Consider the following 57,671-nt stretch of genomic DNA (forward strand, 5'->3'; position numbering starts at 1 on the left):
GATTTTGTCATGGCGGTTCGCTATAGAGGTCGCCATGAAATATATTACAGTAATTCTTTCTCTGATCTTTCTTTCAAACACCTTGAAAGCAGATACTTTCAACCACAATGGCGTAACTCTTGATTATGCAGTGAGCGGTTCTGGCCCCGCGCTTTTCATGCTTCATGGCGGCATGGTTTCGAGAGATGACTTATCCCCCCAAATCACTGTGCTTTCTGCTACACATAAGATCATTGCGCTGGATAGCCGCGAGCAAGGCCGCAGCAGCCAATCACCAGAACAGATATCATATGAACTAATGGCCAGCGATGTACTAGCGCTTGCCAACCATCTTGGTATTCAAGAATTTAGCCTGTTCGGGCAATCGGACGGCGGTATTACAGCCCTGCATATCGCAATCAACCATCCAGAACGTGTTAAAAACCTCATCCTCTTAGGCACACTTTATAATCATTCTGCAGTTTCTGAGGAGGCGAAGAGCTATCTACAAAATTATCAGTGGCAACCTGATATGGCTGATGAAGGATTTGCAGGAATTTTCACGGAAAACTGGCTCAAGCATCACGGCTCGATGGAAGGCTTTAACAGTCAACTTCAGGAAATGATTTCCATGTGGGTATCAAGCCCAAACTTTACGGCCGAGGATCTGCAGCGCATTACCGCAAAAACGCTTATCATAAATGGGGATCATGAGGATGTTGATCTCGCGCACACACTTACCATGTATGAGGCCATAAAAAACGCCCAGCTCTTCATCGTGCCGGGCGCTACGCACTTTCTGCATCAGGAAAAACCTGAGTTGCTGAATAACGTTATCAGTAGATTTTTAGCGGAAGATTAAGCCGCAAACTTTTCCATGGCTGTCGCCATTTCAATATCAAGGGATGTTACACCATCTGCATCATGGGTCGTCATCTTCACTTCTACACGGTTATAGACATTGAACCACTCTGGGTGATGATCCATTTTCTCTGCGAGTAACGCCGCACGGTTCATAAACGCCCATGCTTCGCTGAAATCAGCGAACTGGAATGTTTTATTAATGGCTTTTGCATCTGCATCATATGCCCATCCGCTCAGGCCTGTGAGAGCTTTGCTACGGTCCTGTTCGGTCATTTCAGATGGTCTATCAGACATGTATACTTCCTAATTCAAAAGTTCTTCAACAAGGGCTGGTAGAAGTTCCCCTGCTTTCCCGTGGCGATGTTCCGCAAACATACTCGCCCCCTCGCTAGGTTCAAGGTTTACTTCAATAGTATGTGCATTTCCCTTTGCGCGCACCTCAGCAACAAAGCCAGCGGCAGGATAAACGTTCCCGCTGGTACCAATTGAGATAAACAGATCGCACTCAGCTAAATATTCGGCGATTCTATCCATGAAAAATGGCATTTCCCCAAACCATACGATATGCGGCCGCAAAGACGGTGCACGCCCACAGGATGGGCACTCTGTTTCCTGCGTACAGTCTTCCCACCAATCATGAACCGATGAGCAAGCCTTACAGCGCACTTTTCTCAATTCACCATGCATATGGATAATATCCGCGCCACCACCACGTTCATGCAGATCATCTACATTCTGGGTAATGATCGTTACTTTGCCGTCCAGTTCACGCTGCAATTTTGCGAGCGCCCTATGCGCAGCATTTGGCTCAACTTCATTCAACTGTGTGCGTCTTAGGTTATAGAAATGCTGAACTAAATCCGGATCACGTGCAAACGCTTCAGGCGTTGCTACATCTTCAATACGGTGTTTTTCCCAAAGCCCGTCATTATCCCTGAAAGTTGCTACACCAGACTCTGCTGATATCCCAGCGCCCGTCAGGATTACAATATTTTTATACTGCCCCACGTAACTAGCCCCTTGTTTTGCCCCGCAAGCAGGCTACTAATAATTTGGAAAAGTACAAGTGGGAGATCATCATGGTTGCTGTTCTTTTTGTTTGCATGGGGAATATTTGTCGGTCTCCTATGGCAGAAGGTACATTCAGAGACGCCGTAAAAAGTATTGGATTGGAAGCACAATTCATGATCGATAGCGCTGGCACAACAGGCTACCACGCGGGTGAAGCACCTGATCAACGCGCCAGAGAAACCTCAAAGAAGAACGGTATTGATATAGGCGGGCAACGTTCCCGCAAAGTTACGCAATCTGACTTCGAGGAGTTTGATTACATTCTTGCAATGGATGAGGATAACATGTCTGACCTGTTCTCCCGTTGCCCACCAGAACACCAACATAAAATCACATTATTCCTCAGCCACGCACCGCATCTGCCCATTAATGAAATGCCAGATCCATACTATGGTCACGATCGCGGCTTTGATATGTGTTTTAACGCAGCAGTGGATGCTTCTGACGGCCTCCTAAACCTCATTAAGAAAGAACAATCTCTCTGATGTCTGGTAGTGCACTATCAAAAAAACTGCACAAAGCACTGGGCGCCCGCATTATTCGCAGCCAAGCGCTACCAGGGGGAGATATCGCTGATGTCTCACTCCTTGAGCTTGAGAACCACACCTATGTGGTGGCTAAACGGCCTCGGATGGATCAACCCGACACTACCGCTACTGAAGCTATGATGCTTAAGTATCTGGCAAAAAATAGTGCATTACCAGTTCCAAAAGTATTGTTTCAAACCCGTGGCATGCTGGTGATCAGTTATATTCCCAGCAATACCCAGACAGATCGTAGAGCCACAGCAGAAAGTGCGGCGAAACATATAGCGAAACTTCACCGAACTACGTCAGGCCAATTTGGTTTTAAAGAGGATACCTGTATCGGCCCTCTGCCTCAACTCAATACCTTTGATAATAGCTGGGCCAATTTCTTCAAAGAACAGCGCCTTCTCGCTATGGCACGATCGTGCTTAAACACCGGGAAAATTGATCAAGCCTTCTATGAGCGGATCACTCAATTTTCCGAGAAGCTTTACGACCTGATACCTGAAAAACCCATGGCATCACTTCTGCACGGTGATCTATGGTCCGGGAATATGCTTTTCTCACAAGATAAAGTTGTTGGTTTTATTGACCCTGCAATTTCATATGGTCACAATGAAATGGATCTTGCATTCATAGAGCTTATGGGTGGGCTTAGTGATCATTTCTTTGATGCTTATCAGCATACAATACCCATTGATGCTGGCTTTCACGAAGAGCGGAAATTCATTTACCAGTTATGGCCACTTCTTGTGCATGTTCGCCTATTCGGTGGTGGCTACGTACAGGATGTTGCTAACATTCTTTCTAAATTCGGATGTTAATTTCACGCAGCTGTGAAGGCGTTTTCACTTTTTTCCGCCACAACATTTCCTATACTATAAGCTATAACCATAAGTAATACTGCGACTGAGGCTGTGATGCGTTTTATGAAGAAGCTCGTAAAATCTCTAAAATTCTGGATCGTTATCCTACTGCTTCCAATGGTTCTTGTTGGATGTTCTAGCTGGATTATGGATTTTGATTCCGATTTTGTAAGCGATGAATTCGTAAGTCGTGAACAGCTTCAAGTGGGTGATATCAGTCTCAGTTACCTAATCAGTGGTGACCCTAACGGTCAACGAGTTATTTTCCTACACGGTACGCCCGGGGATGCTGGTGGTAACTGGTATGAAATGCTGAGAAATGTTCCTGATGGATACCAGTTTATTGCCATTGATCGCCCAGGTTTTGGTCACACCAAACCACGCAAGCAAGTTGTAGAACTTGACAGGCAGGCAGCCGTGTTGGAGCCACTCCTTGTCACTCGTAACGGAAAAGGAACAATCCTTGTTGGGCACTCCCTTGGCGGTCCAGTAGTTACAAATGCCGCTGCTAATTTCCCAGATAAAGTTGCTGGTATTGTCGTAGCTGCAGGCGCACTAGACCCTGACCTTGAAGAAGTGTTGTTTATCCAGCACGTGGGGAATGTACCACCATTTGTGTGGTTGCTTGATAAAACTGCCAAACATTCCAATAAGGAATTAATCGCGCTTGAAGATGAACTTCGCCTTCTTCAACCAAAACTCGCTGGCATCAAACAACATGTTCGTATTGTGCACGGCACAGCGGATGAACTGGTGCCTTATGAAAACGTACCCTTCATGGAAAAGGAAATGACGGGTGCTGCATCCTTCAAGGTAACCACTATTGACGGTATGAACCATTTCCTTCAGTGGCGGTCACGGAATGAACTTCGTGAAGCTGTCTTTGACATTACCAAAAGCCTTGAAGACGAACGGAAAACAGCTGCCCGTTAAGCAAATTCCGCTTCAGCGTACATATCACCAAATACATCACCAAATCGGCTTTCCACAGTATAGTAAGAGCCATTCTGTGTAAGTTGGCTTGAAAACAGGCTAAAATGTGAAACGGTCTCAGCAGGCGTTTTCAGGGCTTCGTTAACAGAAAGCCAATCCCCGACCCGCGACTGTGCTTGCTTGCGAAAACGAGCCAACGTTACATGCGGCCTATATTTGCGGTAATCCAGTTCAAGTTCCAAAGGCTCTAGAGCTTGTAATATTTTTTCATGAAGATGTTTGAGCGGCTTTTTGTTCCCAACTCCAGCCCATAGAGCTTTAGGATTACCTGGCTTTCCAAACATACCAACGCCAGAAAGGCTGAGCTCAAAAGGGTCAAAACTGACACGAGCAAGCTCATCTTCCACTTCGCGCATCGTATTTTTGGAAACGTCGCCAATAAAGGCCAACGTGAGATGAAGCTGGTCATCTCGCTGCCAATGGGCTTCCTCAACGCCACCTCGTGTCTCATCAAGAGCAGCGTGCATAGTATCTGGAATTTCCAGACCAACAAACAGGCGTACCATAGGGCCCTCCTTTTACTGGTCCATTAATGATACTCTTTATTTCAGTCGTGTGAAAGAGCCTCTATTACATAAGGGCCAATCTTTTCGATGATGATTGCTACACCTTCTTTTGTTGGGTGGAGGCCATCCGATTGATTTAGGCTTTGATCCGCCGCTACACCATCAAGGAAAAATGGGTAGAAATCAGCGCCATATTTCTTAGCCATATCAGGGTAGATACTATCAAAAGCTTTACCATACTCCGGTCCCCAGCTTGGTGTTGCCAACATTCCTGCAAGCAAAACTTTGATCCCCTTATCAGACAAGCTTTTCATCATGGCATCCATATTTTCCCGAGTAATCTCAGGCTGAATACCGCGCAGTGCATCATTGGCCCCAAGTTCAAGAATTACTAGGTCAGGTCGACCATCTTTGAAAGGCGCCAATGACCAATCAAGACGAGATCTACCGCCTGATGAAGTGTCCCCCGAAACACCACCATTTGTAATTTTAACTGCTTTTCCAAGTTTTTCTGTAAGCCAAACCTGAAGCTGATCCGTAAAACCATCACCAGCGGGCAAGCCATAACCAGCTGTTAAGCTATCGCCGAACGCGAGAATCTCCACGGCACCAGTCACATTCTCGTTATTTTGTGCGGCATTAGCCTTTTCTCCGGAAAAAACGGTGAAAAAACTGGTAATCGCTACGAGAACGAATATCTTTAGTGAGCTTGCAACTTGCATAATCTGCTCCTTGGACCTGAAAAAAGGTGCGTTGAGTACAATAAATAAAATATTTGGCAGCGAAGGATAAAAATTACAATGGTGAATAAAGCTGACGTGATCAAATTGTCGGATGTAACACTCACGCTTGAAAGCGGCGCGGGTCCGGTAAACATCTTAAAAGGCATCAATTTCGCAATCTCGGAAGGGCAGTCCGTAGGAATTGTCGGGCCATCCGGTTCTGGTAAATCATCCCTAATGAGTTTGATGACTGGCCTTGAGCAGGCAACAACTGGTGACGTTGTTGTGGACGATCTTTCTTTCACAGGTGCCGATGAAGATACCTTAGCACGCCACCGGCTCAGCCGGGTTGGTATTGTGATGCAGGCTTTTCACCTGATCCCAACCATGACAGCCCTCGAAAATGTGGCAGTACCGCTTGAACTTGCTGGTAAAAACGATGCCTTCGAGATCGCTGCTAAAGAACTAGAGCTGGTTGGCCTTGCTCACCGTATGGATCACTATCCAACACAGCTTTCTGGTGGCGAACAACAACGTGTAGCCCTTGCTCGCGCCCTTGCTCCGCAACCAGCTATTCTGTTCGGAGACGAACCAACCGGTAATCTTGACGGTAAAACAGGCCGCGCTGTTATTGATCTGATTTTTGAACTCGCAAAAGAACGCGGTTCTACGCTTGTAATCGTAACACATGACCCAGCCCTCGCTGACCGCTGTGACCGTGTGATTTCAATGGCCGATGGTAACATTATTGATGATACAGGTGACACAAGCTCAGTATCTGGCACTACAGACGCTGTTCGTGAAGTGGCTCAAAGCTAATGTTTACCCGTTCAGCTAGTTTACCAGTTTCCTTAAAACTGGCGCTAAGAGAGCTTCGCGGCGGGCTTAGCGGCTTTAAAATTTTCATGGCGTGCTTGATCTTAGGTGTTACAGCGATTGCTTCCATTGGCTCGCTTACACATGCCATTCAGGACGGTATGCAACGCGAAGGACAATCCATCCTTGGCGGTGATATTGAAATTAACATCTTTCAGGCTCAGGCAGGGCCAAACCTTGAAGCATGGATGGCGGCTGAGGGAGAAGTTTCAACAACGGCCCGCTTCCGCACTATGGCTCGGGTCGATGGTGTTTCTAAATCAACACTCTCTGAACTGCGTGCTGTGGATGATCTTTATCCACTATACGGCACATTCAAAAGCACCGCATCCGCCCCTCTGGCAGAACTTCTTGCAAAACAAGGAGATGTTTGGGGCACTGTGATTGATCCGCTGCTTGCTGACAAACTTGAAGTAAGTGTTGGTGACAAGCTAGTTTTTGGGCGCGTAACAGCGGAAGTTAGAGCGCTGATTGAGACAGAACCAGACAAGGCCAATCTTGGCTTCCAGCTTGGCCCTTCAGCATTCCTGGACATTGATGCACTTAACGAAACGGGCTTGGTTACCACAGGTTCTCTAATCAATTATCTTTACCGTATCAAGGTACCAAACCCTGATAATGTGAAAGCCATCAGAGAGAACCTAAAGGAAGCATTCCCGGATGCTCGCTGGCGGGTAAGAGACCGCACAACGGCGGCCCCCGGGCTTCGCCGGTTCATTGACCAGATGGGTATGTTCCTCACGCTTGTTGGTATCGCAGCGCTCGTTGTAGGTGGTGTAGGTGTTGGTAATGCCGTGCGCGGTTATATGGACCGTAAAACAAAAACCATCGCAACTTTTAAAATTCTTGGTGCTGATGGAAGTACCATCTTCAAAGTTTACTTCTATCAAATCATGATTATTGGCCTGCTTGCCATTGCTATCGGTTTAACCGTTGGCGCTATGCTTCCTGGAGTATTAGCACAGCTGTTACCAGACAGCTTACCCGTTAAGCCTGAAGGTGGCATTTATCCACTTGCCCTTATACAAGCAGCTACTTACGGCATCATGATTACGATTGCCTTCACAGTTTGGCCTCTTGGTAAAGCACGCGATCTACCAGCTGTTCACCTTTTCCGGTCTATCGTTTCTTCGGAGAATAAATGGCCGCGCAAAAGATACATCTCTGCAATTGCCGTTGCCGGCATTACTGTAGTTGGCCTAGCTGTAGGTCTATCCACCAATATGGTACTGGCTGCGTTCTTTATTGTAGGTGCTGGAGTAACACTTGGCATCCTAAGGCTAACAAGCTGGCTGATCATTCGTTTTGCAGCCCGCCTACCACGCCCTAAGAATGCTATTCGCCGGATGGCTATTGCTAACCTGCACCGTCCCGGAGCGGCCACCAATGCGGTTGTTGTCTCAATGGGCCTTGGCCTCACTTTATTTGCCAGCATTTCATTGATCGAAGGCAATCTGGATAAGCAAATCAGCGAACAGGTACCAGAAGATGCTCCTGCTTTCTTCATGGTGGATATCCAACCTAGCCAGATAGATGAATTCAAAAGCATTGTGAATTCCGTCGAGGGCATGGACGAGCTTGTGATTACACCAAATCTTCGCGGACGCGTTATAAGGCTCAACGACACACTAGCACAAGATGCTGAAGTTGATCCTGAGGTACGCTGGATTCTTCGAGGCGATCGAGGCTTAACATACCAAGATACGCTTGAGGAAGGCAGCACTATCGTGGAAGGCGAATGGTGGCCTGAAGGTTACAGCGGTGAACCAGAAATCAGCCTCGGGAAAGAAGCTGCTGATGGTCTTGGCCTTACGATTGGCGACACTATGACCATTGCCGTTCTTGGCCGCGAGATCACGGCAACAATCCGTTCAATCCGTGAGATAAACTGGGGTTCGTTTGGTTTTAACTTTGTGATTATCTTTGATCCGCACACACTCAAAGCCGCACCTCACACCTTGATGGCAACCATTCGTGCAAGCGGCGAGGCAGAAGCAACCTTGAACCGGCAGATCACATCTAAGTTCGCAAATATCACTGCGATTAGAATGAAAGAGGTGCTTTCAAGCGTGAACAATATGATGGACCAAATTGGCCAAGCCATTGAAGCTACTGCCCTTGTTGCTATCGCAGCTGGCGTGCTTGTGCTTGCTGGCGCAATCGCTGCCGGATTCAGGCAACGGGTTTATGAAAGCGTAATCCTGAAAGTAGTTGGTGCCGTAAGAAGTCAGGTACTGAAAGCATATCTGATGGAATACACATTGATCGGTGTGATTACCGCCGTAATTTCACTCGGCCTTGGTAGCCTTGTAGGCTGGCTGGTTGTTGAAATCAGTATGGAACTGGACTTTAGTTTCCTAACAATACCTATGCTTATAACGGTTGCTGGGAGCCTCGGATTTACGATCCTTTTAGGCTTGTCTTCAAGCTTGAAGGCACTTTCCATCAAGCCAAATGAAGTGCTTCGGAACGAATAACCAGTATATATGGTTAAAATTTAACCTGAAGGCGGTTGCAAGATCGCCTTCAAATGCCCATATTATATGGGAATGTAAGTTTATTCCTATGGGGAGTTGACATGGAACGTTACAACACTGCCTACCGGGCTGGCACAGCTACCCAAACGGCTGAATTTGATGCGGGCCTTCGCGCTTATATGCTGAAGGTCTATAACTATATGGCATCTGGTGTACTGCTGACAGGTATCATTGCGATGATTGTTGGTACAAACCAAGATCTGATGGTTGCTATTTATGGCGGCGGCCTTCGCTGGATCGTGGCACTTGCACCTCTTGCTTTCATTCTCGTGATGAGCTTTGGTGCACATAGAATGAGCTCTGGCACACTTCAAATGGTCTTCTGGGCCTTTGCTGCGGTTATGGGCCTTTCGATGGCTAGTATCTTTGCTGTATACAGCGCAGAAAGCATCGCACGCACCTTCTTTATCACGGCTGCATCTTTTGGTGCACTTAGCCTATATGGTTACACCACGAAGAAATCTCTTTCTGGCATGGGCACATTCCTGTTTATGGGCCTGATTGGTATTATCATTGCCAGCATTGTGAACTTCTTCCTGGCATCTTCTATGATGGCATTTGTGATCAATGTAGCAGGTGTACTGATCTTTGCTGGTCTTACAGCTTATGACACACAGCGCATTAAAGAGAGCTACTTTATGACCACAACAGGTGAAGCTGTTGCTAAAGGCGCTATTATGGGTGCTGTGAACCTTTATCTGGATTTCGTGAACCTGTTCATGTTCCTACTGAACTTCCTCGGTGAACGCGAATAATCGGTTCAATACAATCATTAAAAAAGCCCGGTCAAATTGGCCGGGCTTTTTTGTTATTTTATACTGGTGCGATGCCGTGTTCTTTTAGCACCTCAATATAGGTTTCAGGTTCTGGTCGCACACGATAGTTATCCGTTTCATGGGTCCAGAGCACTTTACCTTCTCCGTCAGTAATGATAACCGTAGGCATTACCGTATCACTATCATACCCCATCGCCTGCATACCCATTGGGGTACCGTAAGCGGAGAAAATCCCAAGCGCTTTTGCCGCTTTGTTATCTTCATCCTGATAAAACTCAATTCCATCTACACCAAACTTCTTCGCTAGAGATCGGCTATATTTCTGTGGTTGCGGAGAGATAAAAGCGACAGTCGCCCCGGCCTCTTTAATGCCCGCGTAACCTGCTACCATTTCCTTCACTTGCGCTACACAAAGTGGACACCAATTGCCTCGATAAAAAACAAAGATTTTCGCACCAGATGAAAGGCTTTCGCTTGTAACAGCTTCACCATCTGTGGTTCTCAGTTCGAAGGGTGGCAACTCTTCGCCAACGACCAGTTTAGAAGAACTACGATCCAGCTTTGAATACCAATGATCATAAAGAAGGAATAAAGCTGTCATACCAGTGGCTAAGTAAAGTGGCTCAATATCATCGCCTTTTAACACACCATTAAAAAGCGTAAGCCCCACGCCGAAGACTGCCAGCAGCAAAACAATATTCAGGTTATTACTCGTGCGCGCTCTATCTTTCAAAATCATGATGCGCATAACAAACAGCGCAATAGGTGCAGATGTGAAAAGCACCCCCAAATAAGAATAAAGCTGATTTCCCGAAATAATATGTTGAATACTACTGATAGATACAACAGTCGCTATCGTAAGATAAGCAACAATGAATATAGATTTCAGCACGAACCAGCCCTCCAGCAATTCCCTATAAACCGAGGATATAGCTGGAAGGCCCGATTAAACCAGTGATAAATCATCACATTTATGTCTGATTGGCTTTTAACACCTGATAAATAGTGTTTGTAAGCTTAATGAGATCATCGTCACTAATCACCAGTGGCGGGGTTAGATAGACAATATCCCGGAACGGCCTGATCCAGACACCAGCTTCAACAAACTGCGGCTTCAACGCTTCAATATTAGAGGCATCCTCAAGCTGCACCACACCAATCGCGCCCAACGTGCGCACATCTTTCACGTTTGGTAGTGCACGGCAAAGCTCAAGCCCCTCAACAAGAAGCTCGTTAATTCGCTTTGCTTTTGCGCCGTAGTCTTCCTGCTCAAACAAATCAAGAGAGGCGTTCGCGGCTGCACATCCAAGAGCGTGCCCCATATAGGTTGGCCCGTGCATCAAAGCTTTCATCGGATCATCATCATAGAAAGCATCAAAGATTTCATCTCGCGCCACACATACAGAAAGCGGTGACGCTCCGCCAGACAGTGCCTTGGAGAGCGTTACCATATCCGGCACAATATCCGCCTGCTCTATAGCAAAACGGGTACCTGTACGGTAAAAACCAGTGAAAATTTCATCCACAATGAAAAGCACACCCGCTTCATCACATGCTTCGCGGAGCCACTTAAGCGTTTCAGGACCGTGCATCACCATGCCGCCTGCACCCTGCACAAGGGGCTCAGTGATCACAGCAGCAACGTCGGATGCATGTTCTTTGAGATATGCTTTAAACGCAGTTGCTTCCGTCTCATTGCGAGGCAGATCAGTAAGCATATTATCCATAAGGATATCCGAGAACAGACTGTGCATACCTTCATCAGGGTCACACACTGCCATGGTACCAAGAGTATCGCCGTGGTATGTGCCGCGGAAATGCACAAATTTACTACGGCGCTCCCCCCGGTTAAGGAAATACTGCACTGCCATTTTCATGGCTACTTCTACAGAAACAGAGCCTGATTCTGCAATAAAACAGCGATTAAGATCACCAGGAAGCATATCAGCAAGACGTTTTGAAAGCTTAAGGGCAGGTTCGTTAACTAACCCGCCAAACATCACATGCGCCGCTTTATCAAGCTGGGCTTTCATCGCTTCAACGATATGCGCATTACCATAACCGTGAGACGCTGCCCACCAGCTGGAAATACCGTCAATAAGCTCGCGACCATCCGCAAGCTTCAAGCGCACACCACCCGCAGATTCCACGGGAAGCGGTAGGCGTGTCGTTTTCATTTGGGTGTAAGGGAGCCAGATATGCCCTAGCCCCTCAGAATACCATTCTGGGTTATTTGGCATGACACTCTTTTTTAGCGTTCACTTCAGCCGGCTTCAGACCAAGTTTATTGAACAGCATCATGTCTTTATTATTTTCAGGGTTTGCCGTTGTCAGCAATTGCTCACCATAGAAGATGCTGCTTGCACCTGCCATAAAGCAAAACGCCTGTGTTTCTTCTGACATTTCCTGACGGCCAGCGGAAAGACGTACTTCCGATTTCGGCATCATAATGCGCGCAACAGCAATAGTGCGCACGAATTCAAACGGGTCAAGGCGTTCAAGGTGCTCCATCGGCGTGCCCGGTACAGCAACCAGCATGTTAATCGGCACACTATCAGGGTGATGCGGCAGGTTCGCAAGCGTCATAAGCATACCAGCACGATCTTCCGGCTTCTCGCCCATACCCACGATACCGCCAGAACAAACATTCATGCCTGCATTGCGTACACGTTCAAGCGTATCCAGACGCTCCTGATACGAGCGCGTTGTGATAATCTCTTTATAATATTCCTCAGACGTATCCACATTGTGGTTGTAATAGTCGAGGCCAGCGTTCTTAAGGCGCAGTGTCTGCTCGTCATCTAGCATGCCAAGCGTCATGCATGTTTCCATACCAAGGTCTTTCACACCTTCAACCATGGCGATGATACTGTCCATATCCCGATCTTTCGGGCTGGTCCACGCCGCTCCCATACAGTAACGGGTCGCACCGCCTTCTTTTGCTTTCTTGGCAGCATCCACAACACGCTGCACTTCCATAAGCTTGGTAGCGTCGAGTCCCGTAGTTTTCTTGTATTTAGCTGACTGGGAACAATAAGAGCAATCTTCCGCACAGCCACCAGTTTTAATTGAAATAAGCTGGGATAGCTGAACCTGATTTGGGTTGTGGTACAGGCGGTGAACCCGCTGTGCTTCAAATACCAAGTCCATGAAAGGTAAGGCAAAAAGATCCATGATCTCTTTCTTACTCCAGTCATGACGGATTTCTGGTTCTTGGTTCATATCAGTTGTATCAATTTTAACCGGGGCGTTCATACTCGTAGCCACTCCTTAAAAGCATAGGCTCTGTTTGTGGGCAAAGTCGCGATATAGAGCCATGAAGTCAAGCAAAATCACTGGTTGACGTATGGGTATCTAAACACTATCTGACCCGCATGAGCACAGAAAACAAAGCACCCGCCAGCCTGAATGATTTTGCATCCGGCAAGCTTCAAGCGTTGGAAGCCAAAAACCAGCGCCGTACTTTGGTGAACACAAGCCGCACACAGGATATGGCCCTCTCCGTTAACGGTGGCCCTCGCCTGATCAGTTTTACAGATAATGATTATCTGGGCTTATCCACACACCCTGATGTAGTGGCTGCCGCACAGGAAGCAAGTGCCCGCTACGGTGCAGGCACAGGCGCGAGCCGTTTGGTTACAGGCAACTGTCCACTGTACGCGGAACTGGAAGCTACGATAGCCCGTATTAAAGGCACGGAAGATGCCGTTGTGTTTGGCTCTGGTTACATGGCGAACGTTGGCATTATTCCAACGCTTATTGGCCCCAAAGATCTGATTATTGCGGATGAACTGGTCCACACTTGCATTCATGCAGGTATCACGCTCTCACGTGCCACTTGCCATTTCTTCAGGCATAATGATGTTGAATATGTGAAAGAACTGCTCCGCGGGCACCGTCATGACTATGAACGTGTTCTAATCGTTGTAGACGGTATCTATTCTATGGACGGTGATCTGGCTCCGCTTCTGGAATTAGGCAGGCTGGCCAAGGTATTTGATGCCTGGTTGATGAATGATGACGCCCATGCACTTGGTACTGTTGGCGGAGGCCGTGGTTCAGCCCATGCACTTGGTGCTGAAGGTTATGTACCACTGCAGATGGGCACCTTATCAAAAGGTGCTGGCTCATATGGCGGTTATCTGGCCGCATCAAAGCCTGTCATCGACCTGATGAAAACTCGTGCTCGGTCATTTATTTACACGACGGGCCTGCCACCAGCTGCTCTTGGTGCCAGCATCAAAGCGCTTGACCTGATTGAGAATGACAAAGCGCTCACGGAGCGCCCGCTTAAGCTTGCAAAGCAATTTGCTGCGGCACTTGGCTTGCCAGAACCTCAATCCCCTATCGTACCATTAGTGATTGGCGCTGAAACTGCTGCGCTAGATGCTTCCGCTCAACTTGCTGAAAAGGGCTATAAAGTGATCGCTTTCCGTCCACCTACCGTACCAGAGGGTACTTCACGTTTGCGTTTCAGTTTTTCCGCAAGCCATAAAGACGAAGACGTTGAGGGCTTAATTATGGCCTGTAAGGCTTTAGGGTATGGAGCATAGTATGAACGGTCTTTTCATTACCTCTACAGGTACCGAAATTGGCAAAACCTTTGTAACTGCCAGCCTTTGCCATCAACTGAAAGCCGCTGGCAAAACCGTGCATGCTATCAAAGCTATTATCAGTGGCATCGAAGATGACATGACAGATACGGATACTGCCGTGATTGCTGAAAGTCTCGGGCTTGAGCCAACAGAGGCGACATGGAATGCCATTTCTCCATTCCGCTATAAAGCGCCACTAGCACCAAGCATGGCAGCGAAACTCGAAGGTAAAACGCTAGATTATGATGCCCTTATTGCTTTTTGCCGGAAACAACTAAATGAAAACCCATTCACCCTTGTAGAAGGTGTTGGCGGCAGCTTTGTACCGCTTAATGATGATAAACTCGTTGCCAACTGGATTGCGGACCTGAAGCTGGATTCCATTCTCGTTGCTGGTAGCTATCTAGGAACCTTATCCCATATCACCGCAACACTTGAAGCTATGCAGGCACGCAAACTGCCTGTAAGAGCCATCGTGATCAGCGAGACAGCCGGAGACGACCACCCGGATTTCATCGCCACCATTGAGCAGGTTAAGCATTGGACAGATCTTCCGGTAATCGCGCTACCTCGTATCAAAACGCCTGACCTATGGCGTGCAAGCCCTGACATGCTCAGCCAATTAAATCTCTAGCAGGCAAGCCTTTCCCTGCTGGGCCATATATGCCCGGCAGCTTTCACCATCCATGATACGAGCTTGATCAAAACCCCAGTATTCCAACCATTTCAAAACTGGCACAGCAGTTGCTCTTAATGTTCCAAACGTAATCACCCTGTGATGGAGCAACCAATGCAACAAGAGCAATTACCTTTCGACCCGAATGTCTACTATGGTATCGTCGCTGATAACCTACTGAAGAACCTTGGTCCAAAGGCACTGCACTATGCAGATCATGCTCTGGCAAAAATGAAATCACTCGGTGATGAAAAAGGTTTGGATATCTGGCTTAATATTCATGAACACTTGATCATGCGCTCTATGCCAGAACATCACGCAGATACTGCAATGATCCACTAAAAACACCCAGATACAGACAGGGCATCTCTCAGCACCCGGCACCCGAAGTCCTGTCTGTGACCGGAACATACCCAATTCCGGTCATAAGGCCCGCCCTTTCACCCAAGGGGCGGGTCTTTAACATTTTACCCACACCTGCATAAAATTCGACAATTATGGTGAAACACTATTGAAAACATAGTGCGCTAAAGGCTATTTATATAACTATGGGGGTCAGATAGAGATTGTAGAAAGTGCAATTAATTCATAGTTTTATTGAAAGCTTGGAGGCTTGCCAGTCAAATCTTCAAGTCTGGGAAGAATTCCTGGAATTTATTAGAGAGCGTAATTTTACACACGCTTCCTATAGCTACGGCTACGCCACCCGAGAAGTTCCTTCACACACTATTGAAGGCAGTTCTAATCTACTTCATGTGTCCTTAGCCGGTAAAAGCTGGATTACCAGTATTGATGCAACTGTTATTGAGGGATATCGAAAAAAACGCGCAAAAAATCTGGACCCAACCAGGAACTATCTTGTGTCACCTACATTGAAACCATCCTTTCACGGCAAAACAAAACTGGAACCAAACGACCCGTTCTATGACGTTCGTTTTGAATTCATGGATCATATGCATGAAAATGGCCTTCGTTCCTTTTTACTTATTCCTATCAAACATTTGTTTGGTCGTAATAATGCAGATGTCAGCCTTTTCTGTGATATGGAAGTAGAAGATTTAGAAAATCAAATCGCACCGTCGGCAGTAAATGAATGCCATATTGCTGCACTTTACATGCATACGGTTTTCCAAAATCATATGCGCTATGTTTATGCCGAAGCACTTGGCATTAAGGGCAGACCATACGAAGTTCTGCAAAAGCTACATGCCGGTTACACCAACACACAAATCGGCGAAATGCTGGGCATGTCAACTCCCACTGTATCTTTTCATCTAAAGGAACTTCGAGAAACGCTTGATGTTGCATCAACACGCGAGATATTACCCACTGCCTTAAGGCACGGTATTCTGGATGGGTAAAATACCTGCATTCATTAACGTGCTATTGAGAATTTAATTTTAAAGTTATCTTAGTAGTAAAGGCAGCGAGAGGATTGCCGGGTTAATGAGTAAACATCCAAACAAAGTTGCTGTTGAATTAGATGCAACGGGCCTTATGTGCCCTATGCCGGTGCTGCGTGCACGTAGATTTCTTGACGATATGACAGTTGGTGAAATTTTACAGGTAACAGCGTCTGATCCCGCATCGGTGCATGATATGCCCGCTTTCTGCCGCATGGCAGGCCATAAGCTTTTAATGGCATATGTAGAAGACGATAATTATATCTTTGAAATTGAGAAATGTCTGCCCGCGGAGACATAGGGAAGAAATTATTTCTTCCCTAAAACACCAGCAAGCCAGCCAGCACTTAAAGCCACAACAACGGCGGTTAAACCGTATAGAAACGGGGACCCATGAGCGAAATCATAAGCAGCCCGCTCGAAACCTTCTTTACCAACATCTAACTTGATACGACTACGATCTTTGATTTTACCGTCCTGAAACAAAAACGTTTCAACAATAAAATCACCAACGGGTACGTTCGCTGGCAAGTGAATATCTGTTCTGAAAAGCCCCTGCGTTAGCTTGGTAACGCTATCAAGTTCCTGCCGGAACAATTCTTCTCCAGCACGAAGGCGAAAAAGAGCCTCTCTAAAAGCGGGCTCAGGGGCTGCTACATCACCACCTGAGCGCACAACAAGCGGCAGATAATCAAACCCAATACCGTATTTTTCAAACACAGCTGCCGGAGCAATTTCATCCAGGGACGCAGTTGCAGCAACAGCATAGTATCCTGGGGCGGAGGGGAAAGTGATATTCTGGTTATTCACCCAGATAACGCCAACCCTTTCTTTCTTGCGCACCACAGTTTCGCTATTTGGTCCGCGGACCACAACAACAACTTCATACGGCGCGCTGTCTGGGTCTTTAAGCGATGTGCCCACCGCTCCAAACAAGATCAACTGTGCACCATCAAAACTGTAACGTATCTCAATTTTATTGTTCGAGAGATCGGTTACCAAAGCCATGACGGGCGACGGCAGGACCACAGTTACAAACAGCATGTAAATAAGAACGAGCAGACGCATTAGTGGCCACCCTGTTCTGCTGCTTCTGCAACACTGTATAGCTCTTCTGGCTCAATCACCAAACCAAAGCCCATCTTGATACACACACCTAGCACCATAACAGCAAGAAGTGCTCGCAGCTGCTCGCCTTTCATTTTAAGGCCAACACGCGCTCCAACTTGTGCGCCAATCACCGCACCGAACAACAACAGAACTGCAAGGAAAATATCCACCGTTTGGGTATTCACTGAATGGAAGATTGTGGTTAGTGCTGTAACAAAAATAATCTGGAACAGAGATGTTCCCACAACCACATTGGTCGGCATACCAAGGATATAAATCATGGCAGGAACCATGATGAAACCACCACCAACACCCATAATCGCCGCAAGAACACCAACTAACATACCAATAGCAAGTGGCAGGATTGCAGAGATATAAAGGCGAGATTTACGGAAACGCATCTTAAATGGCAGTGCATGTATCCACGCTTTATGGCGATCTTCCCGAGAAAGCTTTGGTGGCACATATCCTGTGTACTGACGATATATGGCCCGCATACTTTCCCAGAACATCAACCCACCAACAGACCCAAGGAAAACCACGTAAGCAAGGGCGATCATCAGGTCAACCTGCCCCAGTGATTTCAGATACGTAAAGACCTGTGCCCCAAAGAAGGAGCCAATAGCGCCGCCGACAATAAGGACAGCCCCCATCTTCACATCTACACCTTGCCTTCGCCAGTGCGCCAGCGCACCCGATACAGAAGCGGCGGTAATTTCATTGGATTCAGTTGCCACAGCAACAGCAGGCGGCACGCCAGAGAAAATTAACAGCGGTGTCATAAGGAAACCACCACCAACTCCAAACATACCCGAAAGAAAGCCAACGACAGCCCCCATTCCAATCACCAAAAATATGTTCATGGAGAGTTCGGCAATCGGCAGATAAAGAGGCATACTGTTTCGGCCCTGAAAATAGCATGAAGTACGGAAGGAAGTCCGGTACCTGACATTCAGTTATTCTTAACACCCTAAGCTAAAAATAGAATTAAGATCAATCCCGCATAAGGTCTTTTATGCAATTCAGATAAGTTTTTTTATCTATTCAAACCCGAAAACCACACGATTCGGTGACTTTCCGTTATTTCCCAACATTCCTCTTTGGCTAAAATCCATAATTCCCACGGGAATCCAGTGCTTTATAAAAGTGACTGAGAAATACTTGACGTTAACGTCAACGGAACATATTTTAATGTTCAGCATTAAAGGATGGTTTCATGTCAAAACAAGAAAACAGAACCTATTCAATTCAGGATCTCGCAACAGAGTTCCATATAACCCCCCGGACCTTGCGGCACTATGAAGAGCAAGGGCTTATCGCACCGCAGCGCCAAGGCCAAACACGTGTCTATAGCGGTGCTGACCGCGCCCGTCTTTCCTGGATACTCCGGGGCAAGCGAGTTGGTTTCTCCCTTGCCGAGGTGGGTGAGATGTTGGACTTGTATGATATTGGCGATGGCCGCCAAACCCAACGTGAAGTCGCCGAAAACCGTTGCCGCGAAAGGATAACAGCCTTGAAGGCCCAACGGGACGATATTAACGCAACCATCGTAGAGCTCGAAGGCTTCTGCGATCTGCTTTCCAATTTGAAACGCTGTGAAAAAACCGGCCAGTGGGTTGATACCACAACCGGCGAAATCATGAGCAGCTTCAACCCTGAATAAACAAATTAATAAGATCTCAACATAGATAGGAACACCCATGCCAAGCTATAAGGCCCCTGTAAAGGACATGAGTTTCGTTTTGAACGAGGTACTGAACCTCAGCCAATATTCCCACCTTCCGGGTTACGATGAAGCAACCCCTGATCTAATCTCCGCTATTCTTGAAGAAGGTGCGAAGCTTTGTGAAAACGAGCTAGCTCCACTTAACCTTTCAGGTGATCAGGAAGGCTGTCACCGCGCAGAAGACGGTTCTGTAACAACACCGAAAGGCTTCAAGGAAGCATACGCAAAATACACTGAAGGTGGCTGGCCTGGCCTTACAGAAAACCCAGACTTTGGCGGCCAAGGCATGCCACACACGCTCGGTTTTTGCCTTGAGGAAATGATGGTTTCTTCAAACATGGCGTTTGCTATGTACCCGGGCCTTACAGCTGGTGCACGTGCCGCTATCAATATTGATGGTACCGACGAGCAAAAGCAAACATACCTACCGAAAATGATTTCAGGTGAATGGACAGGTACCATGAACCTGACTGAGCCACACTGTGGTACAGATCTTGGTATGCTGCGCACTAAAGCAGAGCCAAATGATGATGGTTCTTACGCAATCTCCGGCACAAAGATTTTCATCTCCGCTGGCGATCACGATATGGCTGATAACATCATCCACCTTGTTCTCGCACGCTTGCCAGATGCACCCAAGGGCGTGAAAGGTATTTCGCTCTTTATCGTGCCGAAATTCAATCTGAATGAAGACGGCTCCGTTGGTGAGAAGAACGGCGTCTCTTGTGGTTCCATCGAAGAAAAAATGGGCATCCACGGCAACTCTACTTGTGTGATGAACTATGATGGCGCCAAAGGCTTCTTGCTTGGCGAACCGCACAAAGGCCTACGCTCTATGTTCATTATGATGAACGCTGCGCGTATTGGTGTTGCTGTTCAGGGTTATGGCCTTTCTGAAGTTGCTTACCAAAACGCTGTTGAATATGCGAAGGACCGTATCCAAGGCCGTGCCCTTACTGGCCCTAAAATGCCGGAAAAAGTAGCTGATTCAATTATCGTACACCCAGATGTACGCCGTAACCTTATGAACGCCCGCTCTTTCAATGAAGCAGCACGTGCTGCTGCTATATGGTGTGCTCTGCTTGTTGATGTATCACATAACGAGCCTGACGAAGAAAAACGTCAGTGGGCAGACGATATCGTTGGTCTTCTAACTCCTGTGATGAAAGGCGTGTTCACAGACCGCGGTTTTGAATATTGCGCTAGCTCTCAGCAAGTATTTGGCGGCCACGGTTATATCTCTGAATGGGGTATGGAACAGTTTGTTCGTGATGCACGTATCACTCAGATTTACGAAGGTGCAAACGGTATTCAGGCGCTTGATCTTGTGGGCCGTAAACTTCCCGCAAATGGTGGTCGCGGCATTCAGGCCTTCTTCAGCTATGTAGGCAAGTTCCTATCTACCAACAAAGAGAATGAAAAGCTTGCTGATTTCGTGAAACCACTCAGCAAAGCGCTGACTGATCTTCAAACAGCAACAATGTGGCTTGTGCAAAATGGCATGGCAAACCCAGACAATGCAGGTGCCGCTTCCACGCCATATATGCACCTGTTTGGTCACGTACTCCTTGGTTTCCAGTGGGCACAAATTGCAAAAATTGCAACTGAACAACTGGACGCAGGCACAAGTGACCCTACCTTCTATGAAAACAAGTTAATCACAGGCCGTTATTACATGAACCGCCGCATGCCGGAAACTGCAGCCCTTCTTGGTGAACTGCAAACGGGTGCAGAAGATGTAATGGCGCTTGACGCAGCAAATTTCTAAGCCGCTTGGCACACTGAAAGGGATATTAAGAATGACTGATGCTTATATTTATGATGCTATCAGAACACCGCGCGGACGCGGTCGTAAAGATGGCTCGCTCCACGAAATTACACCAGTTCAGCTTGCCACTCAGGCGCTAGAAGCAATTCGTGACCGGAATGATCTTGATACATCCGTTGTAGATGACGTGGTTATGGGGTGTGTGGCACCAGTTGGTGAGCAAGGTTCAAACATCGCACGTGTTGCAGCAATCAATGCTGGTTACGCAGAAACTGTTGCCGGCTTCCAGCTGAACCGTTTTTGTGCGTCCGGCCTTGAAGCTGTAAACGTAGCAGCAGCAAAAGTTATGTCTGGTGAAGCAGATATGGCAATCGGCGGCGGTGTTGAAAGCATGTCACGCGTACCAATGGGCTCTGATGGCGGTGCTTGGCCGATGGACCCATCTGTAGCGTTCGACAGTTACTTCGTACCACAAGGTATTTCAGCTGACCTTATCGCAACAAAATACGGCTATAGCCGTGATGATGTTGATGCTTACGCTGTTGAATCCCAAAACCGTGCGAAAGCATCTTGGGATGATAACCGTTTTGCTAAATCAATCGTGCCAGTGAAAGACGTGGTTGGCATGACTGTGCTGGACCATGACGAGTTCATGCGCCCTGAAACAACAATGCAGTCTCTTGGCGCTCTTAAGCCATCTTTCGTACAGATGGGTGAATTTGGTTTTGATAACGTTGCAATCCAGAAATACCCGGAAATTGAACGTATCAATCACGTACACCATGCTGGTAACTCATCCGGTATCGTAGACGGCTCTTCTGCTATCCTCGTTGGTACAAAAGAAATGGGCGAAAAGCTTGGCCTTAAGGCACGTGCACGCATCCGTTCTATGGCATCTGTTGGTTCTGAGCCAACAATCATGCTTACTGGCCCATCTTTTGCGGCAGAAAAAGCACTGAAACGCGCTGGTATGAGCACATCAGACATTGATGTTTGGGAACTGAACGAAGCGTTCGCTTCTGTTGTTCTGCGCTTTATGGAAGCACTGAATATTGATCACAGTGACATCAACGTAAACGGTGGAGCTATCGCGATGGGTCACCCACTTGGTGCAACTGGTTCCATGATCCTTGGTACTGTTCTTGATGAGCTTGAGCGTTCAAACAAAGAAACAGCGCTTGCAACACTTTGTATTGGTGCAGGCATGGGTACTGCAACAATCATCGAACGCGTTTAATCGCCAACTGATATTTTCGGGGATATTTGAAAATGACTGAAACAATTCGTTTTGAAGTAGATGGCGACGGCATTGCACTTCTAACAATCGATCTGCCAAACACGGGCATGAACGTATTCAACGCACAGCTTATCGAAGACCTGGACACATGTGTGGATAAGGTTCTTGCTGATGACGCGATCAAAGGTGCGGTTATCACATCTGGTAAGCCGGCGTTCCTTGCAGGTGCCGACCTTAACATGCTTGGCGGCCAGGCTGGCGGCGATGCAACACCAGAAGAAGCTTTTGAAAGCGCTTTCCGCCTGAATAAAATCCTTCGCAAGATGGAAACAGGTGATAAGAACCGTAAAGTTCTAGCAAAAGAAGGCACAAAGCCTTTTGCAGCTGCTGTTAACGGCCTTGCGCTTGGTGGTGGTTTCGAACTTGTTCTTGGCTGTCACTACCGTGTGCTAGCAGACGTGCCTAGCATGCAACTTGGTTTCCCAGAAGTTCAAGTTGGCCTGCTTCCGGGTGCTGGCGGTACCCAGCGTCTACCACGCCTGATTGGTATTCAGGCAGCAGCACAAGCAATTACAACAGGCAAGCCTTTCAAAGGCCAAATGGCTGTTGGTCTTGGCATTGCTCAAGAAATCGCACCGCTTGAAGATGTGGTAACGAAAGCCAAAGAATGGGTTAAAAAATCTCCTTCTGCGCTCGCTCCGTGGGATAAGAAAGGCTTTAAATACCCAGGCGGCTCTGGCGCAATGCATCCAGGCAGCGTGCAAACATTTGTTGGCGCGAACGCTATGGCTCAAAAGCAAACACAGCATAACTATCCTGCTGTGCAGGCGATCCTTTCTTGCCTGTTTGAAGGTGGTGTTGTTGATTTCGATACAGCGATCCGTATTGAAAGCAAATATTTCATGAGCCTTCTTGCTGATCCGGTTGCCGGCAACATGATCCGCAGCCTGTTCATTAACAAGCAAGCTGTTGAAAAAGGGTCCCTTCGTCCTGAAGGTATCGAGCGCAAGAAAGTGAAACGTCTTGGTATGCTTGGTGCTGGTCTTATGGGTGCTGGTGTTGCTTATGTTTCAGCGAAAGTAGGCATGGAAGTTGTGCTGTTAGACCGCGATGAAGCATCTGCTGAAAAAGGTAAAGACTACAGCCGTAACCTTGTGAAAAAGGGTGTTGAGCGCGGTAAGGTTTCTCAGGAAAAAGGCGATGCCCTTCTTGAGCGCATCACAACAACATCAGATTATGCTGACCTTAAAGACTGTGATTTGATCATCGAAGCAGTGTTTGAAGCGGAAGACATCAAGAAAGATGTAACAGAGAAAACAGAAGCCGTTATTGGTGATGATATTGTGTTTGCTTCAAACACATCCACACTGCCAATTACTGGCCTCGCGAAAAACTTCTCTCGCCCACACCAGTTCATCGGTATTCACTTCTTCTCACCAGTAGACAAGATGCCTCTTGTTGAAATCATCATGGGTGAGAAAACTGACGATGCAACACTTGCTCTAGCGCTTGACTATGTAAGCCAGATCAAGAAAACACCAATCGTTGTGAACGATAGCCGTGGTTTCTACACAAGCCGCTGTTTCGGTACATACGTAACTGAAGGTTACGCGATGGTGAAAGAAGGTGTGAACCCTGCGCTTATCGAAAACGCTGGCAAGATGGCTGGTATGCCTGTTGGCCCACTTGCTGTGGGTGATGAGGTTGCGCTTGATCTATCCTACAAAGTAGGCATGGCAACGAAGAAGGCGCTCGGTGACGCATACGTGGAAAGCCCAGCAGACGGTTTCGTTGAAAAAATGGTTGTTGATCTTGAGCGCTTCGGCCGCAAGAACGGCAAAGGTAACTATGTGTATCCTGAAGATGGTGGTAAGAAATACCTGTGGCCTGGTCTTCAGGACCATTTCCCGCTGTCAGACGAGCAGCCAACTGTAGATGAAGTGAAATCACGTTTCATGGTCCGTCAGGCTGTTGAAGCAGCTCGCTGTTTTGAAGAAGGCGTTCTTATTGATGCGTCCTCTGGTGATATCGGTGCGATCTTCGGCTGGGGCTTTGCACCATTCACTGGCGGCCCGTTCAGCTTTATTGACACATACGGCGTTGCTGAATTCGTAGCAGAAGCAGACCGCTTAGCTCAAGCATACGGCGCGCGCTTCACACCACCGCAAATACTGCGCGATATGGCTGAAAAAGGTGAAACTTTCTACAGCAAAGGCGACACACGCGGCCGCCTCGCTGCATAAATCACTCCCCAATTAGCTAAAAGAAAAGGTCGCTTCGGCGGCCTTTTTTATTGGAAGCACCTGCACCATAAAGGGTAGTGCCAGCCCATAGACTAAAGAGAAATGAACCACCAGAAAACCGGATGATTCTAATGAATGAGCCAATACAGGGGAAGAGAGCAGCTCAATCATTACCCTATCTGATGACAACTAACCTCTTCGCATTCCAAGAGAATTTTCTAAGCCGTAACTATTTTTCAAAAACCTCTTGCTTTTAACATGTTCCGTATGTACCCATTAGTCACACGGTACATATGGAACAACATAAAAATGCAAATAATGATAGACATCGACAGCAACACCCCAATGTTCGCCCAACTGATTGAACAGATCAAAAAGGCGGTGCAGACGGATTCCATCAAGCCGGGAGATGGGTTGCCATCAATCAGGCAGCTCGCCAACGACTTGAATGTGAACAATAAAACAGTGGCAAAAGCATACCAATTGCTCGAGCGCGACAATGTTATTCAAACCAAGGGCTATAGAGGCACCTTTGTGCATCCTGATGCCAAGGCAAACTGCAGCTTTGATTTGAATGCATGGGTTTTCGAAAAACTCAGCGAGACGATAGAGACACTCCGAAAAGCAGGTGCAACAGACAGTGAAATCCGTATCGCCTTCGGGGATGTAATCAACAATAGAACCTTCAAAGAAAAAGAGGCGTAACATGGCTATCACGACACTCATTCTGTATCTAGCTTTCCTTAGCCAGATATTCCTGCTTTCCTTTTACTATCCATCGAGATTTATAAAACGTGCTCGGTATGTAATTGAAACATATCCGCCTACGGATTACCCAAAACTGTATCCCAGTTCATTCGGGTATGATTCTAAGGCTGCATATACAAGTGGATTAACCACTTACAAAGTCATGAATGGTATCGCTATTTTGGTGGGCCTAGGGCTCCTCATCTGGGCAATCTACACAGGATATACACCGAGCCCAACAGGCGGTGAAGAAGTCATCATAGTAGGATATCTGTTTGTGCAATCTTTCCCGCATATAAGGGCAGAAATAGCCGCCTACCAGCAACTTAAAGCAATGCAATATTTCGACAAAAGCACCAAGCGAGTAGCCGAGCTAGCACCAAGAAAATTATTTGATTTCGTTTCACCAATAGCGGTGTTGGTCGCAGCGGTTCTTTTCATCAGTTGGCTTATGTTCTTCATTTCATCAGAAGGTTCCATTACAGAATGGCAAGACAACGTTTATATCTCGCTGACAATACTTATCGCTGTTCATGTCGGCTATATCTTCGCGATACAGCAAGCTCTACACGGCAAAAAGCAAGACCCTCATCAAGCTACGAAAGACCAACTGGGTGCAATTGAAACCAAAGTGAAAATGTATGTTTATTCTCTGATTTTCATGAACCTGTTTCTACTGCTCAATACGGCGATTGAAATATCAGGGCATGAGGTTCTCGACCCTATCGCTACTACTATATATTTTCAGGTCTTGGTTGGCTGCATCATGGAACTATTATTCCGTACCCACAAGGTTGAAGCCATTGATTATGAGGTATACCGGGAAACCAGCTCCCAACAATAACAATACCCTAGCTCCAACTGGTGGCTGCCCCTACGGCCACCTTTTCTAACTCCGTAATACACACCTTTTCACTCCTGCCAAAAACTGTCATGCTCCTTCCCTATCCTTTACTGAGAAAAGGAATAACCATGGCCTATGATGAATATTTAACCGACCGTTTCAGAACATGCCTAGAAGGTATTATGGATATCTCTGAAAAACGCATGATGGGCGGCGTTTGTTTTCTCATGAACGGGAATATGATTGGTGGAGCTGACCGCACTAAATCTGGCGAAGGCCGCTTTATGTTTCGTGTGGGCAAAGAAAATGAAACCGAAGCCCTAACAAGAGAAGGGGCAACTATCATGGAACAAGGTGGCAGGCGTATGAGCGGCCTCATTTTTGTTGCAGAAGAAACTTGCGAAGCAGATGAAATATTACAGGATTGGGTTTCACTTGCTTTAAGCTTTGTCTCTACCCTTCCGCCTAAATAAGGATAACATCATGGCTGGTTGGCATTTTGACCCAGAAATCATTGTATTTCTGAATGACTTGAAAGCGAACAATACCAAAGATTGGTTCACAGAAAATAAGGCTCGTTTCACTGCAGATTACAAAGAACCGGCTGATTTCTTTAAAAACATTATGCAACACCAACTGGAAGACGCATTTGGCGAAAGCTATAACGCTAAAATATTCCGTATTTATAGGGACTTGAGATTTTCCAAAGATAAAACTCCCTATAATACCCATCTTCATATCTCTTTTGTACCATCAGGGCTGAAAAGCCTCGCCTGGTATTTTGGCCTACAGGCTGAAAATTTGGTGCTTGGTACGGGTGTATTTGGTTTTGAAAAAGACCGCTTGAATAGTTTCAGGGAAACCATTGTCAGCAAAAAAGGGGATCAACTTGCAGATATCCTGGCTGATTTACAGGAAAATGGTTTCCGCATTGGTAAACCAGATCTGAAAAAGATACCGCGGGGTTTTGATGCAGACCACCCCAACGCCTACCTACTTCGCTATAAAGGTTTAACGGTATGGCGCGACTTTGCTGATACCACACCAGCTACATCTGGAGATCTGACTGCTCTATGCACTGAAACCTACCGGGAGATGAAACCCTTCTTTGATTGGATGCAATCTTTCTATCAAAGTTCTTGAACTTCTTTCGCAGGCTCTTCAGCCTCCTCTATTGCCGGTGCATCTTTAAGGCGCCCCGTGATCTCTTGTGTACGAATATACTGCTGGTACATATAGGGAAGAATAATCACCCCTTCAGCAAACTGAGACGCATAGGTGATTATGGCGAATACATCCCCCATATTAGCACCAATAAGAAGTACGGAATCGTAAAGAGAAAAAGCAATCATCAACACCACAAACATATAGGTCAGGCCAAAGTTTCTGGCTTCAAGATCAGAAAGAGCAATCCTGTGTTTAACAAGGCTTCCGAAATGACCTTCAAGCTTTTCCTTCTGCCGGCTCATGAAAACCCGCGCCCTTGCCTCAAGCTCATTGTTGATGAGTTTATTCAAGGAAATCATACGCTTCTTAGACAAGAGAAAAACCAGACCAATAAGAAGCGCAGCGCCCACAGCCACCGTCCCTGTTAAAGGTGCAATGATAAAGAGCATGATAAGTGCGCCGCCGATAGCGAACACTGACGACAATCCCATCGGCAGTTCATTCTCAAAAAAATCAATCACTTCCTTTAGAAGGTCTGCCCGGCCAATGGCAGGAGACAAATCATCGTGGTTTTCAATGGCTTCGCCGGAAATATCTTCACTGATTTCCCGGTAAATAGCCCCATAAGCACGAGTATCATAGAAACGCCGGAGGGTGCCAACCACGATCATTCCCACTTCAACGCCAAGGAATATATAAATCCCCAACCATTCTTTCTCCACAAGGCCGTTAATTGCCATACCAAGGGCCAAGGGCTCAAGAACCCTTAACAAGTTCTCGAGCACCAACATTAAGAATGTAATGGATATCTTGCCGCTAAATTTCTTTAGAATTTTACCGTGCGTAATGTTTTCCAAAACTACCTCCCCATCAAACCTGTACCCTATGTAAAGGCTTGCATATCCTTTTCAAGGAATTCTAATCTTTCCTAGGTTCCCAATCAGGCGGTAGGAAAAATGCTTTGATTTTATTGCCGAGACCAGGCGCGTTCCACATGCGTTTAGCGAGCCATGTAAAACCGCAAAAGAACACTACAAACGGATTTACGCTGTTGATTGGCTCTGTCACGCCGTAAACAACCTTCTCTTTTTCTTCTTCAAAGGTACCGAACATACGGTCCCAGATAATGAAAATACCGCCATAGTTTTTATCCAGATACTGTGGGTTAGATCCATGATGTACTCGGTGATGAGAAGGCGTGTTCATCAAATATTCAATCGGCCGAGGAAACTTGCCGATGGTTTCTGTATGCAGAGCCGTTTGATATAGCTGAACCATAGCTTCAGCAAATAAAATCAAGAAGGGATTAAAGCCCATCAATGCCAATGGCAGATGGAAGAGAATTGGCATTACGCCATCAAGCGGTCCAAACCGGTACGCCACCGAAATATTAAAATATGGCGAGCTATGATGAACCGCATGTGTGGCCCATCCAAAGCCTACCCGGTGCATAAAACGGTGCTCCCAATAATAAGCAACATCGGCGAGAACGAGTCCTGCTAATATCGTCCATCCATTGATCGGTAGCTGCGTAACACTAAAATAATCAAATGCAATAAAGAACGCAGATGTATAAATACCGATAAATGCCAAGCCAATCCCAAGAAAACCAACAAGCGTTAGAAAGTTAGCCACAGTATCGCCAATAATATTCCAAGTAAGAGCTTTTTTGACCAAAAGCCGCAGCATTTCAAAGCCGAGAAAAATCATAGCAAACAGGAAGAACCAATCATCAATGGCAATCTCAAGACCATAGATTTCCATTTCAGTGAAAGGAGTATTCAGAAATTCCATCATATCCGCCTCCTCTTACTATTTATAATAATGCATTTTTACAGACACCGTCCGTGTTTCATTGCCAACAGGTACGCTGGCCTTACGGAAGGATGGCTGATCAAGCGCATGCCTCGCCCCCGACATACCATATCCTTCAAGCGGTTCGTCGCCTCTGATATCGAAAACCCCATTTGCGTTTTCATCATGAAATAAAACCACAGCATAGTTACCTTGCGGTAAATCATGAAAACTAAAACCAGCAGCCTTACTCTTCAGCTTCATGGTGATAGCCGCGTATGCTGCGCGCTCATTATTATCATCATAAGCACGTTTGGTATCATGAATAGCCACCATCAACTGGCCTTTTGCATCCCTGATATTGGTTACATGCACAGTTAAAGTTCCTGTCTGCTCCTTTTTGGTAGATTTTACTTCTGTACTTTCCGCGGAACAAGCAGTTGTACTTGCCAGGATAAAAAAGCTAGAAACAAGCAAGTTTTTAATATTCATCATACGATCCTTCATTTATGATCAATTTTGACAATAAATAGGGACTGAATAATAAATTGTCAACATTGACAATTTATGGAGATATATATGGCACGCCCAAGTGTGAAGGAAAAACGTACCGAGGAAATTTTAAACGCGTTTGAAAAATGCGTTGCTCGCTTTGGCGTGGAAGGTTCAACGCTTGAAAAAATTGCTGAAGAAGCAGGCCTCAGACGCAGCCTTTTGAGACACTATGTCGGTAACCGAGACGAACTGATCGATGCCCTTATTGCACGCTATATTGAACGTTCAGATGCTGACATGCAATTGCTGACCACCACACTCAAAGGCGCATCTGCTGAGAAATTTATTGACTATTTATTCTATGAAGAAGGTGATCTCACAGCACAGGTTTCACAGGCTTTGATGGTGGCGGCCGCAGAACATGAAAACATTCGACAACAACTCTCGCTGTGGAACCAAAAATTTCACACTCAGTTAATCCATATTCTCCTTACCATGTATCCTGATGTTGCGAAGGAGGACCTTCATATTATCAGCACTGGCATAGAAGGGATTTACCTGAATGCCGTTTCCTTCAATGTACTTGATGACATGGACAATATGAAAGCTGCTTCAAAAATTGCAGCCTTACGTTTGTTGAAAACTCTAGAAGCGAAATAACATTGCCAATGTAACCTCTGGATATATACTTTCTGAATATTCCAAAAAAACTGATCCCACGGATCCCAGATATCTGAGCTTTTCATTGACTAACGCCGGACAACTTATTCAATCCACACTGCAGAGAGCTCATACTCTCTTGCAAAACAATCAAGCTGAAAACGCTGAACAACTAGTTCGTAATATCCTTAAGCAGTACCCGAATGAGCCTAACAGCTTACATCTTTTAGGATTGATTTTAAAACATCTGGGTCAGTTTGAAGAAGCAATCAATCTCCTACAGAAGGCAATAAGCCACGGCACTAACGCGTTAGCTATACAGAACAGCCTTGGCAGCACATACTATGCACAGGGCAATCACCCTGAAGCTCTTGCAATTTACGATGAGATTTTAAGGCAACAACCAAACCATCTTGACGCTCTCTATAACAGCGCACTAGCTGCTATAGCGCTAGATAAACCCAACACAGCACTTGAGAAGGCGTTGCATGGCGCTAAAACACATCCTGATCATATAAAATTTATCTATCTGGAAGCTCAAGCACTGGCACTTACCGGACAGATAGAAGCTGCAGTCACAAAATATAAAAAGCTCCTGAGCAAAGCCCCTGATTACTTTCAGGCAACATATTCGTTCGCTTTACTTCTGCGCGAAAATGGCCGGTTTGAAGAAGCAAAATCCTATATTCTTCAAGCAACCAAGCTTCAGCCCAAATCCAAAGAAGCATGGTTTATGCTCGCTAATCTACATTATCAAATCGGCGAAGCAGAAGAGGCAGACATCGCTTTCAGGCGCTTGTTGACACTAGACCCAACACATGTCGAAGCTCACCGCTTGTTAAACAATCTATATTTCGAATTTGGTTATACCGATAAATTTGCCAAATCTTTCTCAATTGGTATTCAACACGCGCCAACATCCATACCTATCCGGCTTGCACAGATAGATAGCCTCCTGCAAGCGGAGCGCTACCAAGATTGCGCTAATGCAATAAAACAAGCTGAGCAAGTAACTGGAAATCATGCAAGCCTGATGGTTCGCTCAGGCATGCTTAAAGCCAAACAAAACGACTTTCATAGTGCGGTAGAACTGTTAGAAAAAGCTCATGAGCTGGCACCTGATATTCCCACCATAGCTATTACTCTCGCGCGATACATGATTAGCGCAAGCCGAGAAAACGATGCACTTTCTGTTCTGGATACCGCGGAAAAACTCTCCCCGTTTGATCAAAACTTATGGGCCCTTCGCGGTACTGCGTGGCATTTGATGGGAGATCATAAAAAAGCTGATTGGCTTTTTGGATATGATCGTTTCGTTGATGTTAGAACCATCCACACTCCGGATGGATATACAAATATTCAGGAATTCCTAGAACATTTAACCAATCATCTGGAAACCTTACACACAACACAGCATGCCCCAATAGACCAAACATTACGGAACGGTACACAAACCGTAGGTCAGTTATTTGACCACAACGACCCTATTCTTCAACTTTATAAACATGCTCTTAATGATACCGTTAAATATTTCATAGACACCTTGCCAACGGACAGTGAGCACCCCTTCTTAAAAAGAAACACAGGCGCTTTTCGATTTTCTTCCAGTTGGTCAGTTCGACTAACGAAAACTGGTTTTCACGTAAGCCACGTTCATCCCGCAGGCTGGTTATCAAGTGCTTTCTATGTTGCATTTGACAAATCCACAGTCAGTGACGACCCAAAAAAACCAGACGGCTGGCTTCATTTTGGTGTACCTGGTCTCGCTTTGCCTGGGAGAGATATCAGTCCAGCGCGTTTGGTTAAGCCTGAACCAGGACTGTTGGCATTATTCCCATCATACTGTTGGCACGGCACACACCCTATCGCAAACGAAGGCATGCGCTTAACCGCTCCTTTTGATGTTATCCCGATTTAGGAAACATATTTCAGCTATACTGCAAACATGCTTTCTGCCAAAAAAAATGCCCGGCCATTAGCCGGGCATTCGTGTTTAGGGAGATTAAGCTTCTCTATCTAGGGATTAGAAGCTGAATTTAGCACCGAAGAAGATGAAACGACCACCAGCTTCATAAGTACCAGCAATAGTGTTTGCTTCAACATTCACAGTCGGTGAAGGACCGAATGTTGGAAGTACTGGAGGATCATTATCAAACAGGTTACGTACACCAGCACGTAGTTGTACGTTCTCTGTTGCATCCCAGAATACTGTCAGATCGAAGTAATTCTGCGCACCAAGTCTCGCGCCTAGTAGATCACCATCACCGTTATCAGCAAATGTAGTGATAATCCGGTCTACTGGATCAACCTCTACAGAAGCGATACGGTCAAGGGCACCAAAGTAACGCCAGTTTGCTGCAACAGTAATATCCCATGGTGTCTGCCAGTTAACATTCACAATGTGACGGTATTCGAACGATGGGTTTGTACAAGTAATGTCAAACAAACCAACACAATCCACTCTACCTTGTTCAGGAACAGGTACGAGAGAATTCTCGATCTGATATGTAGCTGTATATGTAAACGCAATGTCACCATAACCTTCACCAAGAGCGAAGTTATATGCAACCTGTGCATCGACACCAGATACAGTACTAGCACCAATGTTCTGGTTTGTTGCTCTTACGAACGCCAACTCGCGTGGGAAGAAAGTAAGAGAGCCATCTGGGCCACGCTGAACGTTGTTACAGAATACTGGGTTACCTGTTGTTAGACAGTTATTCAAAGTATCCTGAGCAGGAATTGTGCTAATCACGTCTTTCAGATCAATGTTGTAGTAATCTAGAGAAACGCTCAGACCAGGGATTGCTTCTGGCTGAATTACAACACCAACAGTGAATGTATCAGATGTTTCCGGCACCAGACCAATGTTACCACCAGTCTGTGTATTCAACTGGCCTGAATCCTGTGGAATATTACCAAACAGATCTGCTGTTACACCTGTGTTTGCACACTGTGAAGCTGTAGCAGTCAGGTTTTCTGAACCGATAGCACCAGAACATGGGTCAGATGCACTTTGTAGACCTGTGTTTACAGGAATGAAAAGCTCACCAATGTTTGGTGCACGGATCGCACGCTGATACTGAACACGGAAGCGAATGTCATCAATTGGAGCCCAAGAGAGACCAAACGCATATGTATCTGTACCAAGATCACCACCTTCAACACCATTCAGAATATCTTCTGATTGATATTCAGAACGACGGTAAGCACCAGTGAATGTAAGCTCTTTCGCAAATTCAGCACCCTGGATAATAGGAACCTGAACCTCTGTGAAGAAGTCATACACTTCTGTCTGACCGTTTGTCGGTAGTACAGCAGCACCAGAACCTACAAGGTCACCAGATTGGTTAGTACCATCAGCCTGCGTTTGAAGGCTATCACGGCGGAATTCGAAACCGAATAGAACCGCAACGCCATCATCAGCCCATGGTGTTGAGAAACCGTAGTCAGTTAGGTCACCATTAATAGTACCACCGAATACTGTCTGTTTAATTGAACCTTGAGTAAGCGTTGGTGTATCAACATACTGACGTAGAGCATCAGCATCAACAGCTGCGTTTGGATCATAGGCAGTAGTGAATGGAATACACGAAGGATCAGTACCATCTACAACAGAACGACAAACTGGGTTACCAGTTACCGGATCTGAAACGATATCAAGAGCACGGCCAAGGTTAGTTAGTGTAACCTGGTTAAACTGAAGACGTGTAAGATCTGTACGACCAAGCTGACCGAAGGCATCCCAGTTCCAGTTTTCATCCAGTTCACCACGTAGACCATATACCAAGCGGTAGTTAGCAAGAGTACGTGTATCTGTACGCGGGCCACCTTCTACGAAACGACGGCGAACCTGTGCCTGCACAACGCCATCACCATCCGGGTCACGTGCAAAGTTACCATCAGCATCTTGAACACCACAAATAGCTGTAAGGTTATCACCTAGAAGTGGGTTATCACAGCTCACCTGGTTAATTGTTGAACCGAATGCAGCTGAAGGTGCAATGATCTGCGGTGAGTTAGAACGCGTGTACCCAAAATCAGCGTATGCCTCAATGCTGTCCGTAATATTGTAACGGCTAGAGAAGCCAGCGTTGATACGCTCGATCGCACGACGAATTGGGTTAAACGGGTTGAAGTTGAATGGGTTATTTTGCCCTTCAGAAAGAGAGCCATCGCCATTCAATGAGAAGTTCTGCGCTGGAATTTGGGTTCCGTCAGCCGCTGTTACCGCTGACAGTACGAATACTGTCGGGAATGGGCCCTGACCAGAACCAAGACAGCGAGGAGATGCACCGCCAACTAGCGCACAACGGGCAAAGTCACGATCGCCCTGTTGAGTACCGTTAGAATCAAGATAGCGGAAGTAAGCTGTTACGTTACCACGGCCATCATCTAGATTTGCACCAATAACACCTGAAATATCTACAGTTCCGTTATCTGTTACGCTACCCTGTACAGGGTCTTCGCCCACGGCTTCAAGAGCCTGACGAGCAAAGTCTGAACTGTTGTTACTCTGGTTGAAACCATATAGAGCATCAAGCTCAATGCCTTCAAAGTCTTTCTTCAAAATGAAGTTTGCTACACCGCCGATCGCGTCGGAACCGTATACCGCAGATGCACCACCTGTAACGATTTCAACACGCTCAACAAGCTGAGCTGGAATAAGGTTAAGGTCAGATGGGAAACCACCTGCTGTTGGTGAACCATATGGTAGACGCTTACCATTTGCCAGAACGAGTGTCCGGATAGCGCCCAGACCACGAAGGTTCAATGTTGATGTACCGTTCGCACCGTTCGCAAAAGAGCTATCCTGTGCTACAAACGCTTGTGGCAGCTGATTTACCAGATCGATGGTATCTACAGCACCTAGAACGTCAAATGCTTCTGCTTCCAGAACCGTGATTGGGCTTGAAGATGTGATATTTGGGCGCGAAATACGTGAACCCGTTACAACTACTTCCTCTACCTCGGTGTCGTCTGCATCTTGTGCGGCCACGGACACACTACACATGCCCATAGCAATTGCAGCTGTACTCCCCAGTAATGCTGCGCGGCGGAATAAAGATAGATTATCTATCACTTTGAAATTCCTTCCCTTTGTTGTTGCCTTTAGTTGAATATTGGCAAGCCCCCAACTAGCCCTGCGGCGACTTGCTAATAGGCATAAAGTTTCACGGTCGGCGGGAATTTTCCGAGCTAAATGGTTAGTATAGATTGAGAGGATCACAACATTTTCAAAGCATTGTGATCTTTAAGTCACGCCTTTTACTTATGTTAATTACAGTTTATTTATAGATATAAATTTGTAAGTAAATATTAGTTAATTATGATTCATAAATTATGTATATAATATTTAATTAATAGTATTATTTAAAAATAAATACTTATCTAAACTTACAAAAAAAATTGTATAAAAAATTAAATCCAAAAAATAAACTTTCATTGAATTATTTTACTATTCAAAATTAAATAATTTTCTGATTACTTTTATACTTTTATGATTAATACTATAAATTTATAACTATGGTTTATAATATATAAACTATAAATTAACACGTTAAGCGCGTATTTTTATATAATAAACTAATAGTATATTTTGAAAATGAATGCGTTTATGAGAGAAAAGAATCAATCAAGGAAGCCTTCATGCAATTACACATCGACCCTATTTTCTCTCAGAAAAACCTACCCATTCACATGGGTATTTTAGATTATTCCGTTGAGGTTAAAACGTCAGGACCAGCGCTTATCCACACTATGGAAGACGGTGCTGAAGTACGGATGCAAGAATTGCTTGGCGAGGCCGCGTCAGCAGACCCTGTAATTAACGCGGTACGTACAGCATTCAAAACGCTTGGTAAAGACCCAAGTCGTTATCGCCCATCCTCTGAAGCACTCACCCGTAGAGTTCTGGCAGGAAAGAACTTATATCTTGTTAATAACATTGTAGATTGTGGCAATTTGGTCTCCCTAATGACGGGAGTCCCCGTAGGTTGTTACGATGCAGATAAGATATCTGGCGACATTACCCTCAGAAAAGGTCACGAAGGAGAATCATACCCCAGCGTTAGCAAAGGCAATATCAATATAGAAAACCTCCCGCTTTTAGCTGATGATAACGGCTCTTTTGGCACCCCTTTTTCTGATAGCGCAAGAACGGCGATAACACCTGAAACTACCAAACTTCTATTCGTACTATATGGCATCAATATAGATGTTGAACATATAGAAGCAGCTGCAGAAATCGCAGATACGCTCATAAGCAGATTTTGCACACCCGATTAAAGCTTGATCTATAAAAGAACATGATACAGTATAACATACATAAAGAAGGGCTATGTTATGCGTATCATTTCACTACTATTTTTTTCATTCACTCTGCTATTGCAAGGTCAGGCAACAGCTGCAGATGATAAGTATTTTCAGATTTTAAACACCTATCACGCTCTTAAACTCCATCTCGACAAAACACCTGAAACCGGCAAAATGAAAGCTGCTTCTTGGCTGCGTTTGCGCAATCAAACAGGAAAAGCAACAAAGACCATACCAGCACTTCTGAACCCAGGCCTTCGCATTTCCAAAGTCACAAAAAACAACAAACCTCTTCATTTCACACAGCAAGTCACAGGCATAAAAGATTGGCCTACCCTTGAACTAAATACTGTTTCAATTGATTTACCAACTGCATTGAAAAAACAAGAAATAGTGGAGATTACTCTCTATTTCGAAGGAAGTTTATTACCACTTACCTCAAGTGGTATGGAATATGTGAAAGAGTATCTCTCTTCAGAGTTTACTATTTTAAGAACAGAAAATTTTTCACTTCCAGTCATCACCGAGCCAAAACAATCAAGCCTCGGTGCAGCCGCTCGTCTTCAAAATTATTCCACGAGAATAACACTGGAACTTCCGGAGGGATACATCCCTGCGGGCAACCTGAACATACAAGCCACCAAACTACTTGAAGGTCGAGTGGAATATGATCTCAAGAGTAATGGAAAGATACCCTTCACTGTAATTCCCATTGCACCCTATCACCAGTTCAAGAATACATCTGCAACCCTTAACCATTTCAAAGGTCAGGCAACTGCAGCCAGTTCTTTACATAAACAATCAGAAAAAACGCTAGCGCTTCTGGAAAATTGGTTCATGGCCCCTCACGGCAAAAGCCAATTAACTATTACAGCCATTCCTGAAGGATATGGCTCTCAGAGGATGCCAGGACTTATCATTCAGGATAGTGCTGCATTCTCTGAAGAAAACTACAATGAACTCTATCATGAGCTCGCTCACATCTGGCATCCAAAAGAACGCGTAAGCAAACCAAGCCGCTGGAACGAAGGTTTAGCTACTTTTCTGGAAGGTGTAATTTCCAAACATTTCGATGCAGAATATAATCTCCCCAACTACAAAGAAGATCTTTTTCAGCGCGCAAAAAAACGGCTATTGAATATACCTGATCATGCAGCGACTCCACTACAGAACTATGGTGAAGAAGATATAACGGATTTAGCTTACCTAACCGGCGCGGTTTATTTTGCGGTACTGCATGATAGCCTTGGGCAGGAGCGTTTCCTTGACCTTATCAAAGAACTTCAGATCACATATGCCTCAACAGGCATTTTGAACGAAGATTTTGCAGACTTTATGAAAAAAAACCTCAAAAATCGAAACCTCCGCAAATTTGCAAAAAACTGGTTTTCAAAAGGTACAATTGGCACAGATCTAACAAAAGCCAATTCATTCACTGAGCTTATGTCCCTCTATAAGCAATCTAGTTTTCAAAAATAGCCTTTAACTGGTCGGTAGACGAATTTGCCCAATATTCAGGAAAACAGCTTCTTGAAGGGTAATTTTATGAGCGCAGAAAACTTCGAATATGAAACACTAGATGTAGCGGTAGATGGTCATGTCGCTACAGTCACCCTTAATCGTCCAACCAAACTGAATGCCATGAACGGCGCCATGTTCCGTGAAATTGGCGAAGCCTTCCGAAAACTAGATACTATCCCCGCTGTAAGAGCGATCATTTTAAACGCAAACGGAAAACATTTCACAGCAGGCCTTGATCTAAAAGAAAGCGGTTCAGTTCTCGGAGGCAATGATGGTGACCCTGCTCGTGTTCGGGAAAAACTGCGCCGCCACATTTTATTTCTACAAGATTGCTTTACCGCTCTAGAAGAAACACGCGCTCCCGTAATTGCCTGCATACATGGCGCCTGCCTGGGAGGTGGTATTGATCTTATTTCCGCCGCGGATATGCGGGTATGTACGGAAGATGCATACTTCACCATACAGGAAGTGAATGTCGGAATTGTAGCCGATGTTGGCACACTACAGCGCATGCCTCATCACCTACCCCAAGGAATACTTAGAGAGCTTTCCTATACTGGCCGCAAATTCACCAGTGCAGAAGCCGATAAATACGGTTTTGTAAACCGAGTTCTGCCAACAGCAGAAGCTGCATTAGATACAGCAAAAGAAATGGCACAACTCATTGCATCAAAAAGCCCTCTTGCAGTAAGTGGTACAAAAGCGGTACTTAATCATTCTAGGGATCATACCGTTCGCGATGGGCTGGACTATGTAGCAACATGGAATAGTGGCCAATTGCTGGGCGAAGATTTAATGAAAGCTGCGAGTGCGGCCCTCACACGTCAGGAGGTCGAATTCGCCGATTTGCTCGAAAGTGACGACTAAATGCTGGAATCGTTAACGCCGATCATTGAATGGCTAAAAGAATATGGTGATGTCCTTGGGGGCATCGCCGCAATTTTCGCAATAACAACGGTTGCGTTAACGAACGGCAAAATCATCATGCAGCGCATGCGTGGTGAAACACCTACACAAGCTCTTGGCATCGCCCCTAATGCAGGATCAACTGCCCTAGCAACAGGCGTACGAGATACAAGTTTCATTGACGCACCAGGGCCTTCTCCAGAATTCGGCGGAAAAACCGCAATCGCTATTTTGCCCATAAAAGAAATTGGTGATATCCAAGAGCACTTCTCTGATGGTCTAATTGAAGAGCTTCTTGCAGATCTACAAAAAGCAAAATTAGCGACACCTGAAAAAAACACTGTCGCTCAGTTAGCGTCCCAAGGCCTTGGCCCCCAGGAGATTGCACGGACATTAAGTGTTGGCTATGTGCTTTCAACAAGCGTGCGCATGCAAGACGATAAAATCCGTGTATCAGCACAGCTTGTGGATCATTCTGGCGCTAATATCTGGTCTGATCGTTTCACTGCAGTTGGCGATGATTTATTTGCTATTCAGGAATCAATCGCTGCAAAAATTGTTGCTCGTATCTCTCAAGAATTAAAACCAACACAAGTGGGAAAAAACCCAGAAACTGGCCGCTCTTACACAACACAAAAAGAAGCACTATACGCAACATCTTCTCCCAAAAATCGCTCTGTTGCCCTTATTCTTTGTTTCTTAATTGGTATTTTTGGTATTCACCGCTTTTATGTAAGGCGTCCTTTTACAGGGTTTCTTTATCTCATTACTATCGGCTTCCTTGGGATTGGTTTCTTGATTGATCTTGTGCTTATTCTCTTTGGTGTCTTCACTGATGGTAAAGGCCGCCCTGTACGTCTATGGGCACCTGATCCACTCCTTACAAAACAACATCACGCCTGATGACTGCTGACGTTAAAATCTGCGGCATTACGGAAGTTGAGCATGCCGACACGGCTGCCCACGCTGGTGCGCGCTGGCTTGGCTTTGTGTTCTTTGAAAAAAGCCCGCGTAATCTTACCATAGAAGCGGCTCGCTCTCTCGGCCCGAAATTACCTTCAGGCCCCAAAAGGGTTGGCGTGTTTGTAAACGCTTCTGACGAACTTCTCGAGCAGGCAATCAATGCCCTTTCTCTTGATGTCGTACAACTGCACGGCAGTGAGACTCCAGAGGACGCAAAACGTATCAAAGAAAAGTTCGGTGTACGCATCATCAAAGCGTTGGGCGTTAGTACATTAGAAGATCTTAAGAAAGCTGATCCATTTACCGGAATTGCAGATCGCATTCTCTTTGACGCTAAACCACCAAAAGATGCCGTCCTCCCGGGCGGAAATGCGGTTTCCTTCCCTTGGAATATCTTAAAAGGTCAGGAATTACCTTACCGCTGGATGCTGGCCGGTGGTCTTTCTGCGGAGAATGCACAGCAGGCAATTGAAGAAAGTGATGCTCAAGCCCTTGATATCTCTTCTGGTGTGGAGAGTTCACCGGGTAAAAAATCTAATGTGATGATCGAAGCCTTTCTTCAAGCCGTAAAAAGCGCTACATAAACTCCCCAAACAGTAAGAGTGAGCAAGTTATGGCGCTGAACAGTTATCGCACTGGCCCGGATGAAAAGGGCCATTTTGGTATTTATGGTGGACGGTACGTGTCTGAGACACTGATGCCGCTCGTGATGGATGTTGAAAAAGAATATCAGAAAGCCATCAAGGACCCAGCTTTTCTGGCGGAGCTGGATGAACTTAACCGAGTTTATATTGGCCGCCCAAGCCCACTTTATTACGCTGAACGCCTTACGGAACATTTAGGCGGCGCCAAGGTTTACTTCAAACGTGAAGAGTTGAACCATACTGGCGCCCACAAAATTAACCATGCGATTGGGCAGGTACTGCTTGCTAAACGTATGGGAAAAACCCGTGTGATTGCCGAAACAGGTGCTGGTCAGCACGGTGTGGCAACAGCTACTGTTGCAGCGCGCTTTGGCCTTAAATGCACGGTCTTTATGGGCGCTGTGGATATTGAACGCCAGAAACCAAACGTGTTCCGCATGAAAATGCTGGGTGCTGAGGTTCAGCCTGTTACATCTGGCTCTGCGACGCTTAAAGACGCAATGAATGATGCGCTCAGAGACTGGGTGACCAACGTTCACGATACCTTTTATATCATCGGTACAGCTGCAGGCCCTCACCCATACCCAATGATGGTGCGGGATTTCCAAAGCATCATCGGTCGCGAAACCCGCGAGCAAATCCTTGATCTTGAAGGTCGCCTGCCAGACAGCCTTGTAGCTTGTATTGGTGGTGGCTCAAACGCGCTTGGCCTTATCCATCCGTTCCTTGATGATCCTGAAGTTGAAGCTTACTGCGTGGAAGCATCAGGCCACGGCGTAGATACAGATAAAAATGCAGCCTCCATCGCGGGCGGCACACCCGGTGTCCTCCACGGTAACCGTACATACCTTCTGCAAAGTGAAGACGGTCAAATTCAGGAAGCTCACTCTATCTCAGCGGGCCTTGATTATCCTGGCATTGGGCCGGAACATGTATGGCTGCATGAACAAGAGCGCGTACATTATGTATCAGCGACAGATGATGAAGCACTGGAAGCATTCCAACTTTGCTGCAAGATGGAAGGGATCATCCCTGCTCTTGAATCAAGCCATGCGCTTGCCCACGTAATGAGAATGGCACCAACGCTTCCAAAAGATCATATCATGGTTATGAACCTATCCGGTCGCGGCGACAAAGATATCTTCACTGTCGCTGAAGCACTTGGTGAAGAAATTTAAGGGCGGAAATAGTTATGTCTCGTTTAAAGCCTTGTTTTGAAGCCCTTAAAGCTGAAGACCGCGCAGCCTTCGTAACCTACATACAGGCTGGTGACCCTAACCGGGAAATCTCAACGGAAATTTTCAAAGGCCTGCCTGCCGCTGGCGCGGATATCATCGAGCTTGGTATGCCTTTCTCTGACCCAGCAGCCGATGGCCCAGCCATTGACCGCGCAGCACAGCGTTCCCTCGCAGCTGGCGCTTCTATGAAGCAAACGCTTGAAATGGTGCGTGAGTTCCGCGAAGAAAACGATAGCACACCGATTGTACTAATGGGGTATTTCAACCCAGTATACGCATATGGTGTTGAGCGCTTCTGCTTAGATGCTGCTGAAGCTGGCGTTGATGGTTTGATCGTCGTTGACCTACCACCAGAAGAGGATGATGAACTACGCATTCCAGCAAACGCGAAAGGCGTTGATATTATCCGCCTTGCGACACCAACATCTGACGATGAACGCCTTCCTGCGGTTCTGAACGGCGCCAGTGGTTTTGTTTATTACGTAGCGGTTGCTGGTGTAACCGGCGGGAAATCTGCAACTGCTGATGATATTGGCACTGCAGTTCAGCGTATTAAATCACATACAGACTTGCCAGTTGCCGTAGGATTCGGTATCCGCACCCCTGAACAGGCGGCTGCCGTAGCGGCAAGAGCCGATGCCGCCGTTGTTGGATCGGCAATCGTTGATCTGATTGAAGCAGGCATAAATGATGATGGCACCATCCGCGATGGTGTAGTACAAGAGGTTCTGGACTTCACCCGCGAATTAGCGGATGGTGTTAAGAGCGGACGTTAAGTAGAGAAAGGGTGGTCTCATGAGCTGGCTCACCAACTATGTAAAACCGAAACTTCAAAAAGTGCTGAATGCACGGGAAACGCCAGATAACCTTTGGCACAAGTGTAAAAACTGTGGGCAGATGATTTTCCAGAAAGAATTCATCGCGAACCAATATGTTTGTGCACACTGTGAACACCACGACCGTGTACCGCCAAAAGATCGTTTCGATGCTCTCTTCGATAACGCCAATTACACACTTCTTGATCTTCCAAAGGTGAATATTGATCCACTGAAGTTCAAAGACACAAAAAAATATACTGACCGCCTGAAAGCAGCGCGTGCATCAACTGGCGATGAAGATGCCATCAAAGTTGGTGTTGGTAAAATCGGCGGCCAGGAAGCTGTTGTTGGTATCCAGAACTTCTTCTTCATGGGCGGTTCTATGGGTATGGCGCTTGGTGAAGGCATTATTGCTGGCGCCAAAGAAGCACTACGCCTTGGCCTTCCGTTTGTGATGCACACGGCCTCTGGTGGCGCACGTATGCAGGAAGGTATTCTGTCTCTTATGCAGATGCCGCGTACAACGGTTGCCCTCCAAATGCTTCGTGATGCTGGCCTGCCGTACATTGTGGTTCTAACAGATCCAACAACAGGTGGTGTTTCTGCGTCATATGCGATGCTTGGCGATATTCAGATTGCAGAACCAGGTGCGATGATCGCTTTCTCTGGCCCACGTGTGATTGAGCAAACAATCCGTGAGAAACTACCTGATGGTTTCCAGCGTGCAGAATACCTACGTGACCACGGCATGGTTGATATGGTGGTACACCGCCATAACATGCGTGAAGAACTTGGTAAGGTTTTGTCGCTATTAATGGGCGGTAGAAACGTTAAAGCAGCCGCTGAGTAATCTCAGCCCTAGTGGTGCCGAGTTTAAATGACAACAGACCAATCACGGTATGATACCTCCGCGTCAGATGCTGTTCTGGCGCGGCTGATGAAGCTTCACCCAAAGCTGATCGACCTCTCGCTTGATCGGATGCACAGCATCCTTGAAGCGCTCGGTAATCCTCAAGATAAACTACCACCTGTTATCCATGTCGCTGGCACGAATGGCAAAGGCTCCACCACGGCTACTATTCGCGCTATTGCAGAAGCTGCGGGCCACCGCGTTCATGTTTATACATCACCTCATCTCGTGCGCTTTGCAGAACGCATTCGCATTGCAGGCAAAATTATTGAAGAAGACGCCCTTACAGAGCTTTTAGAACGCTGCGAAGAAGCAACAGGCGGTGAACCTATCACTTTCTTCGAAATCACTACCGCCGCCGCTCTCCTGGCCTTCTCAGAAACACCCGCTGATCTCTGCATACTGGAAGTGGGTCTTGGTGGCAGATTAGATGCCACTAATGTTGTTACGAAACCAGTTTGTACAGTGATTACACCTATCAGCATTGATCACGAACAATTCCTAGGCGACACCATCACTGCAATTGCAGGTGAAAAAGCCGGTATCATCAAAGAAGGCTGCCCCCTTGTTGTCGGGCCTCAGCCAAAAGATGCGCTTACCCGCATCAATGAAATTGCTGCCGAACGAAATGTAAAGCCACTCCACTGCGATGAATCCTGGCACGCAGAAGCGACCCAAAATGGCGAAGGTTTCCTGTTTGAAGATTGGAAAACAGTTTTAAGCCTGCCGTCACCAAACCTCGCTGGTGACCACCAGATTTTAAATGCTGCAACAGCTATCGCCGCACTACACGCACAAAAAGCCGTACATATTCCTGATGCCGCTATTAAAGCAGGGCTTGGCTGGGTACGCTGGCCTGCACGCATGGAAAGCCTGAACGGTAGTAGTCTGCACAAGATACTCCCTGAAGAGGCCGACCTATGGCTTGATGGCGGCCATAATCCCGCTGCCGCACGTATTATCAAAAGCCATCTCAGGAAATTGGACCCTGTCGAAAAATCAGTAACACTCATTCTTGGTATGATGGGCACAAAAGATGCGGCAGGGTATTTAAAATCTCTCTCAGGAGTTATTGACCGCGTCATCGCCGTTGCAATCCCCGGTGAAGAAAATACGGCAGAGCCTTCCTTCCTGGCCGCAGCAGCAACAGATATTGGCATCAGTGGCACCATCGCCAAGGATGTGGAGAGCGCACTGAAAATGGTCGCCAACCAACCGGATCTAAACCGCAAGCAATTTGTACTCATTGGCGGTTCACTCTACCTGGCTGGCCATGTCCTTCGTGAAGCAGAGCTTTATCCAGAATAGTTATAAAACTTCTGCAAGCTCGAGTATCTTGCCCACTGAACGCAAGTTCCTCGCGGTAACAGGTACGCCGAGCAGACGCTCAAGTTTCTCGGCAAGTTTGGATCGGCCAATACCTTTTGGTGCATAAAAATAAAATGTATCCCCCTTAAGCTGAAACTCTTCAGTATCTGCCTGCAGTTCCTTCATGTTATCAAAGTTTGGCGCATCAGGCTCTCGTTCTAAAAAGCAGATCATCAGCGTTTTCGGTTCATCTTCAGCTTGAGGAAATGGATTGTCAGTGAACTTTTGCCGAAACGCCTCTCGTTTCAACACCATAATTTGCGGCAAGAAACCAAATGTACGCTCAATAGCTTCACCTACTTCTTGCTTGATAGTTCCTGCGCTAGTTCCGGAAGTACTGAAAACCGCGTTACCACTCTGGATATAAGTTTTCACACCTTTGTACCCAAGCCCTTCAAGCATAACCTTGAAGTCTTTCATAATGATGGTGTTATTTTTGCCACCGCCAACGTTCACGCCGCGAAGCAGCACGATCCAAACTGTCATACGTCCACCTATCCGCAAACAGGGTTATCTTTATGATAATTATCTACCATATGCTGCACAGATGCTTTGATCAGCTCCTCAAGCACTTCCATATCAACATCTTCAAGCTTGTTTACATAAAGGCAGCTTTTCCCGGTTTTATATTTTCCAAGCCTGGACATTAATTCTTCATACCTGCCGAAACCCGGCATGATATACAGGGTAAGTGATGTTTTTCTGGGGGAAAAACCAGTGATCATCCATGTACCCGTTCGGCCGGTAGGGTATTTATAATCATAAGACCCATACCCAACGATTGAAGCTCCCCACATTTTAGCGGGCCAGCTAGTAATACGGTCAAACACTTCTTTTATGACAAGCGCATCTTCGCGGCGTTTTTTATGCTCAACAGCTTCCAAAAATGCCTCAACACTCGCATCATTTTCTTTGGTTTTCAGTTCCGCCATCTATATCTCCCACTTCCACTGGAAATACTATCTGGAAACCGCCTTCCAAGAAAGAGGTAACCCAAAAACAAAAAAGGCACCCAATAGGTGCCTTCTAATTCACTAAGAGTTCTAATCTCTATTAGAGCGACTGATTAATCCAAGCTTCAAGCTGTGCTTTTGGCTTTGCACCCATTGTTGTTGCAACAGATTCGCCACCTTTAAAAATCAGCATTGTAGGGATGGAGCGAACACCAAAGCTTGTCGGTGTTTCTGGATTTTCATCAATGTCCATCTTAGCGATTACAATATCATCACGACCGTTGGAAATCTCTTCCAGTACAGGGCCAATCATTTTACATGGGCCACACCACTGTGCCCAAAAATCAAGAAGAACTGGCTTGTCTGATTCTAGTACAAGCTCTTTAAAGTTCGCATCAGTTACTGTGATAGTAGCCATTGGTACAATCTTTCTGTTTGTGCATACGCATCATAAATACTCGCCCTTCAGGGCCTTGGTTTCATAAAGTAAGTACCCGGCCCCTCAGGGTCAAGGTTTAGTAACGGAGCCGTGAATATTTCTATATATTGTAATATTTAAACACTGTTCAGGGCAGCATCTAACATAGGCTTGGGAAGTTCCATCAGGCGTGATGCGTCTGTCCACAGCAAGGCACCTCGCACTGTTTTATCCTTATAAATACCTTCCAAAGCTTTGGCATAAAGCGCCATCTGCCGAACATACACTTGCTGTACATCTTCAACGCGTTCGGGTGGCGGGCGGTTGGTTTTATAATCCACCACCAGCACTTCATTTTCAGTTACTACGAGCCTGTCAACCTGCCCTGAAATCGCTCGACCAGCCACAATACCTGCAATAGGAACTTCTGCTTTGCTTCCCGAAGTAAAGAGAGCACCGAAACTCTCATCACTCAGGATATGATTAACTTCCTGCCAAAGCTGCTCATGCTGAGCATCGGTAAGATCACTTGCTGTGCGCTTCAAATATCTGAAGGCCGCTTCTTCACGATCAGCGACAGATAAATCAGGTAGCCACTGTAGGAGCGCATGAATATATCTGCCGCGCTGGAAGCGCTTCTCATCTGTCCGCACCAACGGGCTGGAAACCGATGGTTCTTCTTCCGGCTTTGAAGGCGCAAGTGGTTTTGGCGGCACAGGTTCTTCAGGCATGATATCAAACAGCCAGTCAGGTGCTACTTGCTCCACAGCCGCATCCTGCTTCAGTTCCTTTGCAACTACTTCAAGTGTTTGAGGAACCTCATAACGCAGCACTTCCATATCACCCGCTTGCACCTTTTCAGCGCCAAGCCTGTGGAAACCTTCTTCAATTGCAACCGCCCAACAGTCATCAGACGGTTCATCGCGCCCCTGCCAGCCTGCAATATAAAGTCTGTCTTCAGCCCGTGTCAGCGCTACATACAGAAGCCTGCGATATTCAGCAAGCTGCCTATGCTTCACATCTGCCTTCATACTATCCACAAGCGGAAGCCCCTTTGCGGGTGATGTCCAGAACGGGATAGGACTGCCCCCTGTTGCGCTTTCTAGAGGAAGAAGACGAGTATCTCGGGTTACATCGGGCAAACCAACAAGATCAGACAAAAATACGATAGGAGCCTGGAGGCCCTTCGCGCTATGTGCCGTCATGATCCGTACATTATCGCCAGCGGCTTCAAGGTCACGTTTGATTTGCATACCGCTATCATCCACCGCCTTCACAAAGGCCTGCATGGACGCAGCACTTGTAAGCTCAAACCGTAGAGCTTCTTCAAGCAGTTCATCAACCGGATCATGAATATCCTCACCAAGGCGCGATACCAGCAATTTCCTGCCTCCCAAATCAGTCAGCAGATAACTAAAAAACTCAAAGGGTGTTTTCAGGTCAACTGCATTAAGGAGCTTGGTCAAAAGTGTAGCAGCACGGGCAAACTTGGGTTCCTTCGCCTTGGCAAGAAGTGCATTCCAAAGAGATGCCTTTCTGCCGTAGGCCAGTTCGAACAGCGCATCATCATCAAACCCAACAAACGGGCCTTTCAGCACCGTTGCAAGGCTCAAATCATCCCTCGGCTGCAAGACAAAACGGGCAAGTACAAGAAGGTCCATCACTGCAAGTTCTTCCGTAAGCACCATACGGTCACGCCCCGCAACCGGGATACGGAGGCTTTTGAACGCTTTCACGAGATGATCCACAAAGCCCGTACGCCTGCGCACAAGCACCAATACATCACCAGCACGGATAGGACGCCCCTGGCTTTCAAGTAGTTCACCACTGGTGATCATGGCCTTCACACGGCGGGCAATCCGCCATGCAGTACGTTCTTCCGCGTCATCCACGCTTTCTTGCGTGAGCGGCAGCGCCCATTCAGGCGTATCTTCCTTGGCTGTAGATTGCGGTGCTTCAAGTGGCCACATCTCCACAAGGCCGCCATGCCCTTTGCGGATAAAATCATGTTTCACGTCTTCATCATCAGGCGAAAGCCCGATGGATGCCCGGTGTTCCCGTTCAAAAACTTTATCCACAAGGCTAAGCACAGCTTCGCCTGAGCGGAAAGAGAGATTTAGAGGCACATTATCCGCATACATGCCTGCTTCAAAAGCTTGGCGGAACACCCGGTCTCTTGCGGCGATAAATTCTTTGGGGTCAGCACGCTGGAAAGAGAAAATAGATTGCTTCGCATCGCCCACTGCGAAAAGCGTGCGCACTTTATCTGTCGTACCTTCACCAGCAAAAAACTCAGCGGCTAGCGCCTCTACCACACGCCATTGATCACGGTTAGTATCCTGTGCTTCATCCACAAGGATATGCTCGACCTCTGCATCCAGTTTAAAAAGCACCCAAGGTGCAATATCCGCTCGGCGAAACAGTCCAACGGTTTTCTGGATCATATCATCAAAATCCACAAGCCCCCGTTCGGACTTAAGGAAATGGTACCGCGCGAGCTGAGATGATCCAAGTTTCAAAAGTGATGCAGTCGCTGCCGTAGCTTTCAGCCGGAGCATAGTGTCTGCGATATGGATAAGACGACGTTGTTCTTTTTCAATTACATCAACAAGCCCCGGATCACCTTCCACCGTCTTCTTATTAGCAACTCGGGCACGGGCTTCGTCCTTAGCCGTCAGGAAAACAAGCTTGTAATCACCAAATAACTGCTCACGCTTTGCCGTATCGGCATTAATAAAGGCACAGAGTGCATCGCCTTTTTTCGCTTCCGCAGCACTCCCTTCAAGCATTGCCATGCCGAGTTTATGAATGCCGTTCGTATCAAACACCTGATCATCAAGTGCTGATTTCACAACGCGCGAAGGGCTATCCCCCGGCGTGACTTCCAGCGCTCTATAAAGCGCCGCGATAAGTCCATCAATACCACCATATTCTGCTTCAGCACGACTCAGTGTTGACGCCTCGAATGACAGGCGATCAATCACCTCATCGAAAGTATTTTCAGTAACCAGTTTTGCGACATCAGAAAGTGCGTCTTGCAGGTCTTTATTTTTCGGCTTTCGGGTGGCTGCCAGCATCTGATCTTTGGCGCCCGCCATAAGGTCCCGGGCTTCGGCTTCATCCACACCTTCAAAACCGGGAGCCATCCCAGCCTCAAGTGGAAAACGCCCAAGAAGGGACTGACAAAAGCTGTGGAATGTTTGGATCTGAAGCCCCGGAGATAAATCAAGCACTTCTGCAAACAACTGCCGGGCACGTACGAGCATTTCTTCATCCGCATACTCTTCAGTACGCCGGTTAATTTCAGCGCTTAACTCCTCATCTGGCATCAACGCCCAACGGCCTAATTCTTCGAAAATACGGTTTGTCATCTCCGCTGCCGCGGCCTTGGTGAAAGTGAGGCAAACAATATTTTCAGGCCGTGTTCCTGTGAGCATAAGCCTCAAAACACGTGCGGTCAGTACGTGGGTTTTCCCTGTACCTGCCGACGCCCCCACCCATGCAGTGAGGTCAGGTGTTGTAGCGCGAGCTTGCTCGTAGGTCATCCGGGGTTTAGCCATCAGCCTTCTCCCCTAACGCGCCGCTCAAGTTATCTTCGGTGTTTTCACTACCGCGCCATTCCTTGGCCCGCGCAAGATGATCATAATCCCCGTACCCTGCCTCGCTTGGACGTGGGTTAGATAGATAAGGTGTTCCCTCATTACTAAAAGCTTCCACAAGGCGTCTGAGACCATCTTCAGCAGCCCAAACAGCATGCTCAATATCTTTGATAGGCTTCGCCTGCCGCTGGATAGGGTCACCGCCCTTCAGTTCCCAGAAAATAAGGTCTTCCACCGCACTTGCGGTGATGCCGTCAAAGCCACCTACTTCAGCGAGCCATGCCTCAAGTGGCAACTGAGGAGCAAATCCCGCCGCAACACGCTTGGCTGTTGGAATATTTCCCGTTTTGTAGTCGATAATTTCCAGCTTGCCGCTTTCTTTCACACGATCAATACGGTCCGCTTTGGCAAACACTTTGAAATCCGTATGCGGAACTGTTGCTTCTCCCCAGCCCTCTACAAGTGCAACTTCATGAGACTTCTGGCGCTTTTCCTCATTGGCTACAAACCACTTAGCGATATGCTCAAACCGGGGCCACCAGAATGCATAAACGGCAGGCTGGGTAATTACGGGTTCGAATACACGACGCCCTACAGCAATAAGGCGCTCCAAGCCTTCATCACCGTATTTAGCACCCCTCTCTTTCAGGAAGAGTTCAAGCGCTTCGTGAAGGAGTGTACCCTTTTGCGCTGCGTTTGGTCTGTCATCTACAGGATCAAGCGTTCTGAGGCCCAGTACCTGTTTCGCATAAAGCCCATAAGGGTCACGCATCCATTGTTCCACTTGCGTAACAGATAAGCGTTTAGGCCGTGCTTCAAGCGGCGGCCTAGGCGCCGGTGCTCGAACAGGCTTGGTTTCTGTTTTGGCAAGCAAGCCTGCCCACTGAACATATTTTTCAGCGCGTGGTATCTCGCGTCCTGCAAGCGCTTCAATACGGAACCACCAACGGCTCGGCACAGTTGGAGAACCGTCTACTTTTTCAGCGCGCGTAAGGTAAACCTTGCCTCCCGATGCAGCCTGCATAAAATCATGAGCTGATTGCCCCATACGCCGTTCCAGAGGTGGCAAGCCGTACTCCCGGCGCATCTGGCGGTTCATCCAGCTGTCAGCTTTAATTTCGCCGGGCCACACGCCTTCATTCAAACCACCCAATACCATCACATCTGCACGCTGCAAACGCGCCTCAAGCGGACCCCATATGCTTAACCGTGGGTGTTTACGCCATACGGGGCGGACCATTGCAGGCGACAGCATTTCAGCGAACAACGGAGCATAGCTTTCCGCAGAGATTTCCTTCAGGTCAGCCGTCTGCTCAATATGTTCTGCAAAACTATCCGCAAGCGCCAATCCTGCTTCACCTCGCCACAAAGCATCACTGCCCGTCTCAGTATCATTTGCAGCCAGCATTTCTGCACATTCAATATGCGCTCTTAAAAGCTCAGAAAGGGAAGCATCGCTATCAAATGCGCCAAGAAGCGGCAAGAATGCATCCAGTGCTTCTTCAAGAAATGGAATATCATCTTTCTGGAAGCGATTACGGCCATCTTCTGCAGCAACCGACGCTCGTTTCAAAAGACCATCAGCGCCGCCCGCAGGTCTAACGCCTCTGAGCACACCGTGATCTAATCGGTGGACAAATTCGAGATATTCTTGTCGGGATCGCCCAAGGGAAACCAAAGGGTGCTGTAATACCGCTAAAAACGGCACTGGTGCCAAACGGTCAGAAACAGCGGTTGCAATTAAACCAAACAAGCGTCCCGGGACTGTATTTAAAGCGCGGTCACCACCAGAATCGTCAATATCAATTCCCCAACGACCAAGACTAGCACGCACATGCCGTGCTAGCTGGCGATCAGGTGTTACAAGCGCTGCGGTTTTACCTGGCTCTTCAAGCACCTCACGCATCAAAACCGCAATACTATCTGCCTCCTCGCGGCGGGTTGGTGCAACAATGGCATCGATACCAGCAAAGAGCTCTTCAGTGGCCTTATCCCTGTAATTCATTTGCCGCCAATTGCGGGTCAGTGCAGCAGGGAGTAATGCATCCCTGAAAAACTTACTACGGCCATAATTGGCATCCAGGAGATCATGTGACCATGGTTCAATTTCATGCCGTGAAGCACCCATTGTTTCCAACAGGTTCTTCATCGCTGTTTGCGGATGGGTAGGATCAATCAGGTCCCAGCATTCATCGCTCGCTATGTGATCTACTCCGGGTAGAATGACCATGCCTTCCGGCAATCGCGCCACCACAGATAACAGTTCCGCTGTGGCAGGAATAGAACCTGTAGAACCCGCTGCAACTAGCTTACCTTTAGGCGGATTTTCATGCCAAACAGATGCAAGCATACGAAGGAGTGCATCTCTACGCACTACAGGATTAATCGCCCCTTCTGCTTCAAGAATAAGCGGCCAGGCTTCAGTTACAATTTTTAAAAACTGCAGCGTGATATCCCAATGCTCAGAAAGGCTTTCCGGTACAAGTTCAGTAAGAGTTTCATAGCTCAAGTTTTTCGTATCCACCTGATCCATAAATTTCGCTAGTTCTTCAGCGAGCCTCCACCCTTGCGCGGGCGCAAGCTTTTCACCAAAGCCCCCCCATGCCATGACCTGCCGCATTAACAGAGTTTGCCGCCGTGCTGATGCAATTGCGGGCGGAATATCTGAAGGATCAACCGGCATCCCAGCACCCAGGAAATTGATTTCCTCTTCGTCCACATCACCAATAGGCCGCATTACAGGTAGAAGTGTGGTGCGGTGCTCAAGCAGCCGCAAGAATGCATCCTGCAATGAACGTTGTGCCCTGCGGTTTGGCACAAGCACTGTCATCTCCGCGAGGCCTACAGGATCTCCACCTGCCATTTTAAGAAGGCCACTTGCAAGTGCATCCACGAACGAAACAGAAGGATCAACCGTATATATGGTGGGTGAAGAAACCACGTATTATTCAGCCCCCAATTCTTTGAGTTTAGCTTCCGCTTCTCCTACCGCTTCTGGTGTGCCTACATGCATCCAAGTACCATCAATCACGAGGCCATATAGTCGGCCCTTTTGAGCGGCTTTTTTGAATATTTCCAAGTTGGAAAAAGCGCCATCTGGCATGTCGTCATACATTTCGGATTTTACGATTTGCACACCCGCATACATATTTGGCGCAGCTTGGGCTTCTGCCCGAAACTCAATTGGAAAAGCGCCGTCGCCTGCCCCTAAGAAATCGCCAACACCGTCGTAACCAAGCGCTTCATTTGTTGGCGCGAGCAAAAGAAGAACATCCATCTCCTCAGAATTCCAGTGCTCGGCTAAACGGTTAATATTACTTCCAGCCCGATCGACCCAGAGCGCATCACCATTCATTACCAAAAACGGTTCATTTCCGAGTTTTGGCAGCGCTTTTTTTACACCACCACCTGTTTCCAAAAGCTCACCACGTTCATCAGACACCTCGACAAACCCATCAGATGTATAGGGCGCCAAATGATGTTCAAGCATACCTGCCAGATGATGAACATTTATGATCACTTTCTCAATTCCGGCCTGTTCAGCATGAGCAAGAAGCCTATCTACGAGTGAGATACCGTTAACGAGCACCATTGGTTTCGGCATTTGTTCAGATAACTCACGCATGCGCGTACCTTTTCCTGCTGCCAAAATCATTGCTGTTTGAAGCTTGGTCATCATTATTCGCCCAACGCCATTATCGTATCATCATCACTTGTAATCATTACAGTCCGAGCTTCATCATCGCCTTGCTGCCCGCCAACTTTCTCAGCACGAACAAGGGAGATTTCGGAAGCTTCCTGAAGCCATTCTTCTGGCAAACGGTCGGGCCACTCTATCAGCATCACCGCTTCAGCCCGTTCATCATCAAGCCCTAAATCATATACTTCTTCTGGATCATGTAATCGGTACAAATCAGCATGATACACGGGATAGTCAGGGCCTTCATATGCCTGCACAAGTGTAAAGGTTGGACTTGGCACTTCTGCCTCTGGGCTATCAAGAAGAGACCGAATAAAAGCGCGTGCAAAGGTGCTTTTCCCCGCTCCTAAATCTCCGGTTAGGGCAAACAGATCGCCCGGTTTTGCGATTTGCGCCAATTTAGCTGCAAGTCCTTCTGTTTCTGTTTGGGAATTACAATGAATTTGAATTTTACGTTGAGCCATAACTGCTTAGCTTAAGAAGGTTGTTTTCGCGGAAGGGTACAGCTGAGCGCCAATCCTTCTTCGCCGAATGGTTCTAATGAAATTGACCCGCCATGCAACTGAACAATACTACGTACAAGCGCCAGATCCAGACCTGTCGCGTTCCGACCGCCCGGGGTAGCACCCATTTCAACAGCCGAAATAAGCCTGTCCCGCTCCCGCTGTGCGAGGCCAGAGTCTGCATTACTGATGGTCACCTTCACGGTTTCGGTTTCGCCAATCAATTCCATCATGAATTTACCGCCGTATCTGGCAAAGTTCAGCATAGAGGAAACCATATTATAAAAAGCTTGTTTCAGACGGCGCTGATCACCTTCAATTGGCTTGATCGGGGCAGGGATATTCAGCATCAGAATAATGTCTACTTTATGCGCTAAATCCTGCGCCAGTGCCGCAGACTCCTGAAGGGCATCAGCTACATCTACCTGCGAAAGGCTAAGAGCTACTTCTCCTGCTTCAATAACAGCTAGATCAAGAACGTCCGAGATAAGATGTTTCAAGCCATCCGCTGCACTCAAAATATCTTTTACATATTCGCCTTGCTGGTTGGTAAGATCACCAAAAATACGCTTATCAAGCAGTTCAGCAAACCCAATAATACTGTTAAGCGGTGTTCTGAGTTCATAAGACATATTGGTGATAAACTCTGATCTTAGCCTGTCCGCTGCTTCAAGTGCATTAGAGCGTTCCCTGAGCGCCTTTTCCACCTGAAAACTATCAGTAACATCACCTTGGGTAAGCATCATACCCCCATCAGGTAGAGGCGCGAGCGAACATTCGATCACCGTACCTTTTTGCATGATTAAACGGCCACTTTTATGAACCCGTTCAGTGGCCCACACAGCTAGATTAGAGATAAATTGATTTTCATCTCCGGCCAACTCGTTTCGCCCTTCGATTGCTACGACCAAATCGGAAAGATGCGGATGTCCTGAAATATCATTATCGGCCAAATTCCAAATGCTTTTGAAGGCGGGGTTAGATAACTCTAATCTACCATCGGTTCCGAACACCGCAATCCCTTCGCGCATATTGTCCAGCGTTTCCTGCTGAACAGCGATAAGCGTATTGTAAGATCGTTCAAGAGCCAACTTATCTGTTACATCCTCAAACAAAATAAGAAGACCACCCAAGGGATGTGGTTGTGTCACCACTCGGTGAGCTGTTCCATCTGGCAAATGCCACATTTCCTCAAACGGTTCGAGGAGCGAGGTATATTGCTTTAGCAGATTATCCTTCCAAGCCCTGAAATCAGCTTGTTCCGGCAAACGTCTCTTTTCTCGCATCACATCAAGCAGTTCACTATGCGACAGCTCAGATGAAAGACGTTCTTCGGGGATATGCGTAAGGCGTGCGAAAGCGCTATTATAAAATCTGAGAATTTGCCCTGGACCAAAAATTGCCACAGGGCTTCTTAACCGGTTCAATGTTTCTGACTGGCTTTCGAGTACTCTGGCAAGTTCTGATAGCGCCTCTTCTTCACCTGTCACATCAATAGCAATTGAAAGTACAGTACCACCACTATCCAGAGGAGAATGGGTAACAGCGAATGCTCTTCGTTGCCCTTCGGTAACCCCGAACTTACGCTCCCGAACTGCGTGACCATTTTCACGAGCATGATCAAGCGCATTCACACCTGTTCGGCCAAAAAGCTCCAACTTTTCATCAAGTGTTTTTTGCTGAGTTTCTCCATCCACAGCCTTCACATAGGCTTCATTCACTTCCAATATTGCGTTATCGGCACCTCGGATCCATACAGGATAAGGCAAGGTATTGAAAACTCGCGATAAATCCTTCAGCCTCAATTCAAGAGCACGTACGCTTTGTTTTGTAGAACGCGCTGTATTTTCAAAGGTTTCTTCAACCCACATAATACAATGGGGCCAACGAGGGTCTTTACCGTGAAGCCATTGAATATCAATAATAAGGCCCAATTGATCTTTTTGACGTTCTACTACAAGAGGACCAGGCAGATCTGCGTCTTCCTGCATGCTTGAGCGGACGATATTTAGAACATCAGCAGGTAACCCGGTATCTTCAATCCCCTGTAAATCCTCCAGATTTGTAACAACCCCAGAGATACCAATAAGCGATAATGCACCAGCATCTGCCTGCAAACGACCATCAGGCCAAACCCAAATTGGGTACCTGTGATCAGTTTTAATCATGGTATCAAGAAATTCAGCTAGATCTTGCAGTGAGCTGGCACGATCAGTCATTCGACCTGCGCGCCAAAAGGCATAAAGACTTAATGCGACCCAAATTATGCCCACAAGTGTGAACACTATGATCAGGCCTGTATCCATCCAGCTATCAGCGCTCATAAACAGATGCCCTTTACCCCACATCCCGGCACAATACCGGAATGAAGGGAGATTAGCCTTTAACTACCTGCATGGGCAAGAGCAGACAGAAATAACAGCTTATTTTTAAACGCCAAACTCTGATTTCAGAGCTTCAACCAGATCAGTGCGCTCCCAAGAGAAGCCACCATCCTCTGTTGGTGTACGGCCAAAGTGACCATAAGCAGCTGTGCGTTTGTAAATTGCCCGGTTAAGCTGGAGGTGCTCGCGAATACCGCGTGGGCTGAGATCAACCATTTCCTGAAGAACCTTAGCAAGTCGGCTAGGGTCCACTTTCGGGTTATCACCCCAAAGATCAACATAAACCGCAAGCGGCTTCGACACACCGATCGCATATGCAAGTTGGATCGTACAGTTGTTGGCCAGGCCTGCTGCCACAACATTTTTCGCTAAGTAGCGAGAGGCATATGCCGCAGAACGGTCTACTTTGGTTGGATCTTTACCAGAGAAAGCACCACCACCATGAGGTGCTGCACCGCCATATGTATCGACAATGATCTTACGGCCAGTTAAACCACAATCACCATCGGGGCCACCAATTACGAAATTGCCCGTTGGGTTCACATAGAACTCATCATCAGGGCACATCCAACCATCCGGGAGAACGCCTTCAACATGTTCACGTACAATCTCACGCAGCGCATCTTGAGAAACACCTTCTTTATGCTGTGTGGACACAACAACACTTGTTGCACCAACGGGACGACCATCTACATAACGAAGTGTCACCTGGCTTTTGCTGTCTGGCTCAAGTTCAGTTGTACCGCTATGACGGGCATCAGCCAGAGATTTCAAAATACGGTGTGAAAAATCAATCGGCGCGGGCATCAGGCTTTCTGTTTCATCACATGCGTAACCAAACATAATACCTTGGTCGCCAGCGCCTTCGTCTTTACTACCAGCGGCATCAACACCAACTGCAATATCAGCTGACTGCTCATGAAGGTGGTTTTCAAAAACAGCATTTTTCCAATGGAAACCGTCTTGCTCGTAACCGATTTCTTTTACGGCTTCACGAGCAACAGCTTCGATATCATCAGCGGTAATACTTTCCGGACCACGTACTTCACCGGCAACCATAATACGGTTTGTGGTAACCATAGTTTCAGCAGCAACACGTGCCTCAGGCATCTGACCAAGATATAGATCAACAATACCGTCAGAAATACGGTCAGCTACCTTATCTGGGTGACCTTCTGAAACAGATTCACTTGTGAAGAGATATTCACTCATGGGCGTTTCCTTTACTAAAACTGCTCAAGTGGGCAAC

General features: G+C 46.8%; 54 protein-coding genes. 31 read left to right on the plus strand and 23 right to left on the minus strand.

The genetic code is table 11. The features are described 5' to 3' along the window. Window positions 1-34 precede the first annotated feature (34 nt). Window positions 35-841, plus strand: coding sequence for an alpha/beta fold hydrolase (locus KFE96_RS17175; protein WP_255833763.1), 807 nt, complete (start codon window positions 35-37; stop codon window positions 839-841). Here the strand turns inward: KFE96_RS17175 and KFE96_RS17180 are convergent. Together KFE96_RS17180 and cobB are read right to left on the minus strand one after the other, a co-directional pair. Next, window positions 838-1,137, minus strand: a complete 300-nt coding sequence (locus KFE96_RS17180) for a 4a-hydroxytetrahydrobiopterin dehydratase (RefSeq protein WP_255833764.1) — start codon at window positions 1,135-1,137, stop codon at window positions 838-840. The genes KFE96_RS17175 and KFE96_RS17180 overlap by 4 nt on opposite strands. A gap of 9 nt (window positions 1,138-1,146) precedes the next feature. Further along, complete coding sequence (cobB, locus tag KFE96_RS17185) at window positions 1,147-1,851, minus strand: Sir2 family NAD+-dependent deacetylase (RefSeq protein WP_255833765.1); 705 nt, start codon at window positions 1,849-1,851, stop codon at window positions 1,147-1,149. A 71-nt stretch (window positions 1,852-1,922) separates the two neighbouring features. On the opposite strand from cobB, the gene KFE96_RS17190 reads away from it, so the two are divergent. From KFE96_RS17190 to KFE96_RS17200, 3 genes are all read left to right on the plus strand, one after another. Beyond that, window positions 1,923-2,399, plus strand: a complete 477-nt coding sequence (locus tag KFE96_RS17190; protein ID WP_255833766.1) for a low molecular weight protein-tyrosine-phosphatase — start codon at window positions 1,923-1,925, stop codon at window positions 2,397-2,399. Then, complete coding sequence (locus tag KFE96_RS17195) at window positions 2,399-3,265, plus strand: fructosamine kinase family protein (RefSeq protein ID WP_255833767.1); 867 nt, start codon at window positions 2,399-2,401, stop codon at window positions 3,263-3,265. Before KFE96_RS17190 ends, KFE96_RS17195 begins: the two co-directional genes overlap by 1 nt. 105 nt (window positions 3,266-3,370) lie before the next feature. Beyond that, window positions 3,371-4,240 (plus strand): alpha/beta fold hydrolase, encoded by an 870-nt coding sequence (locus KFE96_RS17200; RefSeq protein WP_255833768.1) that lies wholly within the window; start codon window positions 3,371-3,373, stop codon window positions 4,238-4,240. Here the strand turns inward: KFE96_RS17200 and thpR are convergent. After that, a complete protein-coding gene (thpR, locus tag KFE96_RS17205) occupies window positions 4,237-4,806 on the minus strand; it encodes an RNA 2',3'-cyclic phosphodiesterase (RefSeq protein WP_255833769.1) in 570 nt (189 codons plus the stop codon). The two genes, KFE96_RS17200 and thpR, sit on opposite strands and share 4 nt — an antisense overlap. A gap of 41 nt (window positions 4,807-4,847) precedes the next feature. Continuing rightward, entirely contained in the window at window positions 4,848-5,528 is a 681-nt protein-coding gene (locus tag KFE96_RS17210; protein ID WP_255833770.1) for an arylesterase, read from the minus strand. A 78-nt stretch (window positions 5,529-5,606) separates the two neighbouring features. Here KFE96_RS17210 and KFE96_RS17215 point away from each other — a divergent pair, with 78 nt between their 5' ends. The 3 genes from KFE96_RS17215 to KFE96_RS17225 all read left to right on the plus strand — a co-directional run bounded on the left by KFE96_RS17215 (window position 5,607) and on the right by KFE96_RS17225 (window position 9,696). Continuing rightward, window positions 5,607-6,347 carry an ABC transporter ATP-binding protein gene (locus tag KFE96_RS17215; RefSeq protein ID WP_255833772.1) on the plus strand — a complete coding sequence of 247 codons (741 nt, stop codon included), beginning with the start codon at window positions 5,607-5,609 and terminating at the stop codon, window positions 6,345-6,347. Further along, on the plus strand, window positions 6,347-8,881 hold the full coding sequence (locus KFE96_RS17220; protein ID WP_255833773.1) for an ABC transporter permease: 2,535 nt from the start codon (window positions 6,347-6,349) through the stop codon (window positions 8,879-8,881). The genes KFE96_RS17215 and KFE96_RS17220 overlap by 1 nt, the downstream gene beginning before the upstream one ends. Window positions 8,882-8,982: 101 nt before the next feature. Beyond that, window positions 8,983-9,696: a Bax inhibitor-1/YccA family protein gene (locus KFE96_RS17225; protein WP_247017402.1), complete on the plus strand. Its 714-nt coding sequence runs from the start codon at window positions 8,983-8,985 to the stop codon at window positions 9,694-9,696. A gap of 58 nt (window positions 9,697-9,754) precedes the next feature. Here KFE96_RS17225 and KFE96_RS17230 read toward each other — a convergent pair whose 3' ends face one another. The 3 genes from KFE96_RS17230 to bioB all read right to left on the minus strand — a co-directional run bounded on the left by KFE96_RS17230 (window position 9,755) and on the right by bioB (window position 12,972). Next, complete coding sequence (locus KFE96_RS17230) at window positions 9,755-10,609, minus strand: peroxiredoxin (protein ID WP_255833774.1); 855 nt, start codon at window positions 10,607-10,609, stop codon at window positions 9,755-9,757. 79 nt (window positions 10,610-10,688) lie between these two features. Beyond that, window positions 10,689-11,957: an adenosylmethionine--8-amino-7-oxononanoate transaminase gene (locus KFE96_RS17235; RefSeq protein ID WP_255833775.1), complete on the minus strand. Its 1,269-nt coding sequence runs from the start codon at window positions 11,955-11,957 to the stop codon at window positions 10,689-10,691. Continuing rightward, window positions 11,947-12,972, minus strand: coding sequence for a biotin synthase BioB (bioB, locus tag KFE96_RS17240; protein WP_370650524.1), 1,026 nt, complete (start codon window positions 12,970-12,972; stop codon window positions 11,947-11,949). The genes KFE96_RS17235 and bioB overlap by 11 nt, the downstream gene beginning before the upstream one ends. Before the next feature lie 119 nt (window positions 12,973-13,091). Here bioB and KFE96_RS17245 point away from each other — a divergent pair, with 119 nt between their 5' ends. The 5 genes from KFE96_RS17245 to KFE96_RS17265 all read left to right on the plus strand — a co-directional run bounded on the left by KFE96_RS17245 (window position 13,092) and on the right by KFE96_RS17265 (window position 16,692). After that, on the plus strand, window positions 13,092-14,270 hold the full coding sequence (locus KFE96_RS17245; RefSeq protein ID WP_255833776.1) for an 8-amino-7-oxononanoate synthase: 1,179 nt from the start codon (window positions 13,092-13,094) through the stop codon (window positions 14,268-14,270). Between the two features lies 1 nt (window position 14,271). Next, the gene (bioD, locus tag KFE96_RS17250; RefSeq protein WP_255833777.1) at window positions 14,272-14,946 is read left to right on the plus strand and encodes a dethiobiotin synthase; all 675 of its coding nucleotides are present in this window, start codon (window positions 14,272-14,274) and stop codon (window positions 14,944-14,946) included. Window positions 14,947-15,102: 156 nt separating this feature from the next. Beyond that, on the plus strand, window positions 15,103-15,330 hold the full coding sequence (locus KFE96_RS17255; RefSeq protein ID WP_247017410.1) for a hypothetical protein: 228 nt from the start codon (window positions 15,103-15,105) through the stop codon (window positions 15,328-15,330). A 233-nt stretch (window positions 15,331-15,563) separates the two neighbouring features. Further along, entirely contained in the window at window positions 15,564-16,349 is a 786-nt protein-coding gene (locus tag KFE96_RS17260; protein ID WP_247017412.1) for a LuxR C-terminal-related transcriptional regulator, read from the plus strand. A gap of 85 nt (window positions 16,350-16,434) precedes the next feature. Continuing rightward, window positions 16,435-16,692, plus strand: coding sequence for a sulfurtransferase TusA family protein (locus tag KFE96_RS17265; RefSeq protein WP_255833778.1), 258 nt, complete (start codon window positions 16,435-16,437; stop codon window positions 16,690-16,692). An 8-nt stretch (window positions 16,693-16,700) separates the two neighbouring features. Here the strand turns inward: KFE96_RS17265 and KFE96_RS17270 are convergent, their stop codons facing one another. Both KFE96_RS17270 and KFE96_RS17275 read right to left on the minus strand, forming a co-directional pair. Beyond that, window positions 16,701-17,459 carry a TIGR02186 family protein gene (locus KFE96_RS17270; protein ID WP_255833779.1) on the minus strand — a complete coding sequence of 253 codons (759 nt, stop codon included), beginning with the start codon at window positions 17,457-17,459 and terminating at the stop codon, window positions 16,701-16,703. Then, entirely contained in the window at window positions 17,459-18,397 is a 939-nt protein-coding gene (locus KFE96_RS17275; RefSeq protein ID WP_247017418.1) for a sulfite exporter TauE/SafE family protein, read from the minus strand. Before KFE96_RS17275 ends, KFE96_RS17270 begins: the two co-directional genes overlap by 1 nt. 320 nt (window positions 18,398-18,717) lie before the next feature. On the opposite strand from KFE96_RS17275, the gene KFE96_RS17280 reads away from it, so the two are divergent. From KFE96_RS17280 to KFE96_RS17295, 4 genes are read left to right on the plus strand one after another with little or no spacing between them, the layout of a single operon-like run. After that, a complete protein-coding gene (locus KFE96_RS17280) occupies window positions 18,718-19,164 on the plus strand; it encodes a MerR family DNA-binding transcriptional regulator (RefSeq protein WP_247017420.1) in 447 nt (148 codons plus the stop codon). Window positions 19,165-19,201: 37 nt separating this feature from the next. Next, window positions 19,202-20,995, plus strand: coding sequence for an acyl-CoA dehydrogenase C-terminal domain-containing protein (locus KFE96_RS17285; protein ID WP_255833780.1), 1,794 nt, complete (start codon window positions 19,202-19,204; stop codon window positions 20,993-20,995). A gap of 31 nt (window positions 20,996-21,026) precedes the next feature. After that, window positions 21,027-22,232, plus strand: a complete 1,206-nt coding sequence (locus tag KFE96_RS17290; RefSeq protein WP_255833782.1) for an acetyl-CoA C-acetyltransferase — start codon at window positions 21,027-21,029, stop codon at window positions 22,230-22,232. 32 nt (window positions 22,233-22,264) lie between these two features. Next, on the plus strand, window positions 22,265-24,475 hold the full coding sequence (locus tag KFE96_RS17295; RefSeq protein ID WP_255833783.1) for a 3-hydroxyacyl-CoA dehydrogenase NAD-binding domain-containing protein: 2,211 nt from the start codon (window positions 22,265-22,267) through the stop codon (window positions 24,473-24,475). A 12-nt stretch (window positions 24,476-24,487) separates the two neighbouring features. Here the strand turns inward: KFE96_RS17295 and KFE96_RS17300 are convergent, their stop codons facing one another. Beyond that, window positions 24,488-24,646: a hypothetical protein gene (locus KFE96_RS17300; protein ID WP_255833784.1), complete on the minus strand. Its 159-nt coding sequence runs from the start codon at window positions 24,644-24,646 to the stop codon at window positions 24,488-24,490. 147 nt (window positions 24,647-24,793) lie between these two features. Between KFE96_RS17300 and KFE96_RS17305 the strand changes: the two genes are divergently transcribed. The 4 genes from KFE96_RS17305 (at window position 24,794) to KFE96_RS17320 (ending at window position 27,209) form a co-directional block, all read left to right on the plus strand. Next, entirely contained in the window at window positions 24,794-25,180 is a 387-nt protein-coding gene (locus KFE96_RS17305) for a GntR family transcriptional regulator (RefSeq protein ID WP_247017427.1), read from the plus strand. Window position 25,181: 1 nt separating this feature from the next. After that, a complete protein-coding gene (locus tag KFE96_RS17310) occupies window positions 25,182-26,066 on the plus strand; it encodes a hypothetical protein (RefSeq protein WP_255833785.1) in 885 nt (294 codons plus the stop codon). Between the two features lie 128 nt (window positions 26,067-26,194). Further along, on the plus strand, window positions 26,195-26,539 hold the full coding sequence (locus KFE96_RS17315; protein ID WP_255833786.1) for a TfoX/Sxy family protein: 345 nt from the start codon (window positions 26,195-26,197) through the stop codon (window positions 26,537-26,539). A gap of 10 nt (window positions 26,540-26,549) precedes the next feature. Then, a complete protein-coding gene (locus KFE96_RS17320; RefSeq protein WP_255833787.1) occupies window positions 26,550-27,209 on the plus strand; it encodes a DUF2461 domain-containing protein in 660 nt (219 codons plus the stop codon). On the opposite strand, the gene KFE96_RS17325 is transcribed toward KFE96_RS17320, so the two are convergent. From KFE96_RS17325 to KFE96_RS17335, 3 genes are all read right to left on the minus strand, one after another. After that, window positions 27,197-28,090 (minus strand): ABC transporter six-transmembrane domain-containing protein, encoded by an 894-nt coding sequence (locus KFE96_RS17325; RefSeq protein WP_255833788.1) that lies wholly within the window; start codon window positions 28,088-28,090, stop codon window positions 27,197-27,199. The two genes, KFE96_RS17320 and KFE96_RS17325, sit on opposite strands and share 13 nt — an antisense overlap. A 61-nt stretch (window positions 28,091-28,151) precedes the next feature. After that, a complete protein-coding gene (locus KFE96_RS17330; RefSeq protein ID WP_370650605.1) occupies window positions 28,152-29,027 on the minus strand; it encodes a sterol desaturase family protein in 876 nt (291 codons plus the stop codon). A gap of 18 nt (window positions 29,028-29,045) precedes the next feature. Continuing rightward, complete coding sequence (locus tag KFE96_RS17335) at window positions 29,046-29,522, minus strand: DUF2141 domain-containing protein (protein ID WP_255833790.1); 477 nt, start codon at window positions 29,520-29,522, stop codon at window positions 29,046-29,048. 84 nt (window positions 29,523-29,606) lie between these two features. On the opposite strand from KFE96_RS17335, the gene KFE96_RS17340 reads away from it, so the two are divergent. Together KFE96_RS17340 and KFE96_RS17345 are read left to right on the plus strand one after the other, a co-directional pair. Beyond that, window positions 29,607-30,182: a TetR/AcrR family transcriptional regulator gene (locus tag KFE96_RS17340; protein WP_255833791.1), complete on the plus strand. Its 576-nt coding sequence runs from the start codon at window positions 29,607-29,609 to the stop codon at window positions 30,180-30,182. An 85-nt stretch (window positions 30,183-30,267) separates the two neighbouring features. Further along, on the plus strand, window positions 30,268-32,100 hold the full coding sequence (locus KFE96_RS17345; RefSeq protein ID WP_255833792.1) for a tetratricopeptide repeat protein: 1,833 nt from the start codon (window positions 30,268-30,270) through the stop codon (window positions 32,098-32,100). 105 nt (window positions 32,101-32,205) lie between these two features. Here KFE96_RS17345 and KFE96_RS17350 read toward each other — a convergent pair whose 3' ends face one another. Beyond that, window positions 32,206-35,265, minus strand: coding sequence for a TonB-dependent receptor domain-containing protein (locus tag KFE96_RS17350; protein ID WP_255833793.1), 3,060 nt, complete (start codon window positions 35,263-35,265; stop codon window positions 32,206-32,208). A gap of 566 nt (window positions 35,266-35,831) precedes the next feature. Here KFE96_RS17350 and KFE96_RS17355 point away from each other — a divergent pair. From KFE96_RS17355 to KFE96_RS17395, 9 genes are all read left to right on the plus strand, one after another. Further along, window positions 35,832-36,470 carry a B3/4 domain-containing protein gene (locus KFE96_RS17355; RefSeq protein WP_255833794.1) on the plus strand — a complete coding sequence of 213 codons (639 nt, stop codon included), beginning with the start codon at window positions 35,832-35,834 and terminating at the stop codon, window positions 36,468-36,470. Window positions 36,471-36,527: 57 nt separating this feature from the next. After that, a complete protein-coding gene (locus tag KFE96_RS17360; RefSeq protein WP_255833795.1) occupies window positions 36,528-37,976 on the plus strand; it encodes a hypothetical protein in 1,449 nt (482 codons plus the stop codon). Window positions 37,977-38,042: 66 nt separating this feature from the next. Next, complete coding sequence (locus KFE96_RS17365) at window positions 38,043-38,885, plus strand: crotonase/enoyl-CoA hydratase family protein (RefSeq protein WP_255833796.1); 843 nt, start codon at window positions 38,043-38,045, stop codon at window positions 38,883-38,885. After that, complete coding sequence (locus KFE96_RS17370) at window positions 38,886-39,827, plus strand: NINE protein (RefSeq protein ID WP_255833797.1); 942 nt, start codon at window positions 38,886-38,888, stop codon at window positions 39,825-39,827. It abuts the gene before it with no gap. Further along, on the plus strand, window positions 39,827-40,471 hold the full coding sequence (locus tag KFE96_RS17375) for a phosphoribosylanthranilate isomerase (RefSeq protein WP_255833799.1): 645 nt from the start codon (window positions 39,827-39,829) through the stop codon (window positions 40,469-40,471). The genes KFE96_RS17370 and KFE96_RS17375 overlap by 1 nt, the downstream gene beginning before the upstream one ends. A gap of 29 nt (window positions 40,472-40,500) precedes the next feature. Next, window positions 40,501-41,709 carry a tryptophan synthase subunit beta gene (gene trpB, locus KFE96_RS17380; protein ID WP_247017455.1) on the plus strand — a complete coding sequence of 403 codons (1,209 nt, stop codon included), beginning with the start codon at window positions 40,501-40,503 and terminating at the stop codon, window positions 41,707-41,709. Window positions 41,710-41,723: 14 nt separating this feature from the next. Beyond that, window positions 41,724-42,545: a tryptophan synthase subunit alpha gene (gene trpA, locus KFE96_RS17385; RefSeq protein WP_255833800.1), complete on the plus strand. Its 822-nt coding sequence runs from the start codon at window positions 41,724-41,726 to the stop codon at window positions 42,543-42,545. Between the two features lie 19 nt (window positions 42,546-42,564). Beyond that, entirely contained in the window at window positions 42,565-43,437 is an 873-nt protein-coding gene (gene accD, locus KFE96_RS17390; protein WP_255833802.1) for an acetyl-CoA carboxylase, carboxyltransferase subunit beta, read from the plus strand. A 27-nt stretch (window positions 43,438-43,464) separates the two neighbouring features. Continuing rightward, window positions 43,465-44,805: a folylpolyglutamate synthase/dihydrofolate synthase family protein gene (locus tag KFE96_RS17395; RefSeq protein ID WP_255833803.1), complete on the plus strand. Its 1,341-nt coding sequence runs from the start codon at window positions 43,465-43,467 to the stop codon at window positions 44,803-44,805. On the opposite strand, the gene KFE96_RS17400 is transcribed toward KFE96_RS17395, so the two are convergent. The 9 genes from KFE96_RS17400 to metK all read right to left on the minus strand — a co-directional run bounded on the left by KFE96_RS17400 (window position 44,806) and on the right by metK (window position 57,634). Next, window positions 44,806-45,351 (minus strand): DUF1697 domain-containing protein, encoded by a 546-nt coding sequence (locus KFE96_RS17400; protein WP_255833804.1) that lies wholly within the window; start codon window positions 45,349-45,351, stop codon window positions 44,806-44,808. A gap of 8 nt (window positions 45,352-45,359) precedes the next feature. Further along, window positions 45,360-45,797 carry a DUF1801 domain-containing protein gene (locus KFE96_RS17405; RefSeq protein ID WP_255833806.1) on the minus strand — a complete coding sequence of 146 codons (438 nt, stop codon included), beginning with the start codon at window positions 45,795-45,797 and terminating at the stop codon, window positions 45,360-45,362. Between the two features lie 121 nt (window positions 45,798-45,918). Beyond that, window positions 45,919-46,236 (minus strand): thioredoxin, encoded by a 318-nt coding sequence (gene trxA / locus KFE96_RS17410; RefSeq protein WP_255833807.1) that lies wholly within the window; start codon window positions 46,234-46,236, stop codon window positions 45,919-45,921. Between the two features lie 137 nt (window positions 46,237-46,373). Continuing rightward, on the minus strand, window positions 46,374-49,796 hold the full coding sequence (addA, locus tag KFE96_RS17415; protein ID WP_255833808.1) for a double-strand break repair helicase AddA: 3,423 nt from the start codon (window positions 49,794-49,796) through the stop codon (window positions 46,374-46,376). Next, on the minus strand, window positions 49,789-52,776 hold the full coding sequence (gene addB / locus KFE96_RS17420; protein WP_255833810.1) for a double-strand break repair protein AddB: 2,988 nt from the start codon (window positions 52,774-52,776) through the stop codon (window positions 49,789-49,791). Before addB ends, addA begins: the two co-directional genes overlap by 8 nt. A 3-nt stretch (window positions 52,777-52,779) precedes the next feature. Next, window positions 52,780-53,514: a nucleotidyltransferase family protein gene (locus KFE96_RS17425; RefSeq protein ID WP_255833812.1), complete on the minus strand. Its 735-nt coding sequence runs from the start codon at window positions 53,512-53,514 to the stop codon at window positions 52,780-52,782. Further along, a complete protein-coding gene (tsaE, locus tag KFE96_RS17430; protein ID WP_255833814.1) occupies window positions 53,514-53,999 on the minus strand; it encodes a tRNA (adenosine(37)-N6)-threonylcarbamoyltransferase complex ATPase subunit type 1 TsaE in 486 nt (161 codons plus the stop codon). Before tsaE ends, KFE96_RS17425 begins: the two co-directional genes overlap by 1 nt. 11 nt (window positions 54,000-54,010) lie before the next feature. Continuing rightward, window positions 54,011-56,362 (minus strand): PAS domain-containing sensor histidine kinase, encoded by a 2,352-nt coding sequence (locus tag KFE96_RS17435; RefSeq protein WP_255833816.1) that lies wholly within the window; start codon window positions 56,360-56,362, stop codon window positions 54,011-54,013. A gap of 105 nt (window positions 56,363-56,467) precedes the next feature. Further along, a complete protein-coding gene (gene metK, locus KFE96_RS17440) occupies window positions 56,468-57,634 on the minus strand; it encodes a methionine adenosyltransferase (RefSeq protein ID WP_255833818.1) in 1,167 nt (388 codons plus the stop codon). Window positions 57,635-57,671 lie beyond the last annotated feature (37 nt).

Source organism: Kordiimonas sp. SCSIO 12603, from assembly GCF_024398035.1.
Classification (GTDB): Bacteria; Pseudomonadota; Alphaproteobacteria; order Sphingomonadales; family Kordiimonadaceae; genus Kordiimonas.

What these genes read in the sequence shown, in the direction of transcription:
- KFE96_RS17175 (WP_255833763.1), top strand. Translation starts at nt 35, where the DNA reads ATGAAATATATTACAGTAATTCTTTCTCTGATCTTTCTTTCAAACACC.
- KFE96_RS17180 (WP_255833764.1), bottom strand. Translation starts at nt 1,137, where the DNA reads ATGTCTGATAGACCATCTGAAATGACCGAACAGGACCGTAGCAAAGCT.
- KFE96_RS17190 (WP_255833766.1), top strand. Translation starts at nt 1,923, where the DNA reads ATGGTTGCTGTTCTTTTTGTTTGCATGGGGAATATTTGTCGGTCTCCT.
- KFE96_RS17195 (WP_255833767.1), top strand. Translation starts at nt 2,399, where the DNA reads ATGTCTGGTAGTGCACTATCAAAAAAACTGCACAAAGCACTGGGCGCC.
- KFE96_RS17200 (WP_255833768.1), top strand. Translation starts at nt 3,371, where the DNA reads ATGAAGAAGCTCGTAAAATCTCTAAAATTCTGGATCGTTATCCTACTG.
- thpR (WP_255833769.1), bottom strand. Translation starts at nt 4,806, where the DNA reads ATGGTACGCCTGTTTGTTGGTCTGGAAATTCCAGATACTATGCACGCT.
- KFE96_RS17210 (WP_255833770.1), bottom strand. Translation starts at nt 5,528, where the DNA reads ATGCAAGTTGCAAGCTCACTAAAGATATTCGTTCTCGTAGCGATTACC.
- KFE96_RS17215 (WP_255833772.1), top strand. Translation starts at nt 5,607, where the DNA reads ATGGTGAATAAAGCTGACGTGATCAAATTGTCGGATGTAACACTCACG.
- KFE96_RS17220 (WP_255833773.1), top strand. Translation starts at nt 6,347, where the DNA reads ATGTTTACCCGTTCAGCTAGTTTACCAGTTTCCTTAAAACTGGCGCTA.
- KFE96_RS17225 (WP_247017402.1), top strand. Translation starts at nt 8,983, where the DNA reads ATGGAACGTTACAACACTGCCTACCGGGCTGGCACAGCTACCCAAACG.
- KFE96_RS17235 (WP_255833775.1), bottom strand. Translation starts at nt 11,957, where the DNA reads ATGCCAAATAACCCAGAATGGTATTCTGAGGGGCTAGGGCATATCTGG.
- bioB (WP_370650524.1), bottom strand. Translation starts at nt 12,972, where the DNA reads ATGAACGCCCCGGTTAAAATTGATACAACTGATATGAACCAAGAACCA.
- KFE96_RS17245 (WP_255833776.1), top strand. Translation starts at nt 13,092, where the DNA reads ATGAGCACAGAAAACAAAGCACCCGCCAGCCTGAATGATTTTGCATCC.
- bioD (WP_255833777.1), top strand. Translation starts at nt 14,272, where the DNA reads ATGAACGGTCTTTTCATTACCTCTACAGGTACCGAAATTGGCAAAACC.
- KFE96_RS17255 (WP_247017410.1), top strand. Translation starts at nt 15,103, where the DNA reads ATGCAACAAGAGCAATTACCTTTCGACCCGAATGTCTACTATGGTATC.
- KFE96_RS17265 (WP_255833778.1), top strand. Translation starts at nt 16,435, where the DNA reads ATGAGTAAACATCCAAACAAAGTTGCTGTTGAATTAGATGCAACGGGC.
- KFE96_RS17270 (WP_255833779.1), bottom strand. Translation starts at nt 17,459, where the DNA reads ATGCGTCTGCTCGTTCTTATTTACATGCTGTTTGTAACTGTGGTCCTG.
- KFE96_RS17275 (WP_247017418.1), bottom strand. Translation starts at nt 18,397, where the DNA reads ATGCCTCTTTATCTGCCGATTGCCGAACTCTCCATGAACATATTTTTG.
- KFE96_RS17280 (WP_247017420.1), top strand. Translation starts at nt 18,718, where the DNA reads ATGTCAAAACAAGAAAACAGAACCTATTCAATTCAGGATCTCGCAACA.
- KFE96_RS17285 (WP_255833780.1), top strand. Translation starts at nt 19,202, where the DNA reads ATGCCAAGCTATAAGGCCCCTGTAAAGGACATGAGTTTCGTTTTGAAC.
- KFE96_RS17290 (WP_255833782.1), top strand. Translation starts at nt 21,027, where the DNA reads ATGACTGATGCTTATATTTATGATGCTATCAGAACACCGCGCGGACGC.
- KFE96_RS17295 (WP_255833783.1), top strand. Translation starts at nt 22,265, where the DNA reads ATGACTGAAACAATTCGTTTTGAAGTAGATGGCGACGGCATTGCACTT.
- KFE96_RS17300 (WP_255833784.1), bottom strand. Translation starts at nt 24,646, where the DNA reads ATGATTGAGCTGCTCTCTTCCCCTGTATTGGCTCATTCATTAGAATCA.
- KFE96_RS17305 (WP_247017427.1), top strand. Translation starts at nt 24,794, where the DNA reads ATGATAGACATCGACAGCAACACCCCAATGTTCGCCCAACTGATTGAA.
- KFE96_RS17310 (WP_255833785.1), top strand. Translation starts at nt 25,182, where the DNA reads ATGGCTATCACGACACTCATTCTGTATCTAGCTTTCCTTAGCCAGATA.
- KFE96_RS17315 (WP_255833786.1), top strand. Translation starts at nt 26,195, where the DNA reads ATGGCCTATGATGAATATTTAACCGACCGTTTCAGAACATGCCTAGAA.
- KFE96_RS17320 (WP_255833787.1), top strand. Translation starts at nt 26,550, where the DNA reads ATGGCTGGTTGGCATTTTGACCCAGAAATCATTGTATTTCTGAATGAC.
- KFE96_RS17330 (WP_370650605.1), bottom strand. Translation starts at nt 29,027, where the DNA reads ATGGAATTTCTGAATACTCCTTTCACTGAAATGGAAATCTATGGTCTT.
- KFE96_RS17335 (WP_255833790.1), bottom strand. Translation starts at nt 29,522, where the DNA reads ATGATGAATATTAAAAACTTGCTTGTTTCTAGCTTTTTTATCCTGGCA.
- KFE96_RS17340 (WP_255833791.1), top strand. Translation starts at nt 29,607, where the DNA reads ATGGCACGCCCAAGTGTGAAGGAAAAACGTACCGAGGAAATTTTAAAC.
- KFE96_RS17355 (WP_255833794.1), top strand. Translation starts at nt 35,832, where the DNA reads ATGCAATTACACATCGACCCTATTTTCTCTCAGAAAAACCTACCCATT.
- KFE96_RS17360 (WP_255833795.1), top strand. Translation starts at nt 36,528, where the DNA reads ATGCGTATCATTTCACTACTATTTTTTTCATTCACTCTGCTATTGCAA.
- KFE96_RS17365 (WP_255833796.1), top strand. Translation starts at nt 38,043, where the DNA reads ATGAGCGCAGAAAACTTCGAATATGAAACACTAGATGTAGCGGTAGAT.
- KFE96_RS17370 (WP_255833797.1), top strand. Translation starts at nt 38,886, where the DNA reads ATGCTGGAATCGTTAACGCCGATCATTGAATGGCTAAAAGAATATGGT.
- KFE96_RS17375 (WP_255833799.1), top strand. Translation starts at nt 39,827, where the DNA reads ATGACTGCTGACGTTAAAATCTGCGGCATTACGGAAGTTGAGCATGCC.
- trpB (WP_247017455.1), top strand. Translation starts at nt 40,501, where the DNA reads ATGGCGCTGAACAGTTATCGCACTGGCCCGGATGAAAAGGGCCATTTT.
- trpA (WP_255833800.1), top strand. Translation starts at nt 41,724, where the DNA reads ATGTCTCGTTTAAAGCCTTGTTTTGAAGCCCTTAAAGCTGAAGACCGC.
- accD (WP_255833802.1), top strand. Translation starts at nt 42,565, where the DNA reads ATGAGCTGGCTCACCAACTATGTAAAACCGAAACTTCAAAAAGTGCTG.
- KFE96_RS17395 (WP_255833803.1), top strand. Translation starts at nt 43,465, where the DNA reads ATGACAACAGACCAATCACGGTATGATACCTCCGCGTCAGATGCTGTT.
- KFE96_RS17400 (WP_255833804.1), bottom strand. Translation starts at nt 45,351, where the DNA reads ATGACAGTTTGGATCGTGCTGCTTCGCGGCGTGAACGTTGGCGGTGGC.
- KFE96_RS17405 (WP_255833806.1), bottom strand. Translation starts at nt 45,797, where the DNA reads ATGGCGGAACTGAAAACCAAAGAAAATGATGCGAGTGTTGAGGCATTT.
- trxA (WP_255833807.1), bottom strand. Translation starts at nt 46,236, where the DNA reads ATGGCTACTATCACAGTAACTGATGCGAACTTTAAAGAGCTTGTACTA.
- addA (WP_255833808.1), bottom strand. Translation starts at nt 49,796, where the DNA reads ATGGCTAAACCCCGGATGACCTACGAGCAAGCTCGCGCTACAACACCT.
- KFE96_RS17425 (WP_255833812.1), bottom strand. Translation starts at nt 53,514, where the DNA reads ATGATGACCAAGCTTCAAACAGCAATGATTTTGGCAGCAGGAAAAGGT.
- tsaE (WP_255833814.1), bottom strand. Translation starts at nt 53,999, where the DNA reads ATGGCTCAACGTAAAATTCAAATTCATTGTAATTCCCAAACAGAAACA.
- KFE96_RS17435 (WP_255833816.1), bottom strand. Translation starts at nt 56,362, where the DNA reads ATGAGCGCTGATAGCTGGATGGATACAGGCCTGATCATAGTGTTCACA.
- metK (WP_255833818.1), bottom strand. Translation starts at nt 57,634, where the DNA reads ATGAGTGAATATCTCTTCACAAGTGAATCTGTTTCAGAAGGTCACCCA.